Origin of the sequence: Amycolatopsis anabasis (genome assembly GCF_009765355.1) — a bacterium.
Classification (GTDB): Bacteria; Actinomycetota; Actinomycetes; order Mycobacteriales; family Pseudonocardiaceae; genus Amycolatopsis; species Amycolatopsis anabasis.
Genome location: NZ_VTHK01000066.1, coordinates 420 through 44784, shown reverse-complemented (window position 1 = coordinate 44784; position 44365 = coordinate 420). Strand labels below are relative to the sequence as shown.

At 70.3% G+C, this 44365-nt stretch carries 41 protein-coding genes and 1 riboswitch; of the genes, 23 read left to right on the top strand and 18 right to left on the bottom strand.

The window, feature by feature from the left end; genetic code table 11:
• The first annotated feature begins 20 nt into the window (after positions 1-20).
• The 8 genes from FXO23_RS43795 to FXO23_RS43760 all read left to right on the top strand — a co-directional run bounded on the left by FXO23_RS43795 (position 21) and on the right by FXO23_RS43760 (position 8757).
• The gene (locus tag FXO23_RS43795) at positions 21-647 is read left to right on the top strand and encodes a DUF998 domain-containing protein (protein WP_158893670.1); all 627 of its coding nucleotides are present in this window, start codon (positions 21-23) and stop codon (positions 645-647) included.
• A 98-nt stretch (positions 648-745) separates the two neighbouring features.
• The gene (fabG, locus tag FXO23_RS43790) at positions 746-1507 is read left to right on the top strand and encodes a 3-oxoacyl-ACP reductase FabG (RefSeq protein WP_158893660.1); all 762 of its coding nucleotides are present in this window, start codon (positions 746-748) and stop codon (positions 1505-1507) included.
• Between the two features lie 14 nt (positions 1508-1521).
• Entirely contained in the window at positions 1522-1974 is a 453-nt protein-coding gene (locus FXO23_RS43785; protein ID WP_158893658.1) for a MaoC family dehydratase, read from the top strand.
• A gap of 104 nt (positions 1975-2078) precedes the next feature.
• Complete coding sequence (locus FXO23_RS43780) at positions 2079-3104, top strand: phosphotransferase family protein (RefSeq protein WP_158893656.1); 1026 nt, start codon at positions 2079-2081, stop codon at positions 3102-3104.
• Positions 3104-4324, top strand: coding sequence for an acyl-CoA dehydrogenase family protein (locus FXO23_RS43775; RefSeq protein ID WP_158893654.1), 1221 nt, complete (start codon positions 3104-3106; stop codon positions 4322-4324). The genes FXO23_RS43780 and FXO23_RS43775 overlap by 1 nt, the downstream gene beginning before the upstream one ends.
• Positions 4324-5511, top strand: a complete 1188-nt coding sequence (locus FXO23_RS43770) for an acyl-CoA dehydrogenase family protein (protein WP_158893652.1) — start codon at positions 4324-4326, stop codon at positions 5509-5511. Before FXO23_RS43775 ends, FXO23_RS43770 begins: the two co-directional genes overlap by 1 nt.
• Positions 5508-6614: an acyl-CoA dehydrogenase family protein gene (locus FXO23_RS43765; RefSeq protein ID WP_158893650.1), complete on the top strand. Its 1107-nt coding sequence runs from the start codon at positions 5508-5510 to the stop codon at positions 6612-6614. Before FXO23_RS43770 ends, FXO23_RS43765 begins: the two co-directional genes overlap by 4 nt.
• Before the next feature lie 64 nt (positions 6615-6678).
• Positions 6679-8757, top strand: a complete 2079-nt coding sequence (locus FXO23_RS43760) for a M28 family peptidase (RefSeq protein WP_158893648.1) — start codon at positions 6679-6681, stop codon at positions 8755-8757.
• 9 nt (positions 8758-8766) lie between these two features.
• Here FXO23_RS43760 and FXO23_RS43755 read toward each other — a convergent pair whose 3' ends face one another.
• A complete protein-coding gene (locus FXO23_RS43755; RefSeq protein WP_158893646.1) occupies positions 8767-10260 on the bottom strand; it encodes a peptide deformylase in 1494 nt (497 codons plus the stop codon).
• A gap of 122 nt (positions 10261-10382) precedes the next feature.
• Here FXO23_RS43755 and FXO23_RS43750 point away from each other — a divergent pair, with 122 nt between their 5' ends.
• Positions 10383-10580: a hypothetical protein gene (locus tag FXO23_RS43750; protein ID WP_158893644.1), complete on the top strand. Its 198-nt coding sequence runs from the start codon at positions 10383-10385 to the stop codon at positions 10578-10580.
• 12 nt (positions 10581-10592) lie between these two features.
• Here the strand turns inward: FXO23_RS43750 and FXO23_RS43745 are convergent, their stop codons facing one another.
• The 6 genes from FXO23_RS43745 to FXO23_RS43720 all read right to left on the bottom strand — a co-directional run bounded on the left by FXO23_RS43745 (position 10593) and on the right by FXO23_RS43720 (position 15812).
• Complete coding sequence (locus FXO23_RS43745) at positions 10593-11216, bottom strand: TetR/AcrR family transcriptional regulator (RefSeq protein ID WP_158893642.1); 624 nt, start codon at positions 11214-11216, stop codon at positions 10593-10595.
• A gap of 136 nt (positions 11217-11352) precedes the next feature.
• Entirely contained in the window at positions 11353-12336 is a 984-nt protein-coding gene (locus tag FXO23_RS43740) for a phosphotriesterase family protein (RefSeq protein ID WP_158893640.1), read from the bottom strand.
• A gap of 11 nt (positions 12337-12347) precedes the next feature.
• Positions 12348-12653 carry an AMP-binding enzyme gene (locus tag FXO23_RS52810; RefSeq protein ID WP_425484964.1) on the bottom strand — a complete coding sequence of 102 codons (306 nt, stop codon included), beginning with the start codon at positions 12651-12653 and terminating at the stop codon, positions 12348-12350.
• An 81-nt stretch (positions 12654-12734) separates the two neighbouring features.
• The gene (locus FXO23_RS43730; protein WP_158893638.1) at positions 12735-14285 is read right to left on the bottom strand and encodes an acyl-CoA carboxylase subunit beta; all 1551 of its coding nucleotides are present in this window, start codon (positions 14283-14285) and stop codon (positions 12735-12737) included.
• On the bottom strand, positions 14278-15063 hold the full coding sequence (locus tag FXO23_RS43725) for an SDR family oxidoreductase (protein WP_158893636.1): 786 nt from the start codon (positions 15061-15063) through the stop codon (positions 14278-14280). Before FXO23_RS43725 ends, FXO23_RS43730 begins: the two co-directional genes overlap by 8 nt.
• Entirely contained in the window at positions 15060-15812 is a 753-nt protein-coding gene (locus FXO23_RS43720) for an SDR family oxidoreductase (protein WP_158893634.1), read from the bottom strand. Before FXO23_RS43720 ends, FXO23_RS43725 begins: the two co-directional genes overlap by 4 nt.
• Positions 15813-15919: 107 nt before the next feature.
• On the opposite strand from FXO23_RS43720, the gene FXO23_RS43715 reads away from it, so the two are divergent.
• From FXO23_RS43715 to FXO23_RS43685, 7 genes are all read left to right on the top strand, one after another.
• Positions 15920-16534 (top strand): TetR/AcrR family transcriptional regulator, encoded by a 615-nt coding sequence (locus tag FXO23_RS43715; RefSeq protein ID WP_158893632.1) that lies wholly within the window; start codon positions 15920-15922, stop codon positions 16532-16534.
• 173 nt (positions 16535-16707) lie between these two features.
• On the top strand, positions 16708-18033 hold the full coding sequence (locus tag FXO23_RS43710; RefSeq protein WP_158893630.1) for an MFS transporter: 1326 nt from the start codon (positions 16708-16710) through the stop codon (positions 18031-18033).
• Between the two features lie 65 nt (positions 18034-18098).
• The gene (locus FXO23_RS43705; RefSeq protein WP_158893628.1) at positions 18099-18686 is read left to right on the top strand and encodes a carboxymuconolactone decarboxylase family protein; all 588 of its coding nucleotides are present in this window, start codon (positions 18099-18101) and stop codon (positions 18684-18686) included.
• A gap of 4 nt (positions 18687-18690) precedes the next feature.
• Positions 18691-19167: a nucleoside deaminase gene (locus tag FXO23_RS43700; protein WP_158893626.1), complete on the top strand. Its 477-nt coding sequence runs from the start codon at positions 18691-18693 to the stop codon at positions 19165-19167.
• A complete protein-coding gene (locus FXO23_RS43695) occupies positions 19164-20132 on the top strand; it encodes an isopenicillin N synthase family dioxygenase (protein WP_158893624.1) in 969 nt (322 codons plus the stop codon). Before FXO23_RS43700 ends, FXO23_RS43695 begins: the two co-directional genes overlap by 4 nt.
• Positions 20133-20309: 177 nt before the next feature.
• Positions 20310-21413, top strand: a complete 1104-nt coding sequence (locus tag FXO23_RS43690; protein ID WP_158893622.1) for a winged helix DNA-binding domain-containing protein — start codon at positions 20310-20312, stop codon at positions 21411-21413.
• Positions 21414-21450: 37 nt separating this feature from the next.
• Entirely contained in the window at positions 21451-22086 is a 636-nt protein-coding gene (locus FXO23_RS43685; protein ID WP_246258421.1) for a TetR/AcrR family transcriptional regulator, read from the top strand.
• Between the two features lie 9 nt (positions 22087-22095).
• Here FXO23_RS43685 and FXO23_RS43680 read toward each other — a convergent pair whose 3' ends face one another.
• The 9 genes from FXO23_RS43680 to FXO23_RS43640 form a co-directional block, all read right to left on the bottom strand.
• Positions 22096-22353 carry a hypothetical protein gene (locus tag FXO23_RS43680; protein ID WP_158893618.1) on the bottom strand — a complete coding sequence of 86 codons (258 nt, stop codon included), beginning with the start codon at positions 22351-22353 and terminating at the stop codon, positions 22096-22098.
• Between the two features lie 164 nt (positions 22354-22517).
• Positions 22518-23099: a TetR/AcrR family transcriptional regulator gene (locus FXO23_RS43675; RefSeq protein WP_246258419.1), complete on the bottom strand. Its 582-nt coding sequence runs from the start codon at positions 23097-23099 to the stop codon at positions 22518-22520.
• A gap of 50 nt (positions 23100-23149) precedes the next feature.
• Positions 23150-23983 (bottom strand): SDR family oxidoreductase, encoded by an 834-nt coding sequence (locus FXO23_RS43670; protein WP_158893616.1) that lies wholly within the window; start codon positions 23981-23983, stop codon positions 23150-23152.
• A gap of 10 nt (positions 23984-23993) precedes the next feature.
• Positions 23994-25151, bottom strand: coding sequence for an acyl-CoA dehydrogenase family protein (locus FXO23_RS43665; RefSeq protein ID WP_158893614.1), 1158 nt, complete (start codon positions 25149-25151; stop codon positions 23994-23996).
• A gap of 4 nt (positions 25152-25155) precedes the next feature.
• Positions 25156-27117 (bottom strand): ATP-binding protein, encoded by a 1962-nt coding sequence (locus FXO23_RS43660; RefSeq protein WP_158893612.1) that lies wholly within the window; start codon positions 27115-27117, stop codon positions 25156-25158.
• Between the two features lie 10 nt (positions 27118-27127).
• On the bottom strand, positions 27128-28726 hold the full coding sequence (locus FXO23_RS43655) for an acyl-CoA carboxylase subunit beta (protein WP_158893610.1): 1599 nt from the start codon (positions 28724-28726) through the stop codon (positions 27128-27130).
• Entirely contained in the window at positions 28723-29919 is a 1197-nt protein-coding gene (locus tag FXO23_RS43650) for an acyl-CoA dehydrogenase family protein (protein ID WP_158893608.1), read from the bottom strand. Before FXO23_RS43650 ends, FXO23_RS43655 begins: the two co-directional genes overlap by 4 nt.
• Positions 29874-31568: an acyclic terpene utilization AtuA family protein gene (locus FXO23_RS43645; protein WP_158893606.1), complete on the bottom strand. Its 1695-nt coding sequence runs from the start codon at positions 31566-31568 to the stop codon at positions 29874-29876. Before FXO23_RS43645 ends, FXO23_RS43650 begins: the two co-directional genes overlap by 46 nt.
• A complete protein-coding gene (locus tag FXO23_RS43640) occupies positions 31565-32356 on the bottom strand; it encodes a TIGR03084 family metal-binding protein (RefSeq protein ID WP_158893604.1) in 792 nt (263 codons plus the stop codon). The genes FXO23_RS43645 and FXO23_RS43640 overlap by 4 nt, the downstream gene beginning before the upstream one ends.
• Positions 32357-32480: 124 nt before the next feature.
• Between FXO23_RS43640 and FXO23_RS43635 the strand changes: the two genes are divergently transcribed.
• The 3 genes from FXO23_RS43635 to FXO23_RS43625 all read left to right on the top strand — a co-directional run bounded on the left by FXO23_RS43635 (position 32481) and on the right by FXO23_RS43625 (position 34920).
• The gene (locus tag FXO23_RS43635; protein ID WP_158893602.1) at positions 32481-33404 is read left to right on the top strand and encodes an alpha/beta hydrolase; all 924 of its coding nucleotides are present in this window, start codon (positions 32481-32483) and stop codon (positions 33402-33404) included.
• Positions 33405-33475: 71 nt separating this feature from the next.
• Positions 33476-34315 (top strand): enoyl-CoA hydratase-related protein, encoded by an 840-nt coding sequence (locus FXO23_RS43630; protein WP_158893600.1) that lies wholly within the window; start codon positions 33476-33478, stop codon positions 34313-34315.
• Positions 34312-34920, top strand: a complete 609-nt coding sequence (locus tag FXO23_RS43625) for an acetoacetate decarboxylase family protein (RefSeq protein ID WP_158893666.1) — start codon at positions 34312-34314, stop codon at positions 34918-34920. The genes FXO23_RS43630 and FXO23_RS43625 overlap by 4 nt, the downstream gene beginning before the upstream one ends.
• Before the next feature lie 20 nt (positions 34921-34940).
• On the opposite strand, the gene FXO23_RS43620 is transcribed toward FXO23_RS43625, so the two are convergent.
• Together FXO23_RS43620 and FXO23_RS43615 are read right to left on the bottom strand one after the other, a co-directional pair.
• Positions 34941-35483: a snapalysin family zinc-dependent metalloprotease gene (locus FXO23_RS43620; protein WP_158893598.1), complete on the bottom strand. Its 543-nt coding sequence runs from the start codon at positions 35481-35483 to the stop codon at positions 34941-34943.
• Between the two features lie 439 nt (positions 35484-35922).
• On the bottom strand, positions 35923-36084 hold the full coding sequence (locus FXO23_RS43615) for a hypothetical protein (RefSeq protein WP_158893596.1): 162 nt from the start codon (positions 36082-36084) through the stop codon (positions 35923-35925).
• A 2-nt stretch (positions 36085-36086) separates the two neighbouring features.
• Between FXO23_RS43615 and FXO23_RS43610 the strand changes: the two genes are divergently transcribed.
• The 4 genes from FXO23_RS43610 to FXO23_RS43595 form a co-directional block, all read left to right on the top strand.
• Positions 36087-39008: a ribonucleoside-diphosphate reductase subunit alpha gene (locus tag FXO23_RS43610; protein WP_158893594.1), complete on the top strand. Its 2922-nt coding sequence runs from the start codon at positions 36087-36089 to the stop codon at positions 39006-39008.
• 13 nt (positions 39009-39021) lie between these two features.
• Positions 39022-40101: a ribonucleotide-diphosphate reductase subunit beta gene (locus tag FXO23_RS43605; RefSeq protein WP_158893592.1), complete on the top strand. Its 1080-nt coding sequence runs from the start codon at positions 39022-39024 to the stop codon at positions 40099-40101.
• A gap of 85 nt (positions 40102-40186) precedes the next feature.
• Positions 40187-40420, top strand: a riboswitch (cobalamin riboswitch).
• 110 nt (positions 40421-40530) lie between these two features.
• Complete coding sequence (gene metE, locus FXO23_RS43600) at positions 40531-42828, top strand: 5-methyltetrahydropteroyltriglutamate--homocysteine S-methyltransferase (protein WP_158893590.1); 2298 nt, start codon at positions 40531-40533, stop codon at positions 42826-42828.
• A gap of 104 nt (positions 42829-42932) precedes the next feature.
• On the top strand, positions 42933-44365 hold a 1433-nt coding region (locus tag FXO23_RS43595; protein ID WP_158893664.1), incomplete at its 3' end, for a cytochrome P450.

The following is a 44365-nucleotide window of genomic DNA, read 5'->3' as shown; positions in this document are numbered from 1 at the left end:
AACGCCATCACCGGAAACCCCTGGCTACCACCAAACCCAGCACCCACCTGAACAGTTACGGCACCACGCTGATCCTCCTGCTGCAACTCCTGCCGCCGACCAGCGAGATCAGCCCGATCCGGCGTACCATCAGCGAATACGCCCTGAGCGCGAACAAATGGATCTTCGATCTGGCCATCGTGCTGATCGCCCTCGGTTCGGCGGCGGCGTTCGCGGCACTGGTCCACCGCGGGCTGCTACCGGCACTCTCCCCGGCGTCCCTGTTCGGTGCACTGTGGACGGTGAGCCTGCTGGTGCTGGTGGTGTTCCCCAAGCACAACTGGGCGATCGGACCGAGCACCGGCGGCACCGTGCACCGGATCGCCAGCATCGTGGCGTTCGTGTGCCTGCCGATCGCGGTTCTGCTCGCCGCGCGCCGGGTGTTCCCCGGGCAGCCGGGCTGGCAGCGGCTGACGCGGTGGCTCGCGATCACCTCGCTGCTGTGGTTCGGCGTCATCCTGTCCGCCGTCGGAATGATGCTCGCCGGTGGCCCGCCGTGGTGGGTGCTCCTCCCGCTCGGACTGGTGGAACGCGCCCTCGCGCTGAACGAGCTGCTCGCGATCGCCGCGCTCACCGTCCCGCTGCTCCGCCCGTCCCCCTGGACATGACGCAGGTCACAAGCCAAGCTGGACGACTGCGAGTACTTTGCTAAGCGCCTGCTTAGTTCAGGCCGCCCGTGCGTCTCAACGAAGAGGAGGATCTTCTCGTGCCCGAGTCCCACTCCCGCGTCGCGATCGTCACCGGAGCCGGTCGTGGAATCGGCGCCGCGGTGGCGAAACGACTCGCCGCCGACGGGTTCGCCGTGGGCCTGCTCGACCTCGACGAGGCCGCCGTGCGGCAGGGCGCGGAGGCCATCGCCGCCGAAGGGGGCAAGGCAGTCGGCGTCGGCCTCGACGTCAGCGACACCGAACAGGCCGAAGCCGCGGTCGCCCGGGTCGCCGGCGAACTCGGCCCGCCGACCGTGCTGATCAACAACGCCGGGATCACCCGCGACAACCTGCTGTTCAAGATGACCGACCAGGACTGGGATTCGGTCATCGGCGTGCACCTGCGGGGTTCGTTCGTGATGACCCGCGCGGCGCAGAAGCACATGACCGAACAGGGCTGGGGCCGGATCGTGAACCTGTCCAGCACCTCCGCGCTGGGCAACCGCGGCCAGGTCAACTACTCGGCGGCGAAGGCCGGGCTGCAGGGCTTCACCAAGACCCTCGCCATCGAACTCGGCAAGTTCGGGGTCACCGCGAACGCCATCGCGCCCGGGTTCATCGCCACCGATATGACCGCCGCGACCGCCGAACGGCTCGGCGTGGACTTCGAGGACTTCAAGAAAGCCGCCGCGCAGGAGATCCCGGTGCGCCGCGTCGGCACGCCCGAGGACATCGCGAGCGTGGCGTCGTTCCTGGTCAGCGAGGGCGCCGGGTTCGTCTCCGGTCAGGTCATCTACGTCGCGGGCGGCCCGAAGGACTAGGAAAGGAGTCTCCGATGCGTGTTTTCGCTTCGGTCGACGAGTTCGCCGGGACCGTCGGCGAGCACCTCGGGTACACCGAATGGCGCACCGTCACCCAGGACCAGGTGAACCTCTTCGCCGACGCGACCGAGGACCACCAGTGGATCCACGTCGACCTCGAGCGGGCGGCCCGGGGTCCGTTCGGCGCGCCGATCGCGCACGGCTACCTGACGCTCTCCCTGATCCCGGTGCTGAGCAAGGAGCTCTACCGGGTGGAGAACGTCTCGATGGGGATCAACTACGGCCTGAACAAGGTCCGGTTCCCGCAGCCGGTGAAGGTCGGCTCGAAGATCCGCGGCGGGGCCGAGGTCGCCGAGGTCACCGACGTACCCGGGGGCAAGCAGGTGGTCGCGCGCTGGACGATCGAGATCGACGGCGAAGCCAAGCCCGCCTGCGTCGCGGAGACCGTCGCGCGGTACGTCTCCTAGGTCTCCCAGGCGGCGATCACTCGGCCGCGCGCCGGTACTGTACGGCATACCGACTGGTCGGTACCGTATTGACAACGCAGGAAGTCAGATCCAAGGAGCTGCAGATGACCCACGCGGACCCGCCGGGGCTGGACCTGGGCCGGTTGCGGGCCCACCTCGACGAACAGCTGCCCGGGCTGGTGACCGGGACGCTGACCGGCGAGGTCGTCCAGGGCGGCCGTTCGAACCTCACCTATATCGTCGAAGACGGCCGGGCGAAATGGGTCGTTCGACGGCCACCGCTGGGACACGTGCTGCCCACCGCGCACGACATGTCCCGCGAGCACCGGGTCATCACCGCGCTGCACCCGACGAACGTGCCGGTGCCGGAGACGCTGCTGCTCTGCACGGATCCGGCCGTGCTCGGCGCGCCGTTCTACGTCATGGAGTTCGTGGCCGGCACGCCGTACCGGACCGCCGGGGAACTGACCGCGCTCGGCGCCGACCGCACCCGATCGATCGCGTACGCCCTGGTCGACACGCTCGTCGACCTGCACGCCGTCGATCCGGGTGCGGTCGGCCTGGCCGATTTCGGGCGGCCCGAGGGCTACCTGGAACGGCAGCTGCGGCGGTGGAAGAAGCAGCTCGACGGTTCGCGCAGCCGGGACCTGCCCGGGGTCGACCGGTTGCACGACCGGCTCGCCGCCGCCCTTCCGGTTTCGCCCGAACCAGCGATCGTGCACGGCGACTACCGGCTCGACAATGTGCTCGTCGGCTCGGACGACCGGATCACCGCGGTCCTGGACTGGGAGATGTCCACCCTCGGCGATCCACTGACCGATCTGGCACTGCTGGTGGCCTACGCCGAACGGGACGCGGTGGATCTGCACTTCGTCGCCAACGCCAGTGCGGCGCCGGGCTACCCGGGCCCCGACGAGGTGGTGGCCCGGTACGCCGAACGTTCCGGCCGGGACGTCTCGGCGCTGAACTGGTACGTGGGCTTCGCGTTCTTCAAGCTCGCGGTGATTCTCGAAGGCATCTACTTCCGCTTCAGCCAGGGGAAGACGGTCGGCGCCGGGTTCGCCGAGGTCGGCAAGGGCGTCCTCCCGCTCATCGAACACGGGAACCAGATCCTCAAGGAGGAGGCCTGATGGACTTCGCGTACGACGCCAAGACCGAGGAGCTGCGCGAGCGGCTGCTGGCGTTCATGGACGAACACGTCTACCCGGCCGAACCGGTCTTCGAACAGCAGCTCGCCGAACGCGAGTCCGAGTGGACCAGCGTGCCGATCGTCGAGGAGCTCAAGGCCGAGGCGCGCAAGCGCGGGCTCTGGAACTTCTTCCTCCCCGGGGAGCACGGCGGCGGCCTGACGAACCTGCAGTACGCGCCGCTCGCCGAGATCACCGGCCGCAGTCCCGGGCTGGCGCCGACCGCGCTCAACTGCGCGGCGCCGGACACCGGGAACATGGAAGTGCTGGCCATGTTCGGCAACGAGCAGCAGCGCAAGCAGTGGCTGCGACCGCTGCTGGACGGGGAGATCCGCTCCGCGTTCGCGATGACCGAACCGGACGTGGCGTCCTCGGACGCGCGCAACATCGCCACCAGCATCACCCGCGACGGCGCCGACTACGTGATCAACGGGCGGAAGTGGTTCATCTCCGGCGCGATGAACCCGAACTGCCAGATCTTCATCGTGATGGGCAAGACCGATCCGGACGGCCCGCCGCACAAGCAGCAGAGCATGATCCTGGTCCCCCGCGACACGCCCGGTATGACCGTCGAACGCGGGATGCACGTCTTCGGCTACTCCGACGGCGACCACGGCGGGCACGCCGAGGTGGTCTTCGAAAACGCCAGGGTGCCCGCCGAGAACCTGATCGGCGAGGAGGGTTCGGGCTTCGCGATCGCCCAGGCGCGGCTCGGGCCGGGCCGGATCCACCACTGCATGCGGCTGATCGGGATGGCCGAACGCGCGATCGAGCTGATGTGCAAGCGGACGGTGTCGCGGGTCGCGTTCGGGAAACCGATCGCCGCGCAGGGCGTGGTGCAGGACTGGATCGCCGAATCGCGGGTGCGGGTGGAGCAGCTGCGGCTGCTGGTGCTGAAAACGGCCTGGCTGATGGACACGGTCGGCAACCAGGGCGCGCACACCGAGATCCAGGCGATCAAGATCGCCACCCCGGCCGCCGTCGAATGGATCCTGGACAAGGCGATCCAGGCCCACGGCGCGGGCGGGGTCAGCCAGGACTTCCCGCTCGCGCAGCTGTGGGCGGCCGCGCGGATGCTGCGGATCGCGGACGGGCCGGACGAGGTGCACAAGCGCTCGATGGCCCGGCGCGAGCTCAAGCGCTACCAGCCGGAGGCCAGCTGATGACCGAGGTGAACGCCGAAGACCTGCGCCGGCGCGTGCGCGAACTGCTCGCCGCGCACGATCCGGCCACGACCGACCGGCTGGAGTTCCTGCGGGCCCGGTTCGACGCGGGGCTGGCCTGGGTGCACTTCCCGGCCGGGCTCGGCGGGCTGGACGCGCCGCGGGAACTGCAGTCCGTTGTGGACGCCGAGCTCGAGGCGGCGGATGCCCCGGACAACGACCCGCGCCGCATCGGGATCGGGCTCGGCATGGCCGCGCCGACCGTCCTGCGGTTCGGCACCCCGGAACAGCGGCAGCGCTTCCTCCGTCCACTGTGGACCGGCGAGGAGGTCTGGTGCCAGCTCTTCAGCGAACCGGGCGCCGGTTCCGACCTGGCCGCGCTGGGCACCCGCGCGGTGCGCGACGGGGAGGACTGGGTGGTGACCGGGCAGAAGGTGTGGACCTCGTCCGCGCACACCGCGCGGTGGGCGATCCTGGTCACCCGCACCGATCCGGACGTGCCCAAGCACCAGGGCATGACCTACTTCGTCTGCGACATGACCGCACCCGGCGTCGAGGTGCGGCCGCTGCGGCAGATCACCGGGGAGGCCGAGTTCAACGAGGTCTTCCTGACCGGGGTGCGGATTCCGGACGCGCACCGGCTGGGCGCGGTCGGCGAGGGCTGGAAGGTCGCGCAGACCACGCTGATGAACGAGCGCGTGGCCATCGGCGGGCGGCCGATCCCGCGCGAGGGCGGCATGGTCGGGGTCGTCGCGAACACCTGGCGCGAGCGGCCGGACCTGCGCACCCCCGATCTGCACGACCGGCTGCTCAAACTCTGGGTGGACAGCGAGGCCCTGCGCCTGGCCGGAATCCGGTTGCGCCAGCAGCTCGCGGTCGGCGCGCCCGGGCCCGAGGGCTCGGCGATGAAACTCGGGTTCGCCGAACTCAACCAGGCGCTGTCCGGCCTCGGCGTCGAGCTGATGGGCGAGGAAGGGCTGCGGTACGACGACTGGACCATGCGCCGCCCGGAGAACGTCGACTTCTTCGGCCGCGAAGCCGGATACCGCTACCTGCGCGCGAAGGGCAACTCCATCGAGGGCGGCACCTCGGAGGTGCTGCGCAACATCATCGCCGAGCGCGTTCTCGGGCTGCCTTCGGAACCGCGCGTGGACAAGGACGTCGCCTGGAAGGACCTGCCGCGATGAGTGACCTGCTGTACTCGGACGTCGAGAACGATCTGCGCGCGAGCGTCCGCGATCTGCTGGGCGACCGGGCGGACGCGGCCGCGGTGCTGGCGCGGGTGGAGACCGCCGAACCGTACGACCTGAAACTGTGGCGCACGCTCGCCGGCGACCTCGGCGCGGCGGGCCTGGCCGTACCGGAGGAACTCGGGGGGCAGGGCGCGTCGGTCCGGGAAACCGCCCTGGTGCTGGAGGAACTGGGCCGCAGCGTGGCGCCGGTGCCGTTCCTCGGCAGCGCGGTGCTGGCGACCTCGGCGCTGCTGGCCGCGGACACCACCGAACCGGTGGTCGCCGAACTCCTCCCCCGGCTCTCCTCCGGTGAGCTGATCGGCGCGCTGGCGGTTCCGCTGACCACCGCGCCGGACGCGGCGTTCCCGTCCGCGGTGACGGCCACCGCGGACGGGGTGCTGAGCGGCCGGATCGGCACGGTCGCCGACGCGCCGGTGGCCGAGGTGCTGCTGGTCCCCGCGACCGGACCGGACGGGCCGGGGCTCTACGCGGTGACCGAGTTCTCGGCGACCGAGGTGACCTCGCTGGACCTGACCCGCCGGATCGCGGATGTCGTGCTGGACGACAACCCGGCGCGGCTGGTGGCCGGGCCCGGGCAGGCCGAGGCCGCGCTGGCGGCCGCCCTGACCACGGGCGCCGGGTTGCTCGCGTCGGAACAGCTCGGGGTCGCGGAATGGTGTCTCGAGGAGACCGTGCGGTACGTGCGGGAGCGGTACCAGTTCGGGCGCCCGGTCGGCTCGTTCCAGGCGTTGAAGCACCGGCTGGCGGATCTGTACCTGGAGCTGGTCTCGGCGCGGGCGGCCGCGCGGTACGCCGCCGACGCGCTCGCCACCGGCAGTGCGGACGTGCCGGTCGCGGTGGCCGTCGCGCAGGCGTACTGCTCGGGGATCGCGGTGCACGCCGCCGAGGAGGCGATCCAGTTGCACGGCGGGATCGGCATGACCTGGGAGCATCCGGCGCACCTGTACCTCAAGCGCGCCAAGAGCAGCGAACTCGCCCTCGGCACCCCGGGCCGCCACCGCCGGAACCTGGCCACCTTGATCGATCTTCCCGGCTGAAAGGTAGGGCGTTCAGACCGTTTGGCGGATGGTCACCTCATCGGGGCGGCGGTTAGCTGAAGGCATGCATCCGTGGACTAGAGCCTCGGCGCTGGGGATCGCGGCGACCACGGTGATCTCTCTTCTGGTCGCCACGCCCGCCACCGCTGCCGAGCAAAACAAACTTCCCGGTTTCACCGTCCAGCACTCCGCCGCGCAGCGGGCGCTGGAGCAGAAGTTCCTGCAGGCCATCGATCCGGCTCAGGCTCGCGAGCTGAGCACCGTCCTGTCCGAACGGCCCCGGCTGGTCGGCACCGACGGCGCGCGCTGGGGCGCCGAGTACTCGCGCGCCAAGCTCCGCGAATGGGGCCTGGACGCGAACCTGCGCGACTACTCGGTGTACGGCTCGGTGCCGAAGAACATCGACGTCCGGATGACCGCGCCGCAGCAGCGGCAGCTGGAAGTCATGGAACACCCCTACCCGGGCCAGCAGCACCTCGACGAGGCGGTCGTCGGCTACAACGCCTACTCCCCCGCCGGGGACGTCACCGGCAAGGTGGTCTACGCCAACTACGGCCTGCCCGAGGACTACCAGAAGCTCGCCGAACTCGGCGTCGACGTGCGGGACAAGGTCGTCCTAGTGCGCTACGGGAACAGCTTCCGGGGCGTGAAGTCGAAGGTGGCCGAGGAGCACGGCGCCAAGGGCGTGCTCATCTACTCCGATCCGGCCGACGACGGGTTCGTGCGCGGACCGGTCTACCCGAACGGGCCGTGGCGCCCGGCCGACGCCATCCAGCGCGGCAGCGTCCAGTACATCTTCAACTACCCCGGCGATCCGCTGACGCCCGGCGAACCGTCCGTGCCCGGCACCGACCGGCTCGATCCGGCCGACGCGCGGAACCTGCCCCGCATCCCGACCACGCCGATCTCCTACGGGCAGGCGGAACCCCTGCTCAAGGCCCTCGCCGGGCCGTCTGTCCCGAAGAACTGGCAGGGCGGGCTGAACTTCGGCTACCACGTGGGTCCCGGGCCGACCGAGGCCCGGCTGAACCTGGACATCGACTACGAACAGCTTCCCGTGCACGACGTCGTCGCCGAGATCAAGGGCAGCACGCATCCCGAGCAGAAGGTGATCATCGGGGCGCACCAGGACGCGTGGGTCTACGGCACGAACGACAACACCAGCGGCTGGGTGTCGGCGATGCAGATCGCCTACGGCCTGTCCCAGTTGCTCAAGACCGGCTGGCGGCCGCAGCGCACGATCGTGATCGCCGGTTGGGACGGCGAGGAGTACGGGCTGCTCGGTTCCACCGAATGGGCCGAACAGCACCGCTTCGATCTGCTCACCGGCGCGGTTTCGTACCTGAACATGGACGGCACCGCGGGCAAGGACTTCAGCGCGGCCGCGGTGCCCTCGCTCGACGATCTGGTCACCGCGGTCACCAAGGACGTGCCCGATCCCGACCACGGCACGGTCTACGCCAACTGGGTGGCCGCGACCGGCGGGAAACCGAAACCGGGACGGCTGGGCAGCGGTTCGGACTACACCGCGTTCCTGGACCACCTCGGGATCTCGTCGGCGGGCGTGGGCTTCGATTCGGGCAGCGGCGAGTACCACAGCACGATCGACGATCTCGACATGACCGAACGGTTCCTCGACCCCGGGTTCGTGCACCATTCGGCCGCCGCGGAGACGACCGGGCTGGTCGGCCTGCGGCTGACCGAAGCCGACGTCCTGCCGATGAACTACTCCGGTTACGCCACGGCGGTGCAGGGCTATCTCGGCGAGGTGGCGAAGCGCGGGCTCGACGTCTCCTCGGCGGTCCGCGCGGCCCAGGAATGGCAACGGGCCGCCGGTCGGCTGGAGAACGCCCGCGAACAACTCACCTCGGGCGCGAACCTGCCGCCGTCGCGGGCCGACCGGATGAACCGCGCGCTGCTGTGGCAGGAACGCAGCCTCACGAATCCGCTCGGCCTGCCCGGGCGGGACTGGTACAAGCACCAGGTCTACGCACCGGGCGAGTACACCGGCTACGCGTCCCAGCCGCTGCCCGCCATCAACGCGGCGCTGGACAAGGGCGACCGGGCCACCGCCCAGCGATACCTGTCCACGCTGACGCTTTCGCTGTACGCCGCGACCGCCCTGGCCCGTACGAGCGGGTAACGGTCCCGGTCAGTACTGCCAGGCACTTCCGGTGCCGCGGTACTGCTCGACCGGGATCGGTTCGGTGCCGGACCGCATCCGGTCGGTGTAGAGCACGCCGTGGAGGTGGTCCACCTCGTGCGCGACGAGGCGGGCCACTCCCCGGCGGTAAACGGTGATCTTCTTCCGGCCGTCGAGGGTGGTGTGCTCGACGTGGATCTCCTGCGCCCGGGGAACCCGGCCGCGGACGTCGAAGAAGGAGAGGCACCCCTCGTACTGTTCGTCGCTCTCGCCGTCGGTTTCGATGACGCTCGGGTTGAACAGGGTGATCGGTTCGCCGTCCGGTGGCTGGATGATCGCGGCCGCGCGGTCGACGCCGATCTGCGGAGCGGCGATGCCCATTCCCTTGCCGAAGGTGTGCGCCTGCGCGACCCGCTCGGCGGCCGCCTCGAGCGCGGCCACGACCCGCCGCGCGTCCGCGGCTTCGGCGGGCAGGTCGAACGGCCGCGCGGTCCGCCGCAGGATCGGGTCGCCGTCCTGCGCGATGCCCAGCGAGCGCATCACCTCGCTCGGCGCCGGCGCCGGGCCGTCGTCGGCACGTCCCCGGAATCCCCATTCGAGCCGGTATCGGGCGTGCACCGGCGGATCGGCGCACGACCAGGAGAACACCTGCCGGTCGCCCTGATCCGCACGGGCGATCGCGGTGCGGAAGGGAACATCTTCCGCGGTCATCGACGTTTCCAGTCCCCACACCACCGGCGCGAGTTCGGCGGGAAAGTCCAGGCACACGGACAGGCGGCGGGTCGGCAACCGGACGGCGCGCTGGAACCAGTTGCCCCAGTGCTCGTCCCGCACCGTGTACTCGTACTCGATCCAGGTCGCTTCGCCGGGATACAGCGGAAACCGCTCGTGCTCGCCGGAGAACTGCAACCACACCTCCTTGAACGCGGCCCGGTCGTGGTGGGCCGTCCACTCCATCGGCTCGGCGCGGCCGTTTCCGTGCCAGGCGCGGAGCCCGAGCTCGTCCCAGGTGAGCGGACTCTCGCTGTACAGCTGGTTGGAACGCTCCGGGTCGCGCGGGTAGCGATCCACCGAGATCCGGATGAGGTAGCGGGTGACCGGTTCGGCGCCGCCGTTGACCAGTCGCCGGCGCTGGGTGAGCCGGTAGGTGTGCCCGTCGTAGCGCAAGGTCGCGTCGTCGTGGTCAACCACGAGGCTCCCGCCGTGCTCGGCCGGATCCGGGGGCACGACCGGACGACGCGGTCTTCCGGCACGCGCGCCGTCGTACTCGCGGAACGACTTGCGCAGCGCCCCGCCCGCTCGCAACGCGGTCTCCGCATGGGCGGCGAACTCCTTCGACGGGCGCTCCGCCCCGGATTCCACCTTCGAGACGTACGAGCGGTTGTAGCCCATGCGCTTGGCCAGCGCGGCCCGGGACAGGCCGCGCACGTCCCGCCACCGCTTGAGCTCCACGGCGAACACGTTCACGTCCCCCGGATCCGGCGTGCCCGCGTCACCGACCATCTCGGCCCTCCACCGTGAGCGTGCGTGAACGCACCGTGAGTCGCGCCACAGCCTAGCCGCACACCCGTTCGTGGCGATGTGCTGGATCCGCCTCTACCCGCCCCGCCCGAAGGGGACCTTCCGTGTTCGGACCGCTGGTCGGCGCCTACGCCGTCGTCACGCTGCTCCTGCTGGCCATCGCCGGGCTCACCGCGGTCCGGGAGGCCGACGCCGGGCGCCGCCGGGACGCGTACCGGGTCCTGAAACTCCTCACCACGACGGCCGGAGGCGGCGGGATCACCGCGGCCGTGCTGAAACTGCACGAGTCGGGACTGCTGTGAACCGCGACGGGCTCAGTCCGAGCGAAGCGAGCTGAGCAGCAGATCCGCGAAGTGGTCGGCCACCTGGCGCGCGGACATCGAACCGCCCTGGTGGTACCAGAAGCCCAGGTGATGCACCGCGCCGAAGAAGAAATCGACGATGACCTCGGCCGGTTTGTCGGTCCGGAACTCCCCCGATCGCTGGCCGTCCTCGACCAGCGCCCGGAACCGCTCGTGGTACTTGCGCCGCTCGGCCCGCACGCCCTTCTGCTTCTCCGGGCTGAGCTGGTGCATCGACTGCATGAAGATCTTGGTGTCGTCCAGGTTCGCGATGCTGCTCACCACCACGTCCGAGGCGGCCGTGCTCAGCCGCTCGCGCAGCGGCGCGTCGCTGCCCGCCACCCGCTCCAGCTGGTCGGTCTGCTCGCGCAGCACCCGCGCGTAGATCTCGTAGAGCAGGTCGTCCTTGGAGTCGAAGTAGTGGTACATCGCCCCCTTGGTGACCCCCGCGGCCTCCACGACCTCCTGCACCGACGTGCGGTCGAATCCCTTGTCGGCGAACAGCTTCGTCGCGACGGACAGCAGCCGTCGCGGCACCGACTCCTCGGCCGGGCCGTCCTGGTCCGGCTCGGGCCGCCCCTTCCGGGCTCGAGTCATCGCCCGGCCTCCTTCTCACCTCGCCCGGCTCCCCGCCGCGCGGTCCTGCTTGGACAGTCAGCGTACTGATCCCTGGTCACCGTCCCGGCGAGCGGCACCCGGGTAGTCAGTGTCTGTCTGAGAACTCGCTCCGCGATCACGTCGACGGACCGGCCGTCGTCAGGAATCGGCGCGGGTTGTCCACCAGCATGGTGGTGATGTCCCGCTCGCCGACCCCGCGTTCCCGCAGCGCGGGCAGCACGTCCCGCGTGACGTGCAGGTAGTGCCAGTTCGGTGCCAGAACCGGAAGCCGGTCGGCCGGCAGCCAGTCGATGTAGCAGGACGCGTCCTGGGAAAGCACCAGCTGGCTCGCGTAGCCCCGCTCGCACAGCGCCGCGACCGTCGCGACACGGTCTTCGAACGGCAGCAGCAGGTCGAGGCCGAACCGGTCCATACCCAGCAGCGAGCCGCGATCGGCGAGTTCGATGAGGTAGTCCAGATCGGTGGTGTCGCCGCAGTGCCCGATCAGCACGCGGCCGAGGTCGACCCCTTCGGATTCGAAGACGTTCTGCTGTTCCAGGCCGCGCCGGGACCCCGCGTGGGTGTGCGTCATGATCGGCGCGCCGGTGGCGCGGTGCGCCTTGGCGACCGCGCGCAGCACCCGTTCCACGCCCGCGGTCAGCCCGGGCTCGTCGGTGGCGCATTTGAGCAGGGCCGCCTTCACCCCGGTGTCGGCGATCCCCTCGGTGATGTCCCGGACGAACAGCTCCACCAGCGGGTCCTCGCCGTCGAACAGGGTGTTCGGACCGCGGAAGTGCAGGTAGTGCGGCACGTCGTGGTAGGTGTACAGCCCGGTCGCCACCACGATGTTCAGGTCGACCTCGGCCGCGATCCGCTGGATCCGCGGAATGTACCGGCCCAGCCCGAGCACCGTCGGGTCGACGATCGTGCCGATCCCCTCGGCGGCCAGTTCGCGCAGCCGCTCGACGGCCCGGGGAACCTGTTCTTCTTCGGAGAACCCGTCGTGTTCCGGGTAGTTCGCCACGAACTCCGGGCTCAGCACGAAGATGTGCTCGTGCATCAGCACCCGGCCGAGCCCCTCGGCGGCCACCCGTCCGCGGACGGTCTCCACTTCCGGCACGGTCGCTCCCTTCAGCTGCGGGCGCGCAGTTCCCTGCGCAGGATCTTTCCGCTCACCGTCTTCGGCAGCTCGTCGAGCACCTCGACCGCGCGCGGGTACTTGTAGGCGGCCAGGCGTTCCTTGCAGTAGGCGATGAGCTGCTGGGCGTCCGCGGCCTGCCCGGGCCGCGCGCTGACGTACGCGATCGCGGTCGATTCGGGGACCCGTGCGACGGTCCGGCGGAACGCCGCGAGCGTGCTCGTCGCCTCGGCGGCTGGTGCGGCGCGCAGGCGATCGTCGTACTGGGCGAGCCAAGGTTTCGCGTCGTACCCGCTCATCGCAGACTCCCTTCCCATCGGACACCGACCGGTCGGTATGTTGACGCTAAGAGGCGGGCCTGGCCGCGTCAAGCACCCGGATCAGGGACGGGTGCCGAAGGACGGGCGGCCGGTCAGCTTCGGCAGGACGCGGTAGGCGTCGTGCACCCACGCGCACAGCCGGGGCCGGGTTTCGCGCGGATCGATGATGTCCTCCACCCCGAACTTCTCCGCGGTGCGGAAGGGAGACCGGACCCGATCCAGGCGGGCGCGGATTTCCTCGATCAGCGCGGCCGGGTCTTCGGCGGCTTCGATCTCGGCGCGGTAGGCGGCTTCGACTCCGCCTTCCACCGGCAGCGAACCCCAGTCGCCCGACGGCCAGGCCCAGCGGCGGACCAGCCGGTGGCGGTTCGTCATCCCCGCCCCGCCGACGCCGAACACGCGCCGAACGATGATCTCCGCCATCGGCACGCGGGCCTGGTACACGGCGGTGATCGCGCGGGCGCCGTGCCGGATCGCCCCGCGCTTCTCCCCCGCCAGCCCGATCACCATGCCCGCCTGATCGGTCAGGCTCACCAGCGGCAGGTGGAAGGTCTCGCAGAGGTCGACCAGCCGGGTGATCGCGTCCGCGCCGAGCCCGTCGAGCGCGGCGCCCCGGTAGGGATCGGTCGCCAGCACGCCGACCGGATGACCGTCCAAACGGGCCAGTCCGGCGTAGGCCGAACCGCCGTAGCACGCGTAGTCGAACACCGAACCCGCGTCGAACACCGCCTCCAGCAACGGCCGCAGCCGGTACGGTTTGCGCCGGTTGCGGGGCACCAGTGAAAGCAGGCCCTCCTCGCGGCGCTGGGGATCGTCCGCCGGTTCCCGCACCGGCGGCAGTTCATCCACATTGGACGGTAGGTAGCCGAGGAAGTCGCGGGTCACCTCGAACGCCTCGGATTCGCTGCGCACCAGGCGGTCCACCGCGCCGCTGCGCTTGTGCACGGCCGCGCCGCCGAGCTCCTCCTTGGTGAGGTCCTCCCCGGTCGCGTACTTGACCAGTGGCGGCCCGGCGACGAACAGCTGACCGGCGTCCTCGACCAGCACGCACAGATGCGCCATCACCGCCCGCGCGGCGCCGAGGCCGGCGACCGGGCCGAGGCAGGCCGCCACCACCGGCACCGCGGAGAGGTTGTCCACCACCAGATCCCAGCCCGGATTCGCCGGTACGTAGGTGAACCCTTGCTGCTCCAGCACTTTCACGCTGCCCCCGCCGCCGGTCCCCTCGATCAACCGGATCAGCGGTAAGCCGAGTTCGTTCGCCAGCCGCTCGGCGTAGATCTGCTTCTCCATGATCCCCGCGTCGGCGGCTCCGCCGCGCACGGTGAAATCGTCCCCGCCCACGGCCACCGGCCGCTCGTCGATCCGCGCGGTGCCCAGCACGAAGTTCGCCGCCATGAACTCGGCCAGCTCGCCGCCGTCGTAACGCGCGAATCCGGCGAGCGCGCCGATTTCGTCGAAACTGCCCGGATCGACCAGCGCCGCGATCCGCTCGCGGACGGTCAGCCTGCCCGCCGCGTGCTGCCGCGCGACCTTGGCCTCGCCACCCATCCGCTCGGCGAGTTCCCGCCGCCGCTGGATCTCTGCTACCTCGGGTTTCCAGTCACTCATCGAGTGCTTGCTCCACCTTGCGCTGCAGCTTGTTCATCCCGCCCAGCCAGCGATCGGTCTGCGTGGCACGCACAGCGTAGTAGTCGGCCACCTCGGGATGGGGCAGCACCAGGAACCGGTTTTCGGCCATGGCGGCGAACAACGCGTCGGCCACCTGCTCCGGCTCGATCGCCGAGGCGCCCATGATCAGGTCTCCGGCCTTGCCGGAGTCGGCGAGCATCTTGGTGCGCACGCCCTGCGGGCAGATCGCCTGCACGGTGATCCCGCGGTGCCGGTAGGTGGCGCTCAGCCACTCCGCGAACGCCAGCGCCCCGTGCTTGGTCACCGAGTACGGCGCGGAACCGAGGCTGGTCAGCAGCCCGGCGGCGGACACCGTGGCGACGAAGTGGCCATGGCCGCGCGCCAGCCAGCCGGGCAGCAGCGCGTTCGCCGCGCGGACGTGGGCCATCACGTTCACCTCCCACGCCCGCGCCCAGACCTCGCCGGGCGTCTCCGGGCCGCCGTGCGGCGCGATCCCGGCGTTGGCGCAGAAGACGTCGATCGCGCCGAACGCGTCCACGGCCGCCGCCCGCAACCGCTCGACGCCTTCCTCGCTCGCCACGTCCCCGGCGAACGCGACTCCGCCGACCTCGTCGGCCACCGCACTCGCGGCGGCGGAGTCCAGATCGGCGACCAGCACCCGCGCGCCTTCCGCGGTGAACCGGCGGGCCAGCGCGGCCCCGATCCCGCCGCCGCCCCCGGTGACGACCACCCCGGCGCCGGCGAGTCCGGTGGTCACAGCCCGCCCACCAGGGTCACGCCGCCGTCCAGGACCAGTGTCTGGCCGGTGATCCAGCCCGCGTCGGCGGACAGCAGGAACGCGACCGCGCCCGCGATGTCCGCCGGGACGCCGAGCCGCTTGAGCGGGTAGCTCTGGGCGACCTCTTCCTCGCGCCCTTCGTACAACTGGGTCGCGAACTTGGTCTTCACCACGGCCGGGGCCACCGCGTTCACCCGGATGCCCGGGCCGAGTTCGAAGCCGAGTTCGGTGGTCAGCCGGATCAGCGCGGCCTTGCTCACCCCGTAGATCCCGATCCCGGGCGAGGCGTTCAGTCCGGCCACCGACGCCACGTTCACCACCGCGCCCCCGTGCTCGCCCATCCACGCGTCCCGCGCCTTGCGGGTCCACGCGAGCGGCGCCAGCACGTTGACCGCCAGGATCTTGGCGGCGGCCTCCGGTTCGATGTCCAGCGCTGGGCCGAAGACCGGGTTGATGCCGGTATTGTTCACCAGCATGTCCAGCCTGCCGAAGGTCTCGACGGTCTTCGCGACCGCCTCGTCCTGATGTGCGGGGTCATCGGCCTTGCCCGGCACGGCGATCGCGACGCCTTCGCCGCCGAGTTCGTTCACCGCGTCGGCGAGCGGCTCCGGCCGCCGTGCGGTGATGCACACCTTGGCGCCCCGCTCGACCAGTTCCTTGGCGATTCCCAGGCCGATGCCCCGGCTGGCGCCGGTAATGAGGGCGACCCGGTCCTTGAACGAGTTCACTGCAGTCGATCTCCTGTCTTGTTCGAGCGAGGAATAAGCGCTCGCTTACAATGGGAAGGGCTCGGTGGTGCTGTCAAGCTCGCCGCCGGGTTGGGGAGGAACCCTTCATGACCATGTCCCTGTCCGCCGAGCTGTGGCCGGACGTTCAGCCGGAAGCGGCACGTCGCCTGATGCTGGCCGGTGTCGAGTCGTTCGCGCGCGTCGGCTACCACGCCACCACCACGCGCGACATCGCCAGCGGCGCCGGGATGAGCCCGGCGGCACTGTACGTGCACTTCCCCTCCAAGGCCGCGCTGCTGTTCGAGATCAGCCGGTACGGGCACGAGCAGACGCTGGCCCTGGTGGAAGCCGTGCTCGCGCGCCCGGACGGGCCGCGCGAGAAGATGCGGCTGCTGGTCGAGGACTTCGTCGCCTGGCACGCCCGGCGGCACACGGTGGCCCGGGTCGTGCAGTACGAACTGCAGGCGTTGCCGGAGAAGGAATACGACATCGTCGCCGGACTGCGCCGGCGGATCGAGCAGATCGTCCGCGAGATCATCGCCGACGGAATCGCCCAGGGCGTCTTCACCGTGGACGAACCCAAGACCGCGGCCCGCGCGGTGCTCTCGCTCGGCGTCGACGTGGCCCGCTGGTACAGCGACCGCATGCGCAAGACCCCGAAGGCCCTGGGCAAGGAGTACGCGGATCTGGTGACCCGCATGCTGGGCGCGCGGGTCGAGTAGGAAGCGCGGCCGCCCCGCCGATCGTCGCAACGCACACCTCCGTACCGCGCTTTCGCACTAGACATACCAACCAGTCGGTATCGATACACTCCAATGAGACGTTGACCACATACTAAGCGGTTGCTAACTTCTCCGGACCGCACGTCGCCGACTCCCGTGAAGGGTGCACCGACATGGACGACACCGCTTCTGCCAGTTCGCATTCCGCACCGCACCGCCGGGTCGCCACCGCGGCCGCCCTCGCTTCCGCTGTCGAGTGGTACGACTACTTCATCTTCGGCATCGCCGCCGCGCTGGTGTTCGGCAAGCAGTTCTTCCCCTCGGCCAATCCGGTGGCCGGAGTGCTCGCGTCGTTCGCGACCTTCGCCGTCGGGTTCCTGGCCCGCCCGCTCGGCGGCGTGGTCGCCGGTCACCTCGGCGACCAGCGCGGCCGCAAACCGATGCTGGTCGCGGCGCTGGCCACGATGGGCGTGGCGACCACGGCCATCGGCCTGCTCCCGCCCTATTCCTCGATCGGCATCCTCGCCCCGATCCTGCTGGTGCTCCTGCGCCTGCTGCAGGGCATCGCGGTCGGCGCGCAGTGGGGCGGCGCGATGCTGCTCGCCACGGAGTACGCGCCGCCGGGGAAGCGCGGCTACTACGGCAGTTTCGTCCAGCTGGGCGTCCCGATCGGCGTGATCGGCGCGAATTCGCTGTTCCTGCTCGCCCAGGCGGTCACCCCCGGCGCCGCGTTCACCGGCTGGGGCTGGCGGCTGCCGTTCCTGCTCGGCGTGTTCGTGCTCGTGCTGGCCTGGTTCATCCACACCCGGGTCGAGGAGACCCCGGAATTCCGCCGGGCCGAACGCGCGCTGGCCGAACGGGAACAACGGCATTCGCCGCTGCGCCAGATCCTGCGCGGCCACCTCGGCACGGTCCTGCTCGCGGGCGGTTCGTTCGCGGTCAACACGGCGACCTTCTACATCCTCATCACCGGCACGCTGGACTACGCCACCCGGCACCTCGGGCTGCCGCGCGGTCCGGTGCTCACCGTGACGCTGCTGGTCAGCGTGACCCAGTTGGCCGCGATCCCCTGGGCCGCCAGGCTTTCCGACCGGATCGGGCGCCTGAAGGTGTACACCGCGGGCACCGCGGGGCTGCTCGTGTGGGCGATCCCCATGTTCCTGCTGATCGACACCGCCACCTATCCCGGAATCGTCGTGGCGTCCTTCATCGGCAGCACGTTCCTGTCGATCATGTACGGGCCGCAGGCCGCCCTGTTCGCCGAACTGTTCACCGCCGAGATGCGGTACACCGGGGCGTCCCTGGGCTACCAGCTCAGCGCGGTGCTCGGCGGCGGGCTCGCCCCGTTCATCATGGTGCTGCTCCTGGAATCCACCGGCACCTCGCTGTCGGTCTCCGGGTACATCATGCTGCTGGCGGTGCTCGCGCTGCTGTCCATCGCGATCCTCGCGAAACGCGCGAAGGCGGCGGCGCCGATCACCGAGCAAGCCGGGAGGTGACCAGGAGGGCGGCGGAGCGGAACAATGCAAGCGTCGTGCAGGTTCCGTGCGAGGAGGAGAATCCGTTGGCGCACATCGAACTGGGGAACGACTTACCGGGCATCGTGGGGCTGCTGGGCTTCCGGCCGGAAACCGCCGGACCGCTGACCGAACTCGCGGAGGCGCTGCTGCGCACGCCGAGCACGCTGTCCCGCGGCGAACGGGAGCTGATCGCGTCCTTCGTCTCGCGGGGCAACGAATGCGACTTCTGCGCGAAGTCGCATTCCGCGCTCGCGACCGAGCAACTCGGCCACGACGCGGAACTGGTCGAACTGGTGACGGATCGCCGGGATCACCCGAAGGTGTCCCCCAAACTGCGCGCACTGCTGGCGATCGCGGACAGGGTCCGGGTCAGCGGGAAGTCGGTGCGCTCCGAGGACGTCGCCGCCGCCCGGGCCGCCGGCGCGACCGACGTCGAAATCCACGACACGGTCCTGATCGCGGCCGCGTTCTGCATGTACAACCGCTACGTCGACGGCCTGGGCACCTTCGCGCCCGAGGATCCCGAGACGTATGCGGCGACCGCGGAGGTGATCATCGCCCACGGCTACGGCGCGGTGGCCCGCCAGGCTTCCGGGGCCTTGCCAGTGCCTGCTCAGGAGGACAAGATGTAGGCGCATGCAGACGTTCGACCCCGATCAGCTGCTCGCCGTGGCACGCGAGGAGGCCCTGATCGGCAAGTCCCAGGGCGGCATCCCGATCGGCGCCGCCCTGTTCACTGTGGACGGTGAACTGCTCGGCCGGGGGCACAACCGCCGCGTTCAGGACGAGGACCCGTCCATGCACGCCGAGACCGCCGCGTTCCGCAACGCCGGCCGGCGGCCGCACTACCGGGACACGGTCATGGCGACCACGCTGTCGCCCTGCTGGTACTGCAGCGGGCTGGTGCGCCAGTTCAACATCTCCCACGTGGTGATCGGCGAGGCCACCACGTTCTCCGGCGGGCACGACTGGCTGGTCGGGCACGGCATCGGGATCACCATCCTGGACGATCCGGCGTGCATCTGGCTGATGACCACGTTCATCGAGGAGCACCCGGAGCTGTGGTATGAGGACATCGGCGTGGAACGCACGGCCGGCCGGGGGCAGGAATGACGTCGCCGGTGCCGCTGGTCGACCTGGACCCGTGGTTCCACGGCACCGAAGGCGATCGCGCCGGGGTGGCCGTGCGGATCGACGAGGCCCTGCGGGATTCCGGCTTCCTGCTCATCACCGGGCACGGCGTGCCCCGGCGGCTGCGCGACGACACCCGTGCGCTCGCCCGGCGGTTCTTCGCGCTGCCGGAGGCGGTCAAGGCGAAGTACACGGTCGCCGTCGGCGGACGCGGCTGGCTGCCGCCCGGCGCGGAAGCGAACGGGTACGCCGAGGGCACCGAGACCCCGCCCGATCTCAAGGAGTCCTACTCGGTCGGCGCGGACAGCGCGGTCGGCGATCCGGAGGTCGACGCGTTCTGGTTCCAGCGGAACGTGTGGCCGGACGAGGTCCCCGAACTGGCCGCGGCGGCGAACGAGTACATGCTCCGGATGCGGATCCTGTCGAACGAGTTGCTGCGGATCTTCGCCCGCGCGCTGGAGCTGCCGGACACGCATTTCACCCGGCACACCGGTCATCCGACCTACACGTTCAACATCAACTGGTACCCGCCGATGACCCGCGTGGGCGCCCCGGCGGCCGACCAGTTCCGGATCGGGCCGCACACCGACTTCGGCACGGTGACCGTCCTCGACCGGCAGGCGGGCGTGGGCGGGCTGCAGGTCTGCACCGCGGACGGTCGCTGGGCGGACGCGCCGTTCGATCCGGAGGCGTTCACGGTCAACATCGGCGACCTGATGGCCCGCTGGACCGGCGACCGCTGGCGCTCCACTCGCCACCGCGTGCTGCCGCCCGACGCGAGCGCGCCGGACGAGGATCTGGTCTCGCTGATCTTCTTCTACGAGACCGATCACGACGCGCGGATCAGCTCGCTCGCTCCGCCGCTCGGGCACCACCGGTACCCGGACGTGATCGCCTCGGAGTACCTGAAGGAAAAACTGGATGCCATCACGGTGACCAACCCTTGACAGGCCCGATTGGTCTAGTCCACTGTAGTTCCTGCCAACCGCCTGACTGAACACAGCAGGCGATTGTTCGGTCTCGCGGCGGCCACCGGGATGGCCCTCGCCGTGTCGACAGGCCTCGCGCCCTCGGCAGCCGCCGCACCAGACCCACTGTCGGCCACGCCCGGTAACGTCCCGGTCATGACCGCCGTACTCAGCTCCCGCGCGCGCAACCGCGCCCTGCTGGCCCGCCAGCTCCTCCTGCGCCGCCACGAGCTGACCGCGGCCGGGGCCCTCGAGCACCTGGTCGGCCTGCAGGCCCAGGCGCCGATGCCGCCCTACACCGGCCTGTGGACCCGGTTGCGGGGCTTCCAGCCGGACGAACTCGTCGAGCTGCTCACCGGCCGCGCGGCCGTCCGGATCGCGCTGATGCGCTCGACCGTGCACCTGGTCACCGCGCGCGACTGCGTCACCCTGCGCCCGCTGCTGCAACCCGCCGTGCAGCTGGGCCTGTACAGCACCCCCGCGGGCCGGGCCATGGCCGGGGTGGACGTCGACAAACTGCTCGCGGTCGCCCGGGAACTCCTCGACGAGCGCCCCCGCACCACCGCCGAACTCGGCGCCGCGCTCCGCGAACGGTTCCCGGACCGGCCCGCCGAGTCGCTTGCCCGGCACGTTCGCGGGCTGCTGCCGCTGGTCCAGGTCCCGCCGCGCGGCCTGTGGGGGCGCAGCGGCCAGGCCAGGTGTACCACCGCCGAAACCTGGCTCGGCGAACCGCTTTCCCGCACCAGCTCGCTGGACACCCTGGTGACCCGCTACCTCGCCGCGTTCGGCCCGGCCTCGGTGCTCGACATCCAGAAGTGGTCCGGGCTGACCAAACTGGGCGAGATCGTCGAAGCGCTCCGGCCGGAGCTGCGCGCGTTCCGCGACGAGCAGGGCCGGGAGCTGTTCGACCTGCCCGACGCGCCGCGCCCCGGCCCCGAAACGTCCGCGCCGCCCCGGTTCCTGCCCGAGTTCGACAACCTGCTGCTGTCCCACGCCGACCGCGAACACATCCTCACCGAGGAGCACCGCAAGCGGTTGTTCACCAAGAACGGCCTCATCCCGGCCACGATCCTGGTGAACGGCACGGTCCGCGGGACGTGGAAGATCGAGCGCGCCAAGCAGGCCGCCACCCTGGTCATCCAGCCGTTCTGCACATTGTCCAAAAAGGACACCTCGGGACTGGTCGCCGAGGGCGGGCGGTTGCTCCGCTTCACCGCTCCCGAGGCGGACCACGACGTCCGGTTCACTCCGGCGGGCTGACCGGGCCGATCGGGCCCGGCAGGGCAGAATGGCACGAGTGACGGCGAAGGAGAACGGTTTACTGGATTCGGTACTCGCCCAGGCCGAGGAGCGGCCCCAGGACCCGGGGATCACGGCGATCATGGACGGGGCCCTCTCCGCGTTCCTGGACTTCGGGATCCGCCGCACGACGATGAACGAGATCGCCCGCCGCGCGGGGCTGGGCGTCGCGACGGTGTACCGGCGGTTCCCGCAGAAGGGCGAGCTGGTCGAGGCGGTGATGCTGCGCGAGGCGGCCCGGTTCGTGGCAGGCGTCGACGCGAAGACGCGGGACGCGCGGGACCTGGAGGAACTGGCCGTCGAGGGCTTCGTGGCGTTCATCTCGGGCCTGCGCGGCCACCCGCTGCTGACCAGGCTGATCGAGATCGAACCGGAGACGGTCCTGCCGATGCTGACCAGCGGGGGCGCTCCCCTGCTCGCGCTCGGGCGCGGCTACCTCGCCGGGGTGCTGGCCGACTGGCAGCGCCGCGGCGAGCTCGCGGACTTCGATCTCGAACCGCTCGCGGAGGTCTTCGCCAGGCTGGCTCACTCCCTGGCGCTCACTCCGGAGGGCATCATCCCCAGTGCCGACGACGCGGCGACTCGCGAGTTCGCGAGAACGTTCCTGCTGCCGATGCTCACCGCACCCCGGTGAGCGGAGGACTCAGGCCGCGCTGGTGACCGCGAGGGCGGCCTGACCGGCTTCGGTCAGCTCCGCGAGCACCCGGCCGTTGCCGCCGACCGCCTCGGCGGGCCGGATGAAGCCGTCGCGCGCGAGTTCGTGCGCGGTCACCTGGTCGCAGCACGCGAAGCCGTCGATGAACAGATCCGGCTCGCAGCTGCGGGACATCTGCGCGCGGTGCGCGGCAACCGCACGCAACATCGCCATCGCTCTATGAGACAGTTCGCTGGAACCCGTCACGGGAACCAACCCCCCTCTAGGGAACCTGGTCTAAACCTGCTAGCTGTGTGCAATGAGTTATCGCACACTGCTCCGATAGTGTTAACAGTCTTACAAGAGGCGCTATAGATCCGGTAGATACCTTCGTCGCGGCGACTCTTCGTGAAGACGCAGTTTTCGTCCGCTTATGACGACACTTCCGGGTCCCCGGTTCCCGTCGTCACCGGGACCGGCAGCGCCGGCCCCAGCACCCGCGCCCACTGCCGGATGATCCGCTTGCGCCGCCGGGTGTCGTCGGTCAGCAGGTTGGCCAGTCCCAGCCCGCGGCCGAGGTCCAGGGTGGCCTGCACCATCTCCCGCACTCCCGGATGCGACTCGTCCACGCCGAGCAGTTCCACTGCGATCCGGTGCGCCTCCCGCCCGACTCGCGCCTCCAGCGGCACCAGGACGGCACGCAGCGATTCGTCGGTGGACGCGGCGACCCACAGGTGCAGGGCGGCCCGGAACATCGGGCCCGCGTACAGATCGAGCAGCGTGTCGACCACGGCCTCGATCCGGGAGCTGCCGCTGGGCAACTCCTCGGTCCGGGTGCGCAGCTCGATCAGCTGGACCTCGCCGACCAGTTCCACCGCGGCGGTGACCAGGTCCTCCCGCGTCGGGAAGTGGTGCTGCGCGGCACCGCGGGACACCCCGGCGCGTTCGGCGATGATCGCGACGGTGGTGCCGTTCCAGCCGAGCTCGGCGATGCACTCGACGGCGGCCTCCACCAGCCGCCGCCGAGTGGTCCTGCTCCGTTCCTGCTGGGGTTCGCGCGTGCTCAGGACGGCTCCACCCAGAAGTCGAGCTGGAGGTCCTCCTCGCGCTCGCACAGCCGGTACTTCGCGAAATCGGTGACGCCCTCGGCCGCGAGCACCTCGTCGTCGATATAGAAGTTCCCGGTCGCCTCCCGGCTCGGCCGGTTCAGGATCGCGTGCGCCGCGTCGGCCATGATCTCCGGCGTCCGCGACCGGTTGGCCAGTTCGGCGCCGACGACGTTGCGGATGGCGGCCGTGTCGATCGTGGTCCGCGGCCACAGCGAGTTCGCGGCGATGCCGTCCCCGGCCAGTTCGGCCGCGAGCCCGACGGTCACCAGGCTCATCGAGTACTTCGCGATGCTGTAGGCCAGGTGCCCGGCGGTGAACCACTTCGGGTCCAGGCTGATCGGCGGCGACAGCGTCAGGATGTGCGGGTTCGCCGCCTGGCGCAGGTGCGGAATGGCGAGCTTGGCCAGCAGGAACGACCCGCGCGCGTTGATGTCCTGCATCAGGTCGTAGCGCTTCATGCTCACCGCCTCGGTGGGCGTGAGGTCGATCGCGCTCGCGTTGTTCACCACGATGTCCAGGCCGCCGAACTGCTCGACGGTCTTGGCCACCGCGGCGGCCACGGCGTCGTCCTCGCGGATGTCGCCGACGATCGGCAGCGCCTGGCCGCCCGCCTCCTCGATCGCCTTCGCCGCGGTGTAGATCGTGCCGGGCAGTTTGGGGTGCGGATCGGCGGTCTTGGCGATCAGCGCGATGTTCGCCCCGTCGCGGGCGGCGCGGACCGCGATGGCCTCGCCGATCCCCCGGCTGCCGCCGGACATGATCAAGGTCTTGCCAGCGAGTGTGCTCAAGTTCTTCTCCCTAGTACGACTTCGGCAGGCCGAGGCTGTGCTGCGCGACGAAGTTCAACACCATCTCACGGCTCACCGGGGCGATCCGGCCGACCCGGACGGCGCTCAGCAACGCGCCGAGCCCGTACTCCGAGGCCAGCCCGTTGCCGCCGTGCACCTGCACCGCCTGGTCGACGGCCTTGATCGCCACCTCGGCGCCCGCGTACTTGGCCATGTTGGCGGCCTCACCCGCGCCGAAGTCGTCACCCGAGTCGTACCGGGCGGCGGCCTTCTGGGTCATCAGCTTGGCCAGTTCCAGTTCGATCTTGATCTGCGCGAGCGGGTGGGCCAGCCCCTGGTGCGAGCCGATCGGCGCACCCCACACGCTGCGCTCCTTGGCGTACTGGACCCCTTTGTCCAGGGCGTACCTCGCGATACCGAGCGAGAATGACGCGCCCATGATGCGTTCCGGGTTCAGCCCGGCGAACAGCTGCGCGATGGCCGCGTCCTCGGAACCCACCAGGGCGTCCGCGGGCAGCCGCACGTCGTCGAGGAACAGCGAGAACTGGTGGTCGGCGGACACCAGGTCCATCTCGATCTTCTGGTACTCGAACCCCGGGGCGTCGGTCGGCACGATGTACAGCGCGGGCTTGAGCTTGCCGGTCTTCGCGTCCTCGGTGCGGCCGACGATCAGCACGGCGTCCGCCTCGTCGACGCCGGAAATGAAGACCTTCCGCCCGCTGAGGATCCAGTCGCCGCCGTCGCGGCGGCCGGTCGTGGTGATCTTGTGCGCGTTCGACCCGGCGTCCGGTTCGGTGATGCCGAACGACATCTTGACCTCACCGCCTGCGAACCGGGGCAGCCAGTGCTTCTTCTGCTCCTCGGTGCCGAACCGCGCGATCACCGTTGCGCAAATGGCCGGGGACACCACCATGAGCAGCATCGGCGTGCCCGCCGCGCAGAACTCCTCGCACACCGCGGCCAGGTCGCCGATGCCCGCGCCCCCGCCGCCGTACTCCTCGGGCACGTTCACGCCGAGGTAGCCGAGCCGCCCGGCCTCGGCCCACAGTTCGCCGGTGTGCTCCCCGGCGCGGGCCTTGCGCGTGTAGTACTCGGGGCCGTACTTCTTCCCGAGTTCGGCGACCGCCTTGCGCAGCGCGGTCCGCTCTTCGGTCTCGACGAAGTCCACTGACTTACTCCTTTTCCTGCACGACTGCGAGCACGGTTCCCAGCTCCACCTGTTGTCCCACGGTCACCGGGAGTTCGCCGACCACGCCATCCGCGGGCGCCGAGATCCGGTGTTCCATCTTCATCGCCTCCAGCCAGAGGATCGGCTCCCCGGCTTCGACGGTGTCGCCCTGGGCAACCGCGATCCGCAGCACGGTTCCGGGCATCGGGGCCAGCAGCGAACCCGCGGCCAGGGCCGCGTCCGGATCGGCGAAGCGCGGGGCCCGGGTGAACGCGACCGGCCCGAGCGGCGAGTCGACGCACACCAGCCCGTCGCCGTACCGGGCCACGCCGAACGTCCGGCGTACCCCATCGAGATCCAGTACGACCCGCTCCGGGGTCGCCTCGACGAGCACGACGCCCGCGTAGTCCTCGGCACGCAAACCGTCACGAGTCAGCCGGTAACTCACCGCGTACTCGGTTTCCCCGGCCAGGTACCGCTTCCGCTGGGGTGTCGAGGGCACGTTCCGCCAGCCGCTGGGCAGGGCGCCCAGGGTGCTCGCCGTCGCCCGGTTCGCGGCCGCGTCGGCGAGCGCGGCGGCCAGCGCCGAGACGCGGGTGGCGTCCGAGTCGGCGAGCGGCCGGGCCAGGGTGTCCAGCCCGTGGCGGTCGAAGAAGGCGGTGTCGGTCTCCCCGGCCAGGAACGCCTCGTGCCGCAGCACGTTCACCAGCAGATCGCGGTTGGTGCGCACACCGTGGATCTCGGCCCCGGCCAGTGCGGCGGCCAGCCTGCGCGCGGCACTCCGCCGGTCCGGCCCCCAGGCGATGACCTTCGCCAGCATCGGGTCGTAGTGCACGCCCACCACCGAACCGCTGACCACGCCCGAATCCAGCCGGAGGCCGTGCCCGGCGGGCAGGCCGAATTCGGCGTCCACCCCGGGCACCGCGAACCGGCGCAGAGTTCCGCTCTGCGGCTGCCAGTTCTCGGCGGGGTCTTCGGCGTAGAGCCGGACCTCGATGGCGTGGCCGGTCCACTGCGGAGGATCGGCGGGCAGCCGTTCCCCTTCCGCGATCCGGAGTTGCAGCGCCACCAGGTCAAGGCCGGTGACGCATTCGGTGACCGGGTGCTCGACCTGCAGGCGGGTGTTCATCTCCAGGAAGTAGAACCGGCCGTCGCCGGTGGCCAGGAACTCCACGGTCCCCGCGCCCACGTAGTCGATCGCCTTGGCCGCCTTGCGGGCCGCGTCGAACAACTCCTCGCGCATGGCCGCGTCGACCAGGGGCGAGGGCGCCTCCTCGACGACTTTCTGGTGCCGCCGCTGGATCGAGCATTCCCGCTCCCCCACCGCCCACACCGTGCCGTGCGTGTCGGCGAGTACCTGGACCTCGATGTGCCGCCCGGTCTCCAGGTAGCGCTCGCAGAACACCGTGGGATCGCCGAAGGCCGAACCCGCCTCGGCCTTCGCGCTCGCCACCGCATCGTCCAGTTCGGACAGTTCGCGCACGATCCGCATCCCGCGCCCGCCGCCACCCGCGGAAGCCTTGACGAGCAAGGGCAGATCGGCCTCGGTGACTTCGGCGGGGTCCAGTTCGGACAGTACCGGGACCCCGGCGGCGTCCATCAGCCGTTTCGATTCGACCTTGGAGCCCATCTTCTCGATGGCCTCCGGCGGCGGGCCGACCCAGGTGAGCCCGGCGTCGAGCACGGCCCGGGCGAACGCGGCGTTCTCGGACAGGAAGCCGTATCCGGGATGGATCGCGTCGGCCCCGGTGTCTCCGGCGGCGCGCACCAGCAGATCCGCGCGCAGGTAGGTCTCCGCGGGCGTGTTGCCCGGCAGCCGCACCGCCGCGTCCGCCTCGGTGGCATGGGGAGCGTCGGCATCGGCGTCGGAGAACACCGCCACGGTCCCGATTCCGGTGTCCCGGCAGGACCGGAAGACCCGGCGAGCGATCTCACCGCGGTTGGCGACCAGAAGGTTCTTGATCACGGAGTATGCCTCACATCCGGAAGACGCCGAAGCCCTCGGCGCCCTTGACTGGTCCATTGTGGATCGCGGACAGGCTGAGCCCGAGCACGGTCCGGGTGTCCCGCGGATCGATGATCCCGTCGTCGTAGAGCATCCCGGACAGGAACATCGGCAGCGACTCGGCCTCGATCTGGTTCTCCACCATCGCCCGCATGGCGGCGTCGTGTTCCTCGTTGTACTCCTGACCCTTGCTGGCCGCGGACTGGCGCGCCACGATGGACAGCACCCCGGCCAGCTGCGCCGGCCCCATCACCGCGGACTTCGCGCTCGGCCAGGCGAACAGGAACCGGGGATCGTAGGCGCGCCCGCACATCCCGTAGTGCCCGGCGCCGTAGGACGCGCCCATCAGCACCGAGACGTGCGGCACCTTCGAGTTCGACACCGCGTTGATCATCATCGCGCCGTGCTTGATGATCCCGCCCTGCTCGTACTCCTTGCCGACCATGTACCCGGTGGTGTTGTGCAGGAAGACCAGCGGGGTGTCGGACTGGTTCGCCAGCTGGATGAACTGGGTGGCCTTCTGCGACTCCTCGCTGAACAGCACGCCCTGGGCGTTGGCCAGGATGCCGACCGGATACCCGAACACGGTCGCCCAGCCGGTGGTCAGGCTGGTGCCGTAGAGCGGTTTGAACTCGTCGAACTCGGAACCGTCGACCACGCGGGCGATCACCTCGCGCGGATCGAACGGGACCTTGAGGTCCGAGGGCACGATGCCGAGCAGGTCCTCGGCGGAGTAGAGGGGGCCTTGGACAACAGGCATGGGCGTGGGTCCCTGCTTGTGCCAGTTGAGCCGCCGGATGATGCTCCGGCCGAGCCGGATCGCGTCCTCCTCGTCGGCCGCCAGGTAGTCGGCCAGCCCGGAGACCCGCGCGTGCATTTCCGCGCCGCCGAGCGATTCGTCGTCGGACTCCTCACCGGTCGCCATCTTCACCAGCGGCGGCCCGCCGAGGAACACCTTCGCGCGTTCCTTGACCATCACCACGTAGTCCGACATACCGGGCAGGTAGGCGCCCCCGGCCGTGGAGTTGCCGAAGACCAGCGCGACCGTCGGGATGCGCTCCGCCGACGACCGGGTCAGGTTGCGGAACGTGCGCCCGCCCGGGATGAAGATCTCCTTCTGGGTGGGCAGATCCGCGCCACCGGATTCGACGAGGTTGATCACCGGCAGCCGGTTCTCCGCCGCGATGTCCGCCGCGCGCAGGCCCTTCTTCAGGCTGGACGGGTTGCTCGCGCCGCCCTTCACCGTCGGATCGTTGGCGATGATCACGCATTCGACGCCTTCGACCACGCCGATCCCGGTGACCACGCTGGCGCCGACCTTGTAATCGGTGCCCCAAGCCGCGAGCGGGGACAGCTCGAGGAACGGCGAGTCCTCGTCGATCAGCAGCTCGACGCGTTCCCGCGCGAGCAGTTTGCCGCGTTTGCGGTGCCGTTCCACGTATTTCTCGCCACCGCCCGCGATGGCCTTGGCGTGCTCGGCCTCGAGTTCGGCCAGTTTCGCCAGCATCGCGTCCCGGTTCGCGGCGAACTCCGCGCCCTGGGTGTCCGCGGTGGATTTCAGAACCGTCATGCGGTGTATCCCAATCGTTTCGCGGCGAGACCCGCCAGGATTTCGTTCGTACCACCACCGATGCCGAGGATCCGGATGTCCCGGTAGTGCCGCTCCACTTCGGACTCGCGCATGTAGCCCAGCCCGCCGTGCAGCTGCACCGCCTCGTTGACCACCCATTCCCCGGTCTCCACGGCGGTGTTCTTCGCGAAGCACGCCTGGGCGATCACCTCTTCGCCTGCCACGTGCCGCAACGCGACCTGCCGGACGTAGGTGCGCGCCACGTCGATCCGCCGGGCCATCTCGACCAGCTTCTGCTGCACGAGCTGGCGGGAGATCAGCGGGCGACCGAACGTCTCGCGCATCCGGCACCAGTCCAGGGTGAGGTCCAGCGCCCGCTGCGCGGTCGCGTAGCCCTGCACGGCCAGCGACAGCCGCTCGGTGACGAAATGCGTGGCGACCTGGGCGAACCCGCTGTTCTCCGCGCCCACCAGGTTCTCCGCCGGCACCCGTGCATCCACATAGGACAGTTCGGCGGTGTCCGAGCAGTGCCAGCCCATCTTCTCCAGGCCCCGGGTCACCGTGAACCCCGCCGTGCCGCGTTCGACCACCAGCAGCGAGAGCCCGTGCGCGCCCGGATCGCCGGTGCGCACCACGGTGGTCACGAAATCGGCCCGGACCCCGGAGGTGATGAACGTCTTGGCGCCGTTGACGACGTAGTGGTCGCCCTCCCTGCGGGCCACCGTGCGCACCGAGGCCACGTCCGAACCGCCATCCGGTTCGGTGACGGCGAGCGAGCCGATCAGCTCCCCGGCCAGGGTGGGCTTGACCCACTTCCCGATCTGCGCGGGGTCGGCGGCCGTGGCGATGTGCGGCACCGCGATCCCGCAGGTGAACAGCGATGCGATCAGCCCGCCGGAGCCGCCCGCGTAGTGGATCTCCTCGGTGACCGTGAGCGCGTCGAGGTAGTCCCCGCCGCCACCACCGACCTCCTCCGGGAACGCCACCCCGAGCAGGCCGAGTTCGCCCGCCTTGCGGTGCAGGTCCCGGGGCAGCTCCCCGGCGCGTTCCCAGTCGTCGAGATGCGGCAGCACCTCGCGTTCCATGAAACTCCGCACGGTCTTGCGCAGCGCGACGCGTTCCGGCGTGGCGAACGGGTCCGCGTAGGTCACAGGAGTACCTCCGGAATCTCGATGTGGCGGCCGCGCAGCCATTCGCCGAGCGCCTTCGCCTGCGGGTCGAAGCGCGCCTGGGATGCGACGCCCTCGCCGAGCAGGCCGTCGACCACGAAGTTGACCGCGCGCAGATTGGGCAGCAGGTACCGGTGCACCGGAAGCTCGGCGGTCTCCGGTAGCAGCCGTTTCAGTTCCTCGACGGTGAGCGCGTGCGCGAGCCACCGCCAAGCCTCGTCCGACCGCGCCCACACCCCGACGTTCGCGCTGCCGCCCTTGTCCCCGCTGCGCGCGCCGAACACCGCGCCGAGTGCGACCTTCCGGGCCGGTCCGGCCGGGAGTGGTTCGGGCAGCGCTGGATCGTCCACATCGGACAGTTCCCGGGTTTCCACCGCGGGGGCGATGTCCACGCGCTCCCCGTCCGGGCGCACCGCGACGTGCGGCACCTCGCTGGCGTCCACAAAGGACGCTGTGTACACGCCGTAAGGCGAGGCGTCCGAGGGCGGCGCGGTGACGTGGAAACCGGGATAGCTCGCCAGGGCCAGCTCGATCGCGGCTCCGCTGAACGCGCGACCGGCGACCTTCGGATCGGCGTCCTTGACCGCGCAGTGCAGCAGCGCGCTCGCCCGCTGCTCGGTGTCGGCGTCCTGGTGATCGGTGCGCGCGAGCGTCCAGCGCACCTCGGCCGGGGGTTTGGCCTTGAGCGCGGTCTCCAGCTGTTCGCGCACCAGCGCGGCCTTCGCCTCGATGTCCAGGCCGGTCAGCACGAACGTGGTCTCGTTGCGGAACCCGCCGACGGTGTTCAGGCAGACCTTCAAGGTGGGCGGCGGGGCCTCGCCCCGGGCGCCGGTGATCCGCACCCGGTCCGGGCCGTCCTGGGTCAGTGTCATCGTGTCGAACCGGCTGGTGACGTCCGGCCCCGCGTACCGCGCCCCGGTGATCTCGTACAGCAGCTGCGCGGTCACCGTGCCCACGTTCACCACGCCGCCGGTGCCCTCGTGCTTGGTGATCACGCTGGCTCCGTCGGCCTCGATCTCGGCGATCGGGAAACCCGGGACGCCGAGTTCGTGCTCGGTGAAGAACGCGTAGTTGCCGCCGGTGGCCTGCGCGCCGCATTCGATCACGTGCCCGGCGACCACGGCCCCGGCGAGCGCGTCGTAGTCGTCGCGCCGCCAGCCGAAGTGCGCGGCCGCGGGCCCGACGATCAGCGACGCGTCGGTGACCCGGCCGGTGACCACGACGTCCGCGCCCGCGTTGAGGCAGTCCACAATGCCCCACGCGCCGAGATAGGCGTTCGCGGTCAACGGGCTGCCCAGGCCGAGTTCGCCCGCGCGGGGCAGCAGATCGTCGCCCTCGACGTGCGCGATCTTCGCGTCCACCCCGAGCTTCTCCGCGAGTTCGCGCAGTGCCCGCGCCAGCCCGGCCGGGTTCAGCCCACCCGCGTTGGCCACGATCTTGACGCCCTTTTCCTTGGCCAGTCCCAGGTTCTCCTCGAGCTGGCGCAGGAAGGTCTTGGCATACCCGCGATTCGGGTCCTTCAGCCGGTCGCGGCCGAGGATGAGCATGGTCAGCTCGGCCAGGTAGTCGCCGGTCAGCACGTCCAGCGGTCCCCCGGTGAGCATCTCCCGCACGGCGGAGAACCGGTCGCCGTAGAACCCCGACGCGTTCCCGATGCGAATCGGCGTTTTCACGCGAACTGCCCCGCCTTCCTGCCGTTTCCGGGCGGTCCGGCGAAGGCCTGGGCGATCGTCAGCCACCGCCGCGCGTCCGGGCCGGTCGCGACCAGGTTCGTGTCGTCCGGATGCCGCCGCTGGGTGACGACCAGGCAGAACCCGAGCGCGTCGCCGGTGACCCGTTGTTCGGCGTCCTCCGGCCCCCAGGACCAGGGTTCGCCGTCCGGCGCGGTCAGTTCGACCCGGAACTCCTCGGCCGGGGGCTCGAGCGAGTTCGTCGCGAAGGCGAAGTCCCGGGTGCGCACGCCGAACCGGGCGATGTGCCGGATCCGGTCGGTCACCGGGTGCTCCACGCCGAGCGCGTCGTACACGTCCTGCGCGTGCGCCCAGGTCTCCATCAGCCGCGCGGTCGCCATCGAGGCGGCGCTCATCGGCGGGCCGAACCACGGGATCTTCTGCCCCCGCGGCACGGCGGCGAGCGCCTCGGCCAGCGCGGCGCGGCCCCGCCGCCAGCCGTCGAGCAGGTCCGCCGGGGGTTTGCGGGCCCCCGCCGCGGCACCCGCGTCGACGAAGTCCGCGCCCGTGGCCAGCGCCTTCTCGACCAGGGCCGGGAACTCGCCGGGGGTGCGCGCGGCGACCAGCGACTGGTCGTCGGTCCAGGCCAGGTGGGCGATCTGGTGCGCGATCGTCCAGCCTTCGGCCGGGGTCGGCGTCGCCCAGTCCGCCTCGGGCAGCGCGGCCACCACGTCGTCCAACTCCTCGGTTTCGCCCGCGAGATCACTCAGGATCGGCCCGAGATCCGCCACACCAACCTCCTTGGGAGTGTTCGCCCCGAGCGTGGCACCGGCCCGAGTAAAAATCAAGCTTGCATGATTGTTTTTGCCGAGCCGGTCACTATCCTGTTGGCCAGAGGACAACAAAGGAGTTCCGATGAGCCTTGGGACGACCGCGCCGAGCGTGGAAAGCGTTCGGCTGAGGCGGCTGTTCGCGAGCCGGGTGCGGCCGGTCGCGGACTGGGCCTCGCCCCGGGGCGCCCAGTTGCGGGCGATCCGCCGCACGGCCGACAGCGCCGGACTGGTCCGCCTGCCGCGCGGCACCCGGGCCTGGCCCGCCCGCTACGGCGAGGTGCGCGGGATCTGGATCCGCGCCGCCGGAGCCTCCCCTTCGCATGGCGCACTGCTCTACCTGCACGGCGGCGGGTTCGTGTTCGGCTCGCCGCGTTCGCACCGGCCGCTGGCCTACCGGCTGTCCCGGCTCACCGGGCTGCCGGTGTTCCTGCTGGACTACCGGCGGGCACCGGAACACGCCTTCCCGGCCGCCGCCGAGGACGCGCTCGCCGCGTACCGGTTGCTGCTGGACAAGGGATTTCCGCCGGAACGGCTCGTCGTGGCGGGCGATTCGGCGGGCGGTCACCTCACCGCGGGGCTGCTCGCCGACCTGGCCCGCGAAGCCCTCCCCCGGCCCGCCGCGGCCTACCTGCTGTCCCCGTGGCTCGATCTCGGGCTCGCCGAAGCGTGGCGGCGGGACCGCGAGCACCGCGACCCGTTCCTGGCGCCGTCCTACGCCGAGAAGTGCCGGCTCGCCTACGCCGCCACGACCTCGATCAACCATCCCCGGCTGAACGTGCTCGGCGCGGACCACTCGGCCTGGCCGCCGGTACTCGTCCACGTCGGCGGCACCGAGGCGCTGCTCCCCGATTCCGAACGGCTGGCGGAATCGGCGGCCTCGGCGGAACTGCGGGTGTGGCCGGGGCAGGTCCACGTCTTCCAGGCGTTCGCCGACTACCTCCCGGAAGGCCGGGAAGCACTCCGGGAAGCGGGCGAGTTCCTCCGCCGCGCCCTCGGCCGGAGTTGACCTTATTGACACCTTGCCAGTAGTGCGCGGGTGCAATACGGTCACGGTGACCGCTGACCAAAGGAGGCCGCGTGGCCGACTACGCCGAAATCACCTACGAGGTCGCCGACCGCATCGCGACGATCAAGCTGAACCGGCCGGAGGCCCGCAACGGGTACACCATCCGGATGGCGGACGAACTCGGCGACGCGATGGACCGCGCGGACTCCGACGAGGACGTCCGGGTCGTGGTGCTGACCGGCAACGGCAAGGATTTCTCCGTCGGCGCGGACCTTTCCCAGGGCGGTTTCGACTTCGACGCCGAGACCGGCCCGGACGACGCGTGGCAGGAGCCCGCCGGGCGGTGCTCGAAACGGGTCTTCACCATGAACAAACCGGTGATCGCCGCGATCCGGGGCGCCGCGATCGGTGGCGGGATCACCATCACGCTGTCCGCCGACTACCGCCTCGCCTCGACCGACGCGCGCTTCGGATTCGTGTTCGTCCGGCGGGGCATCTACCCCGAGGGCGCGTCGGCGTGGTTCCTGCCGCGCCTGGTCGGGCTCGGCACCGCGATGGACTGGATGATCAGCGGCCGGGTCTTCGACGCCGAGGAGGCGCACGCGGCGGGGCTGGTGCACCGGTTGCACGCGCCGGAGGAACTGCTGGACAAGGCCTACGAACTGGCGCGCGAGCTGATCGCCACCACCGCCCCGGTCTCGGTCGCGGTCACCCGCCAGCTGCTCTACCGGATGTCCGGCCTCGACTCGCCGTTCCCGGTGCACCAGCTGGATTCGCGGCTCATCGGCGGGCTGACCGCCAACGCCGACGCGGTGGAGGGCGTGCTTTCCTTCCTGCAGAAGCGGCCGCCGAACTGGAGCATGCGGGTGAACGAGGATCTGCCGGAGTACTTGCCATGGCTGAAGGAATGACCGAATACCCGCCGGAGCCCTGGCGGCTCGCCGGGCAGGCCTACCTCTCGGTCTGGCGGTTGCCCGTGGCCGAGCTGCCCGCGCTGCCCGAAGGGGTCACGCCGGTCGTCGTCGCGGGCCGGGCCTTCGTGACCGCGGCGTGGATCGAATACCAGCCCCCCGGACAGCTGAGCTACCACGAACTGCTGTCCACGGTCGCCGTGCGCGGGCGCGGGGCGGCCGCGTCGATCACCGAGATCTGGGTGGACAGCGAGGTTTCCCTGGCCGGGGGCCGGGCGCTGTGGGGCATCCCGAAGGACCTGGCCGCGCTGGACTTCCAGCACGGCCGGACCTTCACCGCGTCGGCCAGCGCGGGCGAGGACTGGATCGCGACGGCCGCGTTCACCCCGCGCGCCGGACTGCCGATCGCCGCACCGGCCGGGTTCGAGGTCGCGCAGACCCTGAACGGCCGCCTCAAGCGCAGCCCGGTGCGCAGCAGCGCGCGACCGCGCCTCGCCTCGGCGAGCTGGAACGTCAACCCGAAAGGTCCGCTGGGCTACCTCGCCCAGCGGACCCCGCTGGTGAACCTGCACCTCCGCGACTTCCGGCTCCGCTTCGGCGGCTAGGACCGCCGGAAACACCGAGCTCAGCGACGGGCGTAGACGTCCGTCGGGACGTTCTCGGTCGCCGTGGCCGCGCCATTCGCGAAGAGCTGGTTCACCCTGGCCGCCTCCTGGGCGTTCGGGTTGGGGTTGCGGCACGAGGTTCCCGCGCTGCCACCGGACATCAGATAGGAACAGATGCCGTTGTAATTGTCCGGCAGGCCGAGGCCGTGCCCTATTTCGTGCGTCACGATCCGGAGCGCGTAATGCCCGGCGCGCACGTCGTTGTTGTCGATGTAAATGGTCGCGCAGCCGAGCCCGCAGGGATATGCCCGCGAACCGCCGCCGGTCGTGGCGGAAATGCGTATCGTCGCGTTTCCGCCACGGACCAGCCGCACGTTCGGCGCGCTGCTGGACCAGATCTGCGCGGCCTGATCCGCCTCGGCGCTGTAGCCGCTCGCGCTGTAGTAAACCGTTCTCGCGAATGACTCGGGAGCCGCGGACGCGGTCGGTGCGGTCGCGCCGGCCAATCCGAGCGCCACGGCGGAAGCGCCGACGAGCGCGCGGGAGTAATTGCGTACTGACACGAGAAATCTCCTTGCACAGCAGGGAATGCACAGTCGAATCTCGGCGCCGAGTTTCCAAATTCTAGGCCGATTCGGATAGAAAGTACCGAAAACCTCTCATACCACCTCCCATAACACCGGCCTATGACTCGGCGACGCGGCAGCGGGCGCCCTTGGCCGAGAGCGCCCTCCTCGCACGCGCAAGCACCGCGCCCTGTCGGCTCGGCGCGACACCCGGCGTCCGGTCCCGAAAGTGCTGCCACTTTCGGGACCGGGAACCCTCCGCGAGGGCGCCGCGACCAGCCGGATCAACCCATCCGAGGGATCCGCGCCACATACCCCGAGACACGCCGACACGCCACCTATGGGGGTGTTAGCGCGTCACGACCCCAAGATGTAGTCTTCGATCACCGACAGCGCGGAGGGCCATGGGGACCCGGTCCGACGTGCGAAGCGGGAGTCAGGGCACCTCGTTCGGTGGTGCGTGGAGCTGGCGCGACGGACCGGTGACGGGCCGTCGCGCGGCCGCACGAGTGCCCGCTCCGGCGCCGGTGAAGCCTGTGCAGCCGAGCACGCCGTCCTGGGCGGTGTGCCGATCCAACGCGCCCATTTTTGGAGTCATGCATGTCAGTGGAAACGAGCCACCGCCCGCCGTCGACACCGGATTCGGCACCCGCCTCGGTGCGCGTGATCCGGCGCGACGGCAGCGTGTCGCCGTTCGACGCGAACAAGATCTCGGTGGCCCTGACCAAGGCGTTCCTCGCGGTCGAGGGCGATGACGCGGCCGCCTCCTCGCGCATCCACCACGTGGTCGGCGAGCTCACCCAGCAGGTCGAGGCGTCGCTGCTGCGCCACGCCGGCCCGGAGACCGCCCTGCACATCGAGCAGATCCAGGACCTGGTCGAACTGGCCCTGATGCGCGGCGAGCACCACAAGGTCGCCCGCGCGTACGTGCTCTACCGGGAGGAACGCGCCAAGGCGCGCAAGGCGGCCGAGCCCGCGCGGGCCGAGGGCGTCATCCACGTCAAGAGCACCGACGGCACCCTCGCGCCGCTGGACTGGGATCGGGTCGCGCACGTGGTCGGCGAGGCCGTCGCCGGGCTGGACGACGTGTCCGCCGAGCCGGTGCTGACCGAGACCAGGCGGAACCTCTACGACGGCATCAGCGCCGACGAACTCGCGCTCGCGCAGATCATGGCCGCGCGCACGCTCGTCGAGCAGGAGCCCAACTACTCGTTCGTGAGCGCCCGGCTGCTGCTGGACAAGCTGCGCAGCGAGGCGCTCGGCTACCTCGCGGGCGCACCGCGGCAGGCCAGCCAGGACGAGATGACCGCCGCCTACCCGGCCTACTTCCGCGACTACCTGCGGCGCGCGATCGAGCTCGAGCTGGTCGACCCCGAACTGGCCACGTTCGACCTGGACCGGATCACCGCGGCGATCCGCGCCGAACGCGACCTCGACTTCGGCTTCCTCGGCCTGCAGACCCTCTACGACCGGTACTTCCAGCACCACGACGGTGTCCGGTTCGAGCTGCCGCAGGCGTTCTTCATGCGGGTCGCGATGGGCCTGGCGGTGCGCGAGACGGAGCGCGAGGCGCGCGCGATCGAGTTCTACGAGCTGCTCTCGTCGTTCCAGTTCATGGCGTCCACGCCGACGCTGTTCAACTCCGGCACCACCCGCCCGCAGCTGTCGTCCTGCTTCCTGACCACCGTGGACGACGACCTGGACTCGATCTTCCAGGCGTACAAGAACAACGCGCTGCTGGCGAAGTACTCGGGCGGCCTGGGCAACGACTGGACCCCGGTCCGCGGGCTCGGCGCGCACATCAAGGGCACCAACGGCCAGTCCCAGGGCGTGGTGCCGTTCCTCAAGATCGCCAACGACACCGCGGTCGCGGTGAACCAGGGCGGCAAGCGCAAGGGCGCGGCCTGCGCGTACCTGGAGACCTGGCACATCGACGTCGAGGAGTTCCTCGACCTGCGCAAGAACACCGGGGACGACCGGCGGCGCACGCACGACATGAACACCGCGAACTGGGTGCCCGACGAGTTCCTCCGCCGCGTCGAGGCGGACGGCTCGTGGACCCTGTTCTCCCCCAACGAGACGCCGGACCTGCACGACCTCTACGGCAACGCGTTCGCCGAGCGCTACCGCGAGTACGAGGCGGCGGCCGAGCGCGGCGAGATCAAGGTGTTCCGCAAGGTGCGCGCGGTCGACCTGTGGCGCCGGATGCTCACCATGCTGTTCGAGACCGGGCACCCGTGGATCACCTTCAAGGACCCGTGCAACCTGCGTTCGCCGCAGCAGCACGTCGGCGTGGTGCACTCGTCGAACCTGTGCACCGAGATCACGCTGAACACCAACTCGGACGAGGTCGCGGTGTGCAACCTCGGCTCGGTGAACCTGCTCAAGCACGTCACCGCGGAGGGCTTGGACACCGAGCGGCTGGCCCGCACCGTGCAGACCGCGGTCCGCATGCTGGACAACGTGATCGACATCAACTTCTACACCATCCCGGAGGCGCGCAAGTCCAACCTGCGGCACCGCCCGGTCGGCCTGGGCCTGATGGGTTTCCAGGACGCGCTGTTCGAACTGGGGCTGCCGCTGTCCTCGGAAGCCGCGGTCGAGTTCGCCGACCGCAGCATGGAGCACATCAGCTACTACGCGATCTCCGCCTCGGTGGACCTGGCCGAGGAGCGTGGCGCCTACGCCACCTTCGAGGGTTCGCTGTGGAGCCAGGGAATCCTGCCGATCGACTCGCTGAAGCTGCTGGCCGAGGCGCGCCGCGGGGACGGCCTCGACATCGACACGTCGTCCACTTTGGACTGGAATTCGCTGCGGCAGCGGGTGCGGACCACCGGGATGCGCAACTCCAACGTGATGGCGATCGCGCCGACCGCGACGATCTCCAACATCTGCGGGGTCGGCCAGTCGATCGAGCCGCTGTTCCAGAACCTGTTCGTGAAGTCGAACATGTCCGGCGACTTCACCGTGATCAACCCGCACCTGGTGCGCAGCCTCAAGGAGCGCGGCCTGTGGGACGAGGTCATGGTTTCGGACCTGAAGTACTTCGACGGCAGCCTCGGCGAGATCGACCGCGTGCCGGACGACCTCAAGGCGCTCTACGCGACCGCGTTCGAGGTGGAGAGCAAGTGGCTGGTGGACGCGGCTTCGCGCCGCCAGAAGTGGATCGACCAGGCGCAGTCGCTGAACCTCTACATCGCCGCGCCGAGCGGTCGCAAGCTCGACGAGCTGTACCGATACGCGTGGCACAAGGGACTCAAGACGACCTACTACCTGCGCGCCCGGTCGGCGACGCACGTGGAGAAGAGCACGCTGCGCGGCACCGACGGCAAGCTCAACGCCGTCTCCGCGACGCCCTCGCCCGCACCGTCGCCCGCGGCCGCCGTGCCGGTCACCCCGCCCCCGGCCGCCGCCCCGAAGCCGGAGCCGAAGGAACTGCCCCAGGTCGCCGACGTGGACTTCACCGCGACCGAGGGCGCGGCCTGCCGGATCGACGACCCCGACTGCGAAGCCTGCCAGTAAGGAAACCGGAACCATGACCAACACCCAAACGCCGACCGCCGACGCCACCGGCCTGGGCGAGATCGAGCGCGGCGCGGAGCGGATCAGCGTCGACGACAAGGCGATGATCAACGCCCGCGCGGACGTCAACCAGCTGCTGCCGCTGAAGTACACCTGGGCCTGGGAGAAGTACCTGGCCGGCTGCAACAACCACTGGATGCCGACCGAGGTCGCCATGCAGGCCGACATCGCGCTGTGGAAGTCGCCCGACGGCCTCACCGAGGACGAACGCCAGATGCTCAAGCGCAACCTGGGCTTCTTCGCGACCGCGGAATCCTTGGTGGCCAACAACATCGTGCTCGCGGTGTACCGGCACATCACCAACCCGGAGTGCCGCCAGTACCTGCTCCGCCAGGCCTTCGAGGAGGCCGTGCACACGCACACCTTCCAGTACATCTGCGAAAGCCTCGGCCTGGTCGAGGGCGAGCTGTTCAACATGTACCGCGAGGTTCCGTCCATTTCGGACAAGGACGCGTGGGCGCTGAAGTACACCCAGAACCTGGAGAACCCGGACTTCGAGACCGGCACGCCCGAGGCCGACCAGAACTTCCTGCGGGACCTGGTCGCCTTCTACGTGATCTTCGAGGGCATGTGGTTCTACACCGGGTTCGCGCAGATCCTCTCGCTCGGTCGCCGGAACAAGATGGTCGGGATCGCCGAGCAGTACCAGTACATCCTGCGCGACGAGTCGATCCACCTGAACTTCGGCATCGACTGCATCAACCAGATCAAGATCGAGAACCCGCACCTGTGGACGCCGGAGTTCCAGGACGAGGTGCGCGGCATGCTGACCGAGGCGTGCGCGCTCGAGGTCGCCTACGCCCGGGACACCATGCCGCGCGGCATGCTCGGGCTGTCCGCCGAGCTGTGCGAGCAGTACATGCACTTCATCACCGACCGGCGGGCCCAGCAGATCGGCCTCGCGCCGATCTTCGGCCAGGACGAGAACCCGTTCCCCTGGATGTCGGAGGCCATGGACCTGAAGAAGGAGAAGAACTTCTTCGAGACCCGGGTCATCGAGTACCAGAGCGGTGGCGCCCTCGACTGGGATTGACCCGCACCGAGCGGTGGGGTCGTGAGTGGTACGGCCGGTTCTAACCGGCTTGAAAACTCACGACCCCGCGCTTCGGTGCGCTGGTATGGTCAACAGCGCCACTGGTTCTCCCCGCTCGGCGCGTGCCGGGCGGGGAGAGGCAACAGGGAACCCGGTGCGAATCCGGGACTGCCCCGCAGCGGTAAGTGGGAACGAACGCCGTCACCGCACGAGCGGTCAAGCACTGGGTGAGGAGCCCGGGAAGCGACGGTCAATAGGCCCGGCTCGCCACGAGCCCCCGCCCACGAGTCCGAATACCTGCCCGTGGTGCGCGTGCCACCCGGTACGCGCGAGTCCGAGCCTCGCGGGTGGGCACGACCGAACGCGGCGCTCGCCCGTTCACGCTCCCTCGCACCTCGGACTCTCCGACGAGCTCGCGAGGAGAGAGCTGTGACCGACCCCGATCGCATCGGCACGACCGTGCTCGGCTATCCCCGGATCGGCCCGGACCGCGAACTGAAACGCGCGGTCGAGGGCTATTGGGCCGGGCGCATCGACGAGGCCGAACTGCACCAGACCGCCCGGACCCTGCGGACGGACACCTGGCGCGAACTGCGCGCCGCGGGCCTGGACACCGTGCCCTCGAACACCTTCTCCTACTACGACCAGGTGCTCGACACCGCCGTGCTGTTCGGCGCGTTGCCCGAGCGGTTCACCCGGCTCGGCCTGTCCGGAATCGACACCTACTTCGCCGCCGCCCGCGGGGTCCAGGACGCGCCCGCGCTGGAGATGACGAAGTGGTTCGACACCAACTACCACTACCTGGTCCCCGAACTCGGTCCGGGCACCGCCTTCACCGTGGCCGGGAGCAAACCGCTGGACGAGTACCGCGAGGCGCGGGCGCTCGGCATCGAGACCAGGCCGGTGCTCGTCGGACCGGCCACGTTCCTGCTGCTGTCCAAGGCCGCCGACGACGCGCCCGCCGGGTTCCGGCCGCTGGATCTGCTCGATTCGCTGGTCGCCGCCTACGTCGAACTGCTCGGCACCCTGCACGACGAGGGCGTGCGCTGGGTCCAGTTGGACGAGCCCGCGTTCGCCGCGGACCGCACGCCGGCCGAACTCGACGCGCTCGCCCGCGCCTACCAGGTCCTCGGCGCCGTGGGAAAGCGGCCGAAGCTGCTGGTCGCCGGGTACTTCGGCGAGCTGGGTGACGCGCTCGGCGTGCTGGCCCGCGCCCCGATCGACGCGCTCGCCGTCGACCTCGTCACCCATCCGTCCACTGTGGACGCTGTGGCGCGGGAAGGCGCGCTGCGGGACAAGGAGGTGCTCGCCGGGGTCGTGGACGGGCGCAACATCTGGCGGGTCGACGCGGACACCGCGCTGGCTCGGGCGGCGACCCTGCTGGGCACCGCGGCCCAGGTGGGGGTCACCACCTCCTGCTCGCTGCTGCACGTGCCCTACGACGTGGACCGCGAAGCCGGGATCGACGCCCGGGTGCGGGGCTGGCTCGCGTTCGCGCGGCAGAAACTGGACGAGGTCGTGCTCATCGGCCGCGCGCTGGCGCAGGGCACGGACACCGTCGAGACCGAACTGGCCAGGGCGCGAGCGGCGGTGGCCGACCGCGCCGGGGCCCACGACCTGCGCGACACGCGGGTCCGCGCCCGGCTGGACGCGCTCCGGCCCGAGCACACGCGCCGCGCGCCCTACGCCGAACGAGCCGCGGCCCAGCGCGCGACGCTGAAGCTGCCCGACCTGCCCAGCACGACGATCGGGTCCTTCCCGCAGACCGGGCAGGTCCGCAAGGTCCGGGCGGCGTTCCGCGCCGGACGGATCGACGAGGCGAACTACCGGGCGAGCATGCACGCCGAGATCGAGAAGGTGGTGCGGCTGCAGGAGGAACTCGGCCTGGACGTGCTGGTGCACGGCGAACCCGAACGCAACGACATGGTCCAGTACTTCGCCGAGCAGCTCGACGGGTTCGCGGCGACCGAGCACGGCTGGGTGCAGTCCTACGGTTCCCGGTGCGTCCGGCCGCCGATCCTCTACGGGGACGTGTCCCGGCCGAAGCCGATGACCGTCGACTGGGTGAGCTACGCGCAGAGCCTCACCGCGCGCCCGGTCAAGGGCATGCTGACCGGGCCGGTGACGATCCTCGCGTGGTCGTTCGTCCGCGACGACCAGCCGCTCGCCGACACCGCCCGCCAGGTGGCGCTGGCGATCCGGGACGAGGTGCACGACCTGGAATCCGCGGGCATCCGGATCATCCAGGTCGACGAGCCCGCGCTGCGCGAACTGCTTCCGCTGCGCGCGCGGGAACACCAGGACTACTTCGCCTGGGCGGTCGATTCGTTCCGGCTGGCGACCTCCGGGGTGTCGAACTCGACGCAGATCCACACGCACATGTGCTACTCGGAGTTCGGGGACATCCTGCCGGCCATCGAGGCGATCGACGCCGACGTCACCAGCATCGAGGCGGCCCGGTCGCGGATGGAGGTGCTCGGCGACCTCGGCGACGCCGGGTTCTCGCGCGGGGTGGGCCCGGGCGTGTACGACATCCACTCCCCGCGCGTGCCCAGCGTCGACGAGGTCAGCAGCCTGCTGCGGACCGCGCTGGACGCCGTGCCGCTGGAGCGGGTGTGGGTCAATCCGGACTGCGGGCTGAAGACGCGCGGCTATCCGGAGGTGGAACCCGCGCTGCGCAACATCGTGACCGCCGCCAAACGGGTGCGCGCCGAACACTCGGCGTAGTCGCGCGGAGGGGCCGGGGGAATTTGCCCCCGGCCTCTTGTCACTCTGCCAATAGTGCGCGACCGTGGTCTCCGGACGTCGTCTCAGCGTGGAGGGGACCAGTTGTGAACTTGACCCAGACGATCCGCGAGCGGGTGCCGCCGCTGACCGCCATCCCGCTCCCCCGCGCCGTCGACGAGCGGCTGCTCAACCAGCACTGGCCGATGCGGGAACTGGCCGCACCACCGCCGGGCAGCGGCCTCGAACCGATCATGGGCGACGCGGGCGCGCCGCTCATCGGCCACTCGCTCGACTTCATGCGCTTCGGCGTGGAATGGGGCCTGCGGCGCTACCAGACCTACGGGCCGGTGTCCTGGATGGGCGCGTTCGGCAAGCGGATCGTCGCGCTCACCGGCCCCGAGGCGACCCAGATCGCCCTGATCAACAAGGACAAGGCGTTCTCGCAGGAGGGCTGGAAGTTCTTCATCGAGAACTTCTTCCACCGCGGCCTGATGCTGCTGGACTTCGGCGAGCACCACGCGCACCGCCGGATCATGCAGCAGGCGTTCACCCGCGACCGCCTGGCCGGGTACGTCGGCGAGATGGGACCCGCCCTGCGCGAGGGCGTCGCTGCGTGGTCCGCGCGGGGTCGGCAACGGCTCTACTGGTCGCTCAAGCAGCTGACGCTGGACGTGGCCACGCGGGTGTTCATGGACATGCGCAGCGGCGAGGAGGCCCGGAAGATCAACCGGGCGTTCGTGGACTCGGTCCGCGCCGGAACCGCCGTCGTCCGGTACCCCGTGCCAGGCGGGCGCTGGGCGGCCGGGCTGCGCGGCCGCAAGGTGCTCGAGGGCTACTTCGCCGAGAACCTGCCCGCGAAGCGCCGGGCGGACGGGGCCGACCTGTTCTCCGCGCTGTGCCACGCCACCACCGAGGACGGCGCCCGGTTCACCGACGAAGACGTCATCAACCACATGATCTTCCTGATGATGGCCGCGCACGACACCTCGACGATCACCAGCACCGCGGCGGCCTACTACCTGGCGAAGCATCCGGACTGGCAGGAACGCGCCCGCGAGGAGTCGCTGCGGCTCGGCGACGACCTGCCCGACATCGAGGCCCTGGAGGGGCTGCGCTCGCTCGATCTGGTGATCAAGGAAGCCCTGCGGCTGGTCGCGCCGGTCCCGTCGATGACCCGGAAGACCGTCCGGGACACCGAGGTGCTCGGGCACTACCTGCCCGCGAACACGCTCGTCGGCGTCGCGCCGACGATCAACCATTTCACACCGGAATGCTGGACCAATCCGTTCGATTTCGACCCGGAGCGGTTCAACGAGGAGCGCCGGGAGGACAAATCACACCGATACGCCTGGATTCCCTTCGGCGGCGGGGCGCACAAATGCATCGGGCTGCATTTCGGCACGCTCGAGGTGAAGGCGCTGCTGCACGAAATGCTGCGTGCCTACCGCTGGTCGGTGCCCGCGGACTACGAGGTGCGCTGGGACTATGTCTCGCTCCCGGTGCCGGTGGACGGACTGCCCGTCCGGCTCATCCGCCG

Excerpts from the sequence above, each read along its gene's own strand:
- FXO23_RS43785 (WP_158893658.1), top strand. The coding sequence starts at position 1,522 with ATGCGTGTTTTCGCTTCGGTCGACGAGTTCGCCGGGACCGTCGGCGAG.
- FXO23_RS43780 (WP_158893656.1), top strand. The coding sequence starts at position 2,079 with ATGACCCACGCGGACCCGCCGGGGCTGGACCTGGGCCGGTTGCGGGCC.
- FXO23_RS43775 (WP_158893654.1), top strand. The coding sequence starts at position 3,104 with ATGGACTTCGCGTACGACGCCAAGACCGAGGAGCTGCGCGAGCGGCTG.
- FXO23_RS43770 (WP_158893652.1), top strand. The coding sequence starts at position 4,324 with ATGACCGAGGTGAACGCCGAAGACCTGCGCCGGCGCGTGCGCGAACTG.
- FXO23_RS43765 (WP_158893650.1), top strand. The coding sequence starts at position 5,508 with ATGAGTGACCTGCTGTACTCGGACGTCGAGAACGATCTGCGCGCGAGC.
- FXO23_RS43760 (WP_158893648.1), top strand. The coding sequence starts at position 6,679 with ATGCATCCGTGGACTAGAGCCTCGGCGCTGGGGATCGCGGCGACCACG.
- FXO23_RS43755 (WP_158893646.1), bottom strand. The coding sequence starts at position 10,260 with ATGGTCGGTGACGCGGGCACGCCGGATCCGGGGGACGTGAACGTGTTC.
- FXO23_RS43745 (WP_158893642.1), bottom strand. The coding sequence starts at position 11,216 with ATGACTCGAGCCCGGAAGGGGCGGCCCGAGCCGGACCAGGACGGCCCG.
- FXO23_RS52810 (WP_425484964.1), bottom strand. The coding sequence starts at position 12,653 with ATGAGCGGGTACGACGCGAAACCTTGGCTCGCCCAGTACGACGATCGC.
- FXO23_RS43730 (WP_158893638.1), bottom strand. The coding sequence starts at position 14,285 with ATGAGTGACTGGAAACCCGAGGTAGCAGAGATCCAGCGGCGGCGGGAA.
- FXO23_RS43715 (WP_158893632.1), top strand. The coding sequence starts at position 15,920 with ATGACCATGTCCCTGTCCGCCGAGCTGTGGCCGGACGTTCAGCCGGAA.
- FXO23_RS43710 (WP_158893630.1), top strand. The coding sequence starts at position 16,708 with ATGGACGACACCGCTTCTGCCAGTTCGCATTCCGCACCGCACCGCCGG.
- FXO23_RS43700 (WP_158893626.1), top strand. The coding sequence starts at position 18,691 with ATGCAGACGTTCGACCCCGATCAGCTGCTCGCCGTGGCACGCGAGGAG.
- FXO23_RS43695 (WP_158893624.1), top strand. The coding sequence starts at position 19,164 with ATGACGTCGCCGGTGCCGCTGGTCGACCTGGACCCGTGGTTCCACGGC.
- FXO23_RS43690 (WP_158893622.1), top strand. The coding sequence starts at position 20,310 with ATGACCGCCGTACTCAGCTCCCGCGCGCGCAACCGCGCCCTGCTGGCC.
- FXO23_RS43655 (WP_158893610.1), bottom strand. The coding sequence starts at position 28,726 with ATGACGGTTCTGAAATCCACCGCGGACACCCAGGGCGCGGAGTTCGCC.
- FXO23_RS43650 (WP_158893608.1), bottom strand. The coding sequence starts at position 29,919 with ATGGCTGCGCGGCCGCCACATCGAGATTCCGGAGGTACTCCTGTGACC.
- FXO23_RS43635 (WP_158893602.1), top strand. The coding sequence starts at position 32,481 with ATGAGCCTTGGGACGACCGCGCCGAGCGTGGAAAGCGTTCGGCTGAGG.
- FXO23_RS43625 (WP_158893666.1), top strand. The coding sequence starts at position 34,312 with ATGACCGAATACCCGCCGGAGCCCTGGCGGCTCGCCGGGCAGGCCTAC.
- FXO23_RS43615 (WP_158893596.1), bottom strand. The coding sequence starts at position 36,084 with ATGACTCCAAAAATGGGCGCGTTGGATCGGCACACCGCCCAGGACGGC.
- FXO23_RS43610 (WP_158893594.1), top strand. The coding sequence starts at position 36,087 with ATGTCAGTGGAAACGAGCCACCGCCCGCCGTCGACACCGGATTCGGCA.
- FXO23_RS43605 (WP_158893592.1), top strand. The coding sequence starts at position 39,022 with ATGACCAACACCCAAACGCCGACCGCCGACGCCACCGGCCTGGGCGAG.